General features: G+C 40.9%; 57 protein-coding genes (2 of these 57 cut by a window edge). 6 read left to right on the top strand and 51 right to left on the bottom strand.

Annotated elements, in window-relative coordinates; genetic code table 11:
• Positions 1 to 289, top strand: partial view of a thioredoxin family protein gene (locus tag PGP85_RS18495; RefSeq protein ID WP_010739684.1) — the 3' portion only. The gene continues 50 nt to the left of window position 1, outside the view; the window shows 289 of its 339 coding nt (coding positions 51-339); its start codon lies off the left edge, out of view; the stop codon is at positions 287 to 289.
• Positions 290 to 317: 28 nt separating this feature from the next.
• Here the strand turns inward: PGP85_RS18495 and PGP85_RS18490 are convergent, their stop codons facing one another.
• Positions 318 to 956, bottom strand: coding sequence for a redox-sensing transcriptional repressor Rex (locus PGP85_RS18490; protein ID WP_010739685.1), 639 nt, complete (start codon positions 954 to 956; stop codon positions 318 to 320).
• A gap of 203 nt (positions 957 to 1,159) precedes the next feature.
• Between PGP85_RS18490 and PGP85_RS18485 the strand changes: the two genes are divergently transcribed.
• From PGP85_RS18485 to PGP85_RS18475, 3 genes are all read left to right on the top strand, one after another.
• The gene (locus tag PGP85_RS18485; RefSeq protein ID WP_090407124.1) at positions 1,160 to 3,079 is read left to right on the top strand and encodes an ABC-F family ATP-binding cassette domain-containing protein; all 1,920 of its coding nucleotides are present in this window, start codon (positions 1,160 to 1,162) and stop codon (positions 3,077 to 3,079) included.
• A 67-nt stretch (positions 3,080 to 3,146) separates the two neighbouring features.
• Positions 3,147 to 3,809 (top strand): C39 family peptidase, encoded by a 663-nt coding sequence (locus tag PGP85_RS18480; RefSeq protein WP_090407127.1) that lies wholly within the window; start codon positions 3,147 to 3,149, stop codon positions 3,807 to 3,809.
• Between the two features lie 441 nt (positions 3,810 to 4,250).
• Positions 4,251 to 6,629, top strand: coding sequence for a phosphoketolase family protein (locus tag PGP85_RS18475; RefSeq protein ID WP_270328809.1), 2,379 nt, complete (start codon positions 4,251 to 4,253; stop codon positions 6,627 to 6,629).
• A 47-nt stretch (positions 6,630 to 6,676) separates the two neighbouring features.
• Here PGP85_RS18475 and PGP85_RS18470 read toward each other — a convergent pair whose 3' ends face one another.
• The 9 genes from PGP85_RS18470 to PGP85_RS18430 form a co-directional block, all read right to left on the bottom strand.
• On the bottom strand, positions 6,677 to 7,315 hold the full coding sequence (locus tag PGP85_RS18470; protein WP_270328808.1) for a bifunctional 4-hydroxy-2-oxoglutarate aldolase/2-dehydro-3-deoxy-phosphogluconate aldolase: 639 nt from the start codon (positions 7,313 to 7,315) through the stop codon (positions 6,677 to 6,679).
• Between the two features lie 9 nt (positions 7,316 to 7,324).
• The gene (gene uxuA / locus PGP85_RS18465; RefSeq protein ID WP_010739690.1) at positions 7,325 to 8,410 is read right to left on the bottom strand and encodes a mannonate dehydratase; all 1,086 of its coding nucleotides are present in this window, start codon (positions 8,408 to 8,410) and stop codon (positions 7,325 to 7,327) included.
• Positions 8,411 to 8,482: 72 nt separating this feature from the next.
• Complete coding sequence (locus PGP85_RS18460; protein ID WP_270328806.1) at positions 8,483 to 8,926, bottom strand: PTS sugar transporter subunit IIA; 444 nt, start codon at positions 8,924 to 8,926, stop codon at positions 8,483 to 8,485.
• A 17-nt stretch (positions 8,927 to 8,943) separates the two neighbouring features.
• On the bottom strand, positions 8,944 to 9,816 hold the full coding sequence (locus PGP85_RS18455; protein WP_251866609.1) for a hypothetical protein: 873 nt from the start codon (positions 9,814 to 9,816) through the stop codon (positions 8,944 to 8,946).
• A gap of 34 nt (positions 9,817 to 9,850) precedes the next feature.
• Complete coding sequence (locus tag PGP85_RS18450; RefSeq protein ID WP_010739693.1) at positions 9,851 to 10,357, bottom strand: PTS system mannose/fructose/N-acetylgalactosamine-transporter subunit IIB; 507 nt, start codon at positions 10,355 to 10,357, stop codon at positions 9,851 to 9,853.
• A 22-nt stretch (positions 10,358 to 10,379) separates the two neighbouring features.
• Positions 10,380 to 11,249 carry a PTS system mannose/fructose/sorbose family transporter subunit IID gene (locus PGP85_RS18445; RefSeq protein ID WP_010739694.1) on the bottom strand — a complete coding sequence of 290 codons (870 nt, stop codon included), beginning with the start codon at positions 11,247 to 11,249 and terminating at the stop codon, positions 10,380 to 10,382.
• A 26-nt stretch (positions 11,250 to 11,275) separates the two neighbouring features.
• Positions 11,276 to 12,118 (bottom strand): PTS mannose/fructose/sorbose/N-acetylgalactosamine transporter subunit IIC, encoded by an 843-nt coding sequence (locus PGP85_RS18440; RefSeq protein ID WP_270328804.1) that lies wholly within the window; start codon positions 12,116 to 12,118, stop codon positions 11,276 to 11,278.
• A gap of 37 nt (positions 12,119 to 12,155) precedes the next feature.
• Positions 12,156 to 13,259 carry an iron-containing alcohol dehydrogenase family protein gene (locus PGP85_RS18435; RefSeq protein ID WP_270328803.1) on the bottom strand — a complete coding sequence of 368 codons (1,104 nt, stop codon included), beginning with the start codon at positions 13,257 to 13,259 and terminating at the stop codon, positions 12,156 to 12,158.
• Positions 13,260 to 13,290: 31 nt separating this feature from the next.
• A complete protein-coding gene (locus PGP85_RS18430) occupies positions 13,291 to 14,289 on the bottom strand; it encodes a D-isomer specific 2-hydroxyacid dehydrogenase family protein (RefSeq protein ID WP_010739697.1) in 999 nt (332 codons plus the stop codon).
• Between the two features lie 301 nt (positions 14,290 to 14,590).
• On the opposite strand from PGP85_RS18430, the gene PGP85_RS18425 reads away from it, so the two are divergent.
• Positions 14,591 to 15,439, top strand: coding sequence for a MurR/RpiR family transcriptional regulator (locus tag PGP85_RS18425; protein ID WP_010739698.1), 849 nt, complete (start codon positions 14,591 to 14,593; stop codon positions 15,437 to 15,439).
• A gap of 100 nt (positions 15,440 to 15,539) precedes the next feature.
• Here the strand turns inward: PGP85_RS18425 and trhA are convergent, their stop codons facing one another.
• The 26 genes from trhA to PGP85_RS18295 all read right to left on the bottom strand — a co-directional run bounded on the left by trhA (position 15,540) and on the right by PGP85_RS18295 (position 43,129).
• Positions 15,540 to 16,202, bottom strand: coding sequence for a PAQR family membrane homeostasis protein TrhA (gene trhA / locus PGP85_RS18420; protein ID WP_270328802.1), 663 nt, complete (start codon positions 16,200 to 16,202; stop codon positions 15,540 to 15,542).
• A 27-nt stretch (positions 16,203 to 16,229) separates the two neighbouring features.
• Positions 16,230 to 16,847 (bottom strand): putative ABC transporter permease, encoded by a 618-nt coding sequence (locus PGP85_RS18415; protein ID WP_270328800.1) that lies wholly within the window; start codon positions 16,845 to 16,847, stop codon positions 16,230 to 16,232.
• A gap of 52 nt (positions 16,848 to 16,899) precedes the next feature.
• The gene (locus PGP85_RS18410; protein ID WP_270328799.1) at positions 16,900 to 17,844 is read right to left on the bottom strand and encodes a DUF4097 family beta strand repeat-containing protein; all 945 of its coding nucleotides are present in this window, start codon (positions 17,842 to 17,844) and stop codon (positions 16,900 to 16,902) included.
• A gap of 72 nt (positions 17,845 to 17,916) precedes the next feature.
• Complete coding sequence (locus tag PGP85_RS18405; protein WP_270328797.1) at positions 17,917 to 18,582, bottom strand: TetR/AcrR family transcriptional regulator; 666 nt, start codon at positions 18,580 to 18,582, stop codon at positions 17,917 to 17,919.
• A 131-nt stretch (positions 18,583 to 18,713) separates the two neighbouring features.
• Positions 18,714 to 20,096 carry a M24 family metallopeptidase gene (locus PGP85_RS18400; protein ID WP_270328796.1) on the bottom strand — a complete coding sequence of 461 codons (1,383 nt, stop codon included), beginning with the start codon at positions 20,094 to 20,096 and terminating at the stop codon, positions 18,714 to 18,716.
• Between the two features lie 226 nt (positions 20,097 to 20,322).
• The gene (locus PGP85_RS18395; protein WP_270328794.1) at positions 20,323 to 21,084 is read right to left on the bottom strand and encodes a DeoR/GlpR family DNA-binding transcription regulator; all 762 of its coding nucleotides are present in this window, start codon (positions 21,082 to 21,084) and stop codon (positions 20,323 to 20,325) included.
• 83 nt (positions 21,085 to 21,167) lie between these two features.
• Positions 21,168 to 22,202 (bottom strand): proline racemase family protein, encoded by a 1,035-nt coding sequence (locus PGP85_RS18390; RefSeq protein ID WP_270328791.1) that lies wholly within the window; start codon positions 22,200 to 22,202, stop codon positions 21,168 to 21,170.
• Between the two features lie 133 nt (positions 22,203 to 22,335).
• Positions 22,336 to 22,971, bottom strand: coding sequence for a YczE/YyaS/YitT family protein (locus PGP85_RS18385; protein WP_270328790.1), 636 nt, complete (start codon positions 22,969 to 22,971; stop codon positions 22,336 to 22,338).
• Positions 22,964 to 24,859 carry a BglG family transcription antiterminator gene (locus PGP85_RS18380; protein ID WP_270328789.1) on the bottom strand — a complete coding sequence of 632 codons (1,896 nt, stop codon included), beginning with the start codon at positions 24,857 to 24,859 and terminating at the stop codon, positions 22,964 to 22,966. Before PGP85_RS18380 ends, PGP85_RS18385 begins: the two co-directional genes overlap by 8 nt.
• 55 nt (positions 24,860 to 24,914) lie before the next feature.
• The gene (locus PGP85_RS18375; protein ID WP_408639907.1) at positions 24,915 to 26,342 is read right to left on the bottom strand and encodes a glycoside hydrolase family 1 protein; all 1,428 of its coding nucleotides are present in this window, start codon (positions 26,340 to 26,342) and stop codon (positions 24,915 to 24,917) included.
• Between the two features lie 49 nt (positions 26,343 to 26,391).
• Complete coding sequence (locus tag PGP85_RS18370; protein WP_010739709.1) at positions 26,392 to 26,733, bottom strand: PTS lactose/cellobiose transporter subunit IIA; 342 nt, start codon at positions 26,731 to 26,733, stop codon at positions 26,392 to 26,394.
• 41 nt (positions 26,734 to 26,774) lie between these two features.
• Positions 26,775 to 28,040, bottom strand: a complete 1,266-nt coding sequence (locus PGP85_RS18365; protein ID WP_220388224.1) for a PTS sugar transporter subunit IIC — start codon at positions 28,038 to 28,040, stop codon at positions 26,775 to 26,777.
• A 3-nt stretch (positions 28,041 to 28,043) separates the two neighbouring features.
• Positions 28,044 to 28,349, bottom strand: a complete 306-nt coding sequence (locus PGP85_RS18360; protein ID WP_090406207.1) for a PTS sugar transporter subunit IIB — start codon at positions 28,347 to 28,349, stop codon at positions 28,044 to 28,046.
• 178 nt (positions 28,350 to 28,527) lie between these two features.
• Positions 28,528 to 31,188: an HAD-IC family P-type ATPase gene (locus tag PGP85_RS18355; protein WP_270328786.1), complete on the bottom strand. Its 2,661-nt coding sequence runs from the start codon at positions 31,186 to 31,188 to the stop codon at positions 28,528 to 28,530.
• Positions 31,189 to 31,467: 279 nt separating this feature from the next.
• Positions 31,468 to 31,842 (bottom strand): hypothetical protein, encoded by a 375-nt coding sequence (locus tag PGP85_RS18350; RefSeq protein ID WP_270328785.1) that lies wholly within the window; start codon positions 31,840 to 31,842, stop codon positions 31,468 to 31,470.
• Between the two features lie 79 nt (positions 31,843 to 31,921).
• Entirely contained in the window at positions 31,922 to 33,004 is a 1,083-nt protein-coding gene (locus tag PGP85_RS18345; protein WP_270328783.1) for a helix-turn-helix domain-containing protein, read from the bottom strand.
• Positions 33,005 to 33,161: 157 nt separating this feature from the next.
• Positions 33,162 to 34,283 carry an aminotransferase gene (locus PGP85_RS18340; RefSeq protein WP_010739715.1) on the bottom strand — a complete coding sequence of 374 codons (1,122 nt, stop codon included), beginning with the start codon at positions 34,281 to 34,283 and terminating at the stop codon, positions 33,162 to 33,164.
• A 130-nt stretch (positions 34,284 to 34,413) separates the two neighbouring features.
• Complete coding sequence (locus PGP85_RS18335; RefSeq protein ID WP_010739716.1) at positions 34,414 to 35,067, bottom strand: HAD family hydrolase; 654 nt, start codon at positions 35,065 to 35,067, stop codon at positions 34,414 to 34,416.
• 50 nt (positions 35,068 to 35,117) lie between these two features.
• Complete coding sequence (gene hxlB, locus PGP85_RS18330; RefSeq protein ID WP_010739717.1) at positions 35,118 to 35,678, bottom strand: 6-phospho-3-hexuloisomerase; 561 nt, start codon at positions 35,676 to 35,678, stop codon at positions 35,118 to 35,120.
• Between the two features lie 16 nt (positions 35,679 to 35,694).
• Positions 35,695 to 36,330 carry a 3-hexulose-6-phosphate synthase gene (gene hxlA / locus PGP85_RS18325; protein WP_270328782.1) on the bottom strand — a complete coding sequence of 212 codons (636 nt, stop codon included), beginning with the start codon at positions 36,328 to 36,330 and terminating at the stop codon, positions 35,695 to 35,697.
• Positions 36,331 to 36,350: 20 nt separating this feature from the next.
• Positions 36,351 to 37,343, bottom strand: coding sequence for a dihydroxyacetone kinase subunit DhaK (locus tag PGP85_RS18320; RefSeq protein WP_270328781.1), 993 nt, complete (start codon positions 37,341 to 37,343; stop codon positions 36,351 to 36,353).
• Positions 37,344 to 37,346: 3 nt separating this feature from the next.
• The gene (dhaL, locus tag PGP85_RS18315) at positions 37,347 to 37,997 is read right to left on the bottom strand and encodes a dihydroxyacetone kinase subunit DhaL (protein ID WP_010739720.1); all 651 of its coding nucleotides are present in this window, start codon (positions 37,995 to 37,997) and stop codon (positions 37,347 to 37,349) included.
• Between the two features lie 6 nt (positions 37,998 to 38,003).
• Positions 38,004 to 39,164, bottom strand: a complete 1,161-nt coding sequence (locus PGP85_RS18310) for a mannitol dehydrogenase family protein (protein WP_270328780.1) — start codon at positions 39,162 to 39,164, stop codon at positions 38,004 to 38,006.
• On the bottom strand, positions 39,164 to 39,595 hold the full coding sequence (locus PGP85_RS18305) for a PTS sugar transporter subunit IIA (RefSeq protein WP_010739722.1): 432 nt from the start codon (positions 39,593 to 39,595) through the stop codon (positions 39,164 to 39,166). The genes PGP85_RS18310 and PGP85_RS18305 overlap by 1 nt, the downstream gene beginning before the upstream one ends.
• Positions 39,596 to 39,611: 16 nt before the next feature.
• Entirely contained in the window at positions 39,612 to 41,603 is a 1,992-nt protein-coding gene (locus PGP85_RS18300; RefSeq protein ID WP_270328779.1) for a BglG family transcription antiterminator, read from the bottom strand.
• 62 nt (positions 41,604 to 41,665) lie between these two features.
• On the bottom strand, positions 41,666 to 43,129 hold the full coding sequence (locus PGP85_RS18295; protein ID WP_270328777.1) for a PTS mannitol transporter subunit IICB: 1,464 nt from the start codon (positions 43,127 to 43,129) through the stop codon (positions 41,666 to 41,668).
• A 189-nt stretch (positions 43,130 to 43,318) separates the two neighbouring features.
• Here PGP85_RS18295 and hxlB (PGP85_RS18290) point away from each other — a divergent pair, with 189 nt between their 5' ends.
• Positions 43,319 to 43,876 (top strand): 6-phospho-3-hexuloisomerase, encoded by a 558-nt coding sequence (hxlB, locus tag PGP85_RS18290; RefSeq protein WP_270328776.1) that lies wholly within the window; start codon positions 43,319 to 43,321, stop codon positions 43,874 to 43,876.
• Positions 43,877 to 43,933: 57 nt separating this feature from the next.
• On the opposite strand, the gene PGP85_RS18285 is transcribed toward hxlB (PGP85_RS18290), so the two are convergent.
• From PGP85_RS18285 to PGP85_RS18215, 15 genes are all read right to left on the bottom strand, one after another.
• On the bottom strand, positions 43,934 to 44,800 hold the full coding sequence (locus PGP85_RS18285; RefSeq protein ID WP_270328774.1) for a class II fructose-bisphosphate aldolase: 867 nt from the start codon (positions 44,798 to 44,800) through the stop codon (positions 43,934 to 43,936).
• Positions 44,794 to 45,333, bottom strand: coding sequence for a DUF4428 domain-containing protein (locus PGP85_RS18280; RefSeq protein ID WP_090406250.1), 540 nt, complete (start codon positions 45,331 to 45,333; stop codon positions 44,794 to 44,796). Before PGP85_RS18280 ends, PGP85_RS18285 begins: the two co-directional genes overlap by 7 nt.
• Positions 45,330 to 46,799, bottom strand: coding sequence for a xylulokinase (locus PGP85_RS18275; protein WP_270328770.1), 1,470 nt, complete (start codon positions 46,797 to 46,799; stop codon positions 45,330 to 45,332). The genes PGP85_RS18280 and PGP85_RS18275 overlap by 4 nt, the downstream gene beginning before the upstream one ends.
• A gap of 18 nt (positions 46,800 to 46,817) precedes the next feature.
• Positions 46,818 to 47,861, bottom strand: coding sequence for a zinc-dependent alcohol dehydrogenase (locus tag PGP85_RS18270; RefSeq protein ID WP_270328768.1), 1,044 nt, complete (start codon positions 47,859 to 47,861; stop codon positions 46,818 to 46,820).
• A 194-nt stretch (positions 47,862 to 48,055) separates the two neighbouring features.
• A complete protein-coding gene (locus PGP85_RS18265) occupies positions 48,056 to 48,886 on the bottom strand; it encodes a PTS system mannose/fructose/sorbose family transporter subunit IID (RefSeq protein ID WP_010739730.1) in 831 nt (276 codons plus the stop codon).
• Entirely contained in the window at positions 48,879 to 49,643 is a 765-nt protein-coding gene (locus tag PGP85_RS18260) for a PTS mannose/fructose/sorbose/N-acetylgalactosamine transporter subunit IIC (RefSeq protein ID WP_010739731.1), read from the bottom strand. The genes PGP85_RS18265 and PGP85_RS18260 overlap by 8 nt, the downstream gene beginning before the upstream one ends.
• A 148-nt stretch (positions 49,644 to 49,791) precedes the next feature.
• Positions 49,792 to 50,268 carry a PTS sugar transporter subunit IIB gene (locus tag PGP85_RS18255; protein WP_010739732.1) on the bottom strand — a complete coding sequence of 159 codons (477 nt, stop codon included), beginning with the start codon at positions 50,266 to 50,268 and terminating at the stop codon, positions 49,792 to 49,794.
• A 22-nt stretch (positions 50,269 to 50,290) separates the two neighbouring features.
• Entirely contained in the window at positions 50,291 to 50,704 is a 414-nt protein-coding gene (locus tag PGP85_RS18250) for a PTS sugar transporter subunit IIA (RefSeq protein WP_010739733.1), read from the bottom strand.
• Between the two features lie 44 nt (positions 50,705 to 50,748).
• The gene (locus PGP85_RS18245) at positions 50,749 to 52,650 is read right to left on the bottom strand and encodes a BglG family transcription antiterminator (protein ID WP_251866576.1); all 1,902 of its coding nucleotides are present in this window, start codon (positions 52,648 to 52,650) and stop codon (positions 50,749 to 50,751) included.
• A 24-nt stretch (positions 52,651 to 52,674) separates the two neighbouring features.
• Positions 52,675 to 53,511 (bottom strand): class II aldolase, encoded by an 837-nt coding sequence (locus tag PGP85_RS18240; protein ID WP_251866575.1) that lies wholly within the window; start codon positions 53,509 to 53,511, stop codon positions 52,675 to 52,677.
• A 416-nt stretch (positions 53,512 to 53,927) separates the two neighbouring features.
• Positions 53,928 to 55,460 (bottom strand): FGGY-family carbohydrate kinase, encoded by a 1,533-nt coding sequence (locus PGP85_RS18235; protein WP_270328766.1) that lies wholly within the window; start codon positions 55,458 to 55,460, stop codon positions 53,928 to 53,930.
• A complete protein-coding gene (locus PGP85_RS18230) occupies positions 55,453 to 56,853 on the bottom strand; it encodes a PTS galactitol transporter subunit IIC (RefSeq protein ID WP_270328764.1) in 1,401 nt (466 codons plus the stop codon). The genes PGP85_RS18235 and PGP85_RS18230 overlap by 8 nt, the downstream gene beginning before the upstream one ends.
• Position 56,854: 1 nt before the next feature.
• Complete coding sequence (locus PGP85_RS18225) at positions 56,855 to 57,142, bottom strand: PTS sugar transporter subunit IIB (RefSeq protein WP_010739738.1); 288 nt, start codon at positions 57,140 to 57,142, stop codon at positions 56,855 to 56,857.
• A gap of 17 nt (positions 57,143 to 57,159) precedes the next feature.
• On the bottom strand, positions 57,160 to 57,624 hold the full coding sequence (locus PGP85_RS18220; protein WP_270328763.1) for a PTS sugar transporter subunit IIA: 465 nt from the start codon (positions 57,622 to 57,624) through the stop codon (positions 57,160 to 57,162).
• Positions 57,625 to 57,626: 2 nt separating this feature from the next.
• Positions 57,627 to 57,671: the final stretch of a class II aldolase gene (locus PGP85_RS18215; protein ID WP_270328761.1), read on the bottom strand. It continues 798 nt past the right edge of the window; only the last 45 of its 843 coding nucleotides appear in the window; its start codon lies off the right edge, out of view — the gene reads right to left on this strand; its stop codon occupies positions 57,627 to 57,629.

Below are 57,671 nucleotides of genomic sequence, written 5' to 3'. Positions count from 1 at the left end.
TGTGGTTTTTATTTCCTCTGAGACTTGCAGCATCTGTCACGTTGATGAGCCTAAAGCAAGAAAACTTGCGGAAGCCAACGATGTTCCTTTCCACCATTTGGATATTATGCAGGAACCAGAACTGGCCGGGGTCTTTGAAGTTTTAACAGTTCCCGCTGTTTTGGTTTATCATGAAGGAAAAGAAATTGCACGACAGGCAAGATTTATCGATTTCACTTCCTTGGAAAAGCTTCTAAAACAACTGCCCAAAGATTCGGAAACGACTGATTATCAAACATTATTCAAATAAAAAAGACCGAGCATGCGCTCAGTCCTTTTTATTTGTTATCTGTATTGTGATGCAAAAAGTAAATCAATGTTTGTAACTCGTTAGTCAAATCAACACTCTGAATAATTACATCTTCAGGTGCAGTCAAACGAGCCGCTGTAAAGTTCAGGATTCCTTTGATCCCTGCGTCAGCTAATTGGTCTACTACTTGTTGCGCTTGTTGTGCTGGCAAAGTCAAGATCGCGATCTCAATTTGCTGCAATTTAATTTGTTCGACCATGTTGTCTAACGGATAAACGGGAATTCCGTCCACAATCCGACCCACGATATCTTCTTTGACATCAAAGGCACAACTTACTCGAATACTATTGCTTTGGTGGAATTTGAATTTCAACAAGGCACTACCTAAGTTACCAACACCGACTAATGCAACATTAGTCAATTGATCGTCGTTCAAGATTTTACCGAAGAAATGCATCAAGTCTTCGACATCGTATCCGTATCCACGTTTGCCTAATTCCCCAAAGTAAGAAAAATCACGACGAATCGTCGCGCTGTCCACTTGGATCGCCTCACTTAGTTCTGTCGATGATACTTTGGTTTTTCCTGCATTATTCAATATACGTAAATACCGATAGTATAACGGCAATCGTTTAACAGTCGCTTTTGGAATTGAATGTTCTTTCACAATAACTCTCCTTTATTAAAAAAATTCTTAAATGTTGACTACTGCACTATAATAGCAAGAATCTTAGTGAAATTGCAACGCTCCTGCTCGAAGTTTTGTGAAAAAATCACGATTCGAAGGAAATGACCGCTTCCAATCGCACCCTTGATAAAAATATGTTAGACTGAAGCCATTCGGAAAAATAAATTTAAGGAAGATATTCAATGATTTTACTACAAGCAAATCAAATTGCTCGCTATTTTGGTGCCGACACTTTATTTGAAAATATTCATCTTGAAGTCGCCAGCAAAGCTCGGATCGGCTTAGTCGGAAGAAATGGCGCAGGCAAGTCTACTCTATTAAAAATTATCGCTAACACCGAAGCACCAGATGCTGGACAGGTGATAAAAAATAAACAAGCAACTTTAGGCTACCTAGCCCAAGATACTGGTTTAGATTCAAACGAAACTATTTGGAATGAGATGCTGAAAGCTTTTGAAAAAGTTCGCCAAATGGAGAAACGAATGCGGGAAGTTGAAGTAGCTATCGGTGAAACACCTGAAAGCAATAGTCGTTATGCTTCTTTATTGAAGGAATACGATCAGCTTCAGCATGACTTCAATGATCAGAACGGCTACGGCTACGAAAATGAAATTCGCAGTGTACTCCATGGCTTCAAATTTGACGAAAGTTTTTACGATAAAGAGATCAGCACCCTGTCAGGCGGTCAAAAAACTCGGCTGGCTTTGGCGCGGATGCTGCTCATTAAACCGGATATCCTGATTCTCGATGAACCAACCAATCATTTAGATATCGAAACATTGGCCTGGCTGGAGGATTACTTGCAGGGATATCCAGGAGCGTTATTGATCGTTTCCCATGACCGCTACTTCTTGGATCGTGTGGTTAATGAAATTTATGAAATTTCTCGCCACAAGATTCGGCACTATACGGGCAATTACTCCCGCTATCTAGATTTGAAAGCTGCTCAATTATCAAGCGATTGGAAAGCCTATGAGAAGCAGCAAGTTGAGATCGAAAAGCTCGAAGATTTTGTTGCTCGAAATTTGGTTCGTGCATCAACAACTAAGCGGGCCCAAAGCCGTCGTAAAACATTAGAAAAAATGGATCGTTTAGATCGTCCAGACGGGAATGAAAAATCGGCGAAATTTATGTTTGATATCGACAAAGTTTCCGGCAACGTCGTCTTACAGGTCGAAGATGCCGCGATTGGCTATGAAGAAACGCTCTCTGAACCAATTGATATGGATATTCGCCGTGAAGATGCCATCGCATTAGTCGGACCAAACGGGATCGGTAAGTCGACCTTGTTAAAATCTTTGATCGGTCAGCTTCCATTTATCAAAGGAAATCCGCATTTTGGAACCAATGTCACAATTGGCTATTACGATCAAGGTCAAGCCGACCTGCACGGGAATAAAACGATCCTTGCCGAGCTTTGGGATGAACATCCAACTACACCAGAAAAAGATATTCGCAACGTTTTAGGCGGTTTTCTTTTCAGTGGTGAAGACGTCGAAAAGACCATTCCATTATTAAGCGGTGGTGAAAAAGCTCGTGTTGCATTAGCGAAGCTGTCCATGAACAAAGAAAACTTTCTGATTCTGGATGAACCAACGAACCATTTAGATATCGATAACAAAGAGGTTTTGGAGAATGCTTTGATTGACTATCAAGGAACGCTGTTATTTGTTTCCCATGACCGCTACTTCATCAATCGTATCGCTAATAAAGTAATCGAACTATCTCCCGAAGGCAGCAAATTATATTTGGGCGATTACGACTACTATCTAGAAAAGAAAAAGGAAGAAGAAGAAATCGCCGAGTTGCAGGCTAAAGAGAATGTTCCTGTCGAAGCTCCGAAAAAGAAATTTTATCAAGACAAGGAACAGCAAAAATTAATCCGCAGTTTGCGACGCAAGATTGAAGCAATCGAAGAGAATCTCTCTATCCTTGATCAAAAAATCAGTGAACTGGAAACACAAATGAGCCAGCCTGATATTCTAAACGATCATGTTCAGTTGTTAGAATTGACTAATCAGCTAGAAACAAAAAAAGCTGAACAAGAGGAACAGCTTTTCAGTTGGGAAGAACTTAGCTTAGAATTAGAAGAATTCGAATAACTTACAACTTTTGACCGATGACACCCCACTCTTTTTTCGTTTTAATAATAGAGTGGAGGTGTTTTTTATGCGGCGACGAATTCGTCCATTTTCAATCTTACTAGGAATCTTTTTAGTGATCGTAAGTTTAGGGATGCTTTCTTCCCGAATTTTTCACTTCGATAATAAAGTCAACAGCCAACAGGACTTTTCTGCAAGTGCAAATCAATATTTGCAAGAACATGGGCAGGATTTTCCATTATTATTACAAACAGACTCACGCTGGGCCGATAAATCTTATGGCAGCGGCTCCGATAAAAATGATCTGGCAACAAACGGTTGCGCGATCACTTCTTTAGCAATGATCCTCTCTTATTGGGAACGACGGACTGTCTACCCTACCGAGATTCTACAATGGAGCGGCGATCACTATTATGAATCCGGCCAGGGAACTGCTTGGACGATCTTCCCTGCTTTTGCCCAAAACTACGGATTAACTGTGCAAGATCTCGGTAAAGATCAAGCAAAAATTCAACAACATTTAAATCAAAATCAACCGCTTGTTATTTCCGTCAATCCTGGCGAGTTCACTGATGTCGGTCATATTATGGTCATTAAAAAAGATGTTCAAAGCGATCAAATCATCGTTTACGATCCCAACGATAGACCTGAAAAGGAACATTATATGCAAAAATATTCACTCGATCATCTCATGCCACAGCTCGCTAACGCATGGGTATATACAAAATAAGGCTGACGCTTTCGCGTCAGCCTTATTTTTGGGGGTTCCTGCTTTCACAGGGGAAAAAGAATTATTTTTAGGGTTAAGTTCATCTTACGCCAAACATTTGAAAAAGCTATGAGCTTTTTGAATAAAAATAAGAAAAAAATGTGTCGGAATTATGAACTATCAAAAATTCATTGAGGTTTCCTCTCAATCAATCTATCTTTATTTTTTTTATTCGTAATCAATACAAAAATTAAGTTAATTTTTTCACGATCTATCGTTGTTATTAATCGATCTAGTTATTTGGCCACAAAAGCAACCATTGAGTAGTCTCCGTTATCTTAAAAAATAATCAATACTAATTAATGTAAAAAATACCAAAAAAGGGTTTACAAGTGATTTCTTTACAGGTATATTGTGTGTGGAAACATTAAAGTATTATTTACTTAAAAAGGAGCTTTTTACATGTCAAACAACCTAGATTCTAAAGACTACTTGAACAAAGTCGATGCCTGGTGGCGTGCCGCCAACTATATTTCTGTTGCACAAATGTATTTAAAAGACAATCCTCTATTAAGACAGCCACTAAAAAAAGAAGATGTTAAAACCCATCCAATCGGCCATTGGGGTACGATTGCTGGTCAAAACTTTATTTATGCCCACTTGAATCGTGCGATCAATAAGTATGATTTAAACATGTTTTATATTGAAGGACCAGGTCATGGTGGCCAAGTAATGGTTTCGAACTCCTATATTGATGGTAGCTATACTGAGATTTACCCAGAGATCACAGAAAATGAAGACGGACTTAAAAAGATTTGCAAAATGTTCTCATTTCCTGGCGGGATTGCTTCTCACGCTGCTCCAGAAACACCTGGCTCCATTCATGAAGGCGGCGAACTAGGTTACGCCCTTTCCCATGCGACAGGTGCTATTTTAGATAATCCAGACGTTATTGCTGCAACAGTCGTTGGCGATGGCGAGGCTGAAACAGGTCCACTTTCAAGTGGCTGGTTCTCAAATGTCTTCATCAATCCGGTTAACGATGGCGCGGTATTACCGATCCTTTACTTGAATGGTGGAAAAATTTCCAATCCAACTATTTTATCTCGTAAAAGTGATGAAGACTTGGCAAAATATTTTGAAGGTCTTGGCTGGAAACCTTACTTTGTTGCCGGCAATGATCCCGTAGAAGTTCATCCAATCATGGCAAAAGTATTGGATGAAGTAATTGAAGAAATCAAAACCATTCAAAGTGAAGCTCGTAAAGGCAAAGCTGAAGATGCTGAAATGCCAAAATGGCCCGTGATTATTTTCAGAACACCTAAAGGCTGGACAGGTCCACAAACATGGGATGGTGAACAACTTGAAGGTACGTTCCGCGCCCACCAAGTACCAATTCCCGTGGGTTCAGAAGATATGGAACATGCAGATAAATTAATTGAATGGTTGAAATCTTACCGTCCAGAAGAACTATTCGATGAAAACGGAAAAATCATTGATGAACTAAAAGAACTTTCTCCAAAGGGTGACAAACGGATGTCTACCAATCCTATCACCAATGGCGGGATTGATCCGAAGCCGATGGATATGCCGGATTGGAAACAATATGCAATTGATACGACTGTTCCCGGTTCAGTAACGGCCCAAGATATGATCATTTTTGGTCAGCAAGCCCGTGATATGGTTACTAAGAATCCAACAAATTTCCGTATTTTCGGACCGGATGAAACTAAGTCGAATCGATTGAATAAAGTCTTTGAAGTAACTGATCGTCAATGGTTAGAACCAAAAAACAGTACTGATGAATGGCAATCTTCAGCAGGTCGAGTGATCGATGGTCAGCTGTCTGAACACCAAGCAGAAGGTTTCTTAGAAGGCTATGTTTTAACTGGTCGCCACGGTTTCTTTGCCAGTTATGAATCTTTCTTGCGAGTGGTTGATTCTATGTTGACTCAACACTTCAAATGGATGCGCAAAGCTAGTGCTCATGCATGGCACAAAGAATATCCTGCTTTAAATGTTATTGCGACATCAACGGTCTTCCAGCAAGATCACAATGGCTACACACATCAAGATCCAGGTGTATTGACTCACTTGGCTGAGAAGAAGCCAGAATTTATTCGTGAATATCTGCCGGCAGATGCTAATAGTTTAATGGCCGTTATGGATAAAGCCATGCAAGATAAACAAGTCATTAACTTGATTGTTTCAAGTAAGCACCCTCGCCCACAATTTTACTCCGCTGCTGAGGCCGAAGTACTTGTGGAAGATGGATTGAAAATCATTGATTGGGCTAGTACAGATAACGGCGCAGAACCTGATTTAGTCATCGCTGCAGCGGGCACTGAACCAAACTTAGAGGCTTTAGTAGCTGTGTCGATTCTAAATGAACAATTCCCTGAACTAAAAATTCGTTTTGTCAATGTTGTTGATCTCTTGAAATTGCGTCATCCGGAAATTGATCCTCGCGGGTTAAGCGACGATGAGTTCGATACGATCTTCACTACGGATAAACCAATCATTTTCGCCTTCCATGGATATGAAGGCATGGTTCGTGATATCTTCTTTAATCGTCATAATCACAATATCCATATCCACGGGTATCGTGAAAATGGTGATATCACCACTCCTTTCGACATGCGTGTTTTCAGCGAAATGGATCGTTTCCACTTGGCTCAGGATGGAGCAAATGCGGTTTATGGTGAAAAGGCAAAAGACTTCTCACAAAAAATGGACCAAACGTTGGATAAACACCATGATTACATTCGTTCAGAAGGAAAAGACCTTCCAGAAGTAGAAAATTGGAAATGGGCGCCTCTAAAAGTTTTAGTCAAGCATTAAAAATAAAGCATCAGGAGATCAAATTCTCCTGATGCTTTTTAATAGCTTTACTTAATTTTTTTAACCAATGTTTGTAAAATCTGCTTCATCTTTTCTCCGTTATCTTCCATGATTACTTTCTCAGAAAGAATGAAGGAACCGCCTACTCCAATCACATGAGGGTTATCAAGGTACTCCACAAAGTTTTCCTCGTTGATCCCACCCGTTGGCAAGAACTTTATATCATAGAAAGGCCCACTTAGTGCATTGATTGCCTTGAGCCCTCCATAAATATCCGCCGGGAAAAACTTCACAACATTGATCCCATACTCTGCTGCCGATTGGATATCTCTCGGTGTTGCGGTCCCAGGAAAGACTGGAATTTCTTGTTCTAAACAATAATCAATCACTGACGGAACGACTGCTGGAGAAACAACAAATTGTGCACCATTTTCAACAGCAATCTTTGCTTCTGCTAGTGTTCGAACAGTGCCAGCTCCTACCATTAATTTACCGGATTCCGACAACCGTTTGATCGCTTCAGCAGCCAAATCACTGCGGAAAGTTACTTCGATCAATGGAACATCATTTTCTAATAAAATCTCTTCTACTTTAGCTAGATAATCTAAATCCGTTGCTGTGTACAGCGGTAAAAGTTTTGTTTGCGCTAGTTGTTCATAGACTTTATGCTTCATATTTACTGGCATCTTTTTCGCTCACTTTCCGCTAGATGTTTCATTTTTACTTTTAGTAATTGCTTCATGCAGGCCTTGCATATAAGTAATTCCCATCGCTCGATCATATAAACCATACCCCGGTCTCGCTACTTCTCCCCAAAGTGTCCGACCGTGATCTGGACGGATCACACCATCAAAACCGACTTCGATTAAAGCTTCCATGATCGCGTACATATCAAGTGATCCTTCTGTAGATAAATGAGCAGTTTCTTTGAATTTTCGATAACCTAAAAACTCAACATTACGAAAATGCACGAAGTTGATTCGATCGCCTATGGCATGAACTATTTCCACCATGTCATTGTCTGGGTCTGCCCCCAATGCACCAGTACACAAAGTTACACCATTACAAGGTGAATCTACCATGCTGGTAATCCTTTTTAAATCCTCTAAGTTTTTCGTGATTCGTGGGAATCCGAAAATTTCCCAAGGTGGATCATCCGGATGAATTCCCATTTTCATATCTGTTTCTTCACAAACAGGAATAATTTTTTCAAGAAAATACTGTAAGTTATCAAACAGAACTTCTTCTGTTACACCTTCATACATTTCAACTAGCGAATTGAATTTACTCAAACGCTCTTCTTCCCAGCCAGAAAGTTGGAACCCTTTGGATTGACTGCTGATCAATTTGTACATATCGCCTGGTTCCATGTTATCTACGACTGCTTGATCGTATAGCAAAGCCAGACTGCCATCTTCATTTTCATAGTTCAACGTAGTCTTTGCCCAACCAAAAATTGGTTTGAAGCTGTAGCAAATCATATGAACACCACATTCAGATAAATTTCTGATTGTTTGAATGTAGTTATTGATATAGTGATCTCGTTCTGCTGTGCCGGCCTTGATTGCATCATGAACCGCAACACTTTCAATTCCTAATAGTTCCAATTTATCTTTTTCAATTGATTCCTTCAGTTCACGGATCTCAGAAACCTCCCAAACATCTCCCGGAAGTTTATTCAGTAATGTTCCAACAATTCCGTTAATTCCCGGAATTTGTCGGATATTATTTAAGGAAATGGAGTCACCTTTCTCTCCATACCATCTAAAGCCCCACTTCATTAAGTTTAGTCTCCTATTCTTGTTTAAATTGTGCGATTTTTACTAACGCGAAAATCCACTGATTTCTACTTCTTAGAAATCATCTTCATCGTCTTCTTCTTCAACCTTTGAGATGTGCCAAATATCCAGACTGTCAGCACCTTGCGCTAGTATGGCTGGTGCTGTTTCTTCAACTGGCGTACTCAAAATTTGATGATTGATCGTTTCTAACAACATCGGTAAATTTACGCCGCCAATCACATAAACATTTGCTTGAAGCTCCGGTTCTAAACTGTTCGTAATCAAAACGGATTGATTGTATGGACTAGCACTTACTAAATCAGTCAGCACAATCACGCCTGCCCCTTTATCTACTTCTTTAACAGCCGCTTCAATTTGCTTTCCTAATTCTTGAACATCATCACCAGGATTTAAATTGACCGTGGCAATATTGTTCGTTGTACCAACGATCACCTCCGCGGCATCTTTCAAGCCATCACTTAGCTTTCCATGTGTAGCAATAACGATTCCTAACATAGTTTCCTCCACTTCTGTCACTGAAACAAATCCGTTACAGCAGCAATATTTTCCATGTTCAACTGTTTCTCTTTTAAATCAGCGGAATTTAAGTAAAAAGCAGCGCTATCTGAATCTCTTCTTGCACTAAAAAGATAGCTCACCTTTTGCTCCGCTGCTTGATAATCGATATTTTTATGATCTTCACTGCTCTTCGGCGATTCGCCCACAAGATGTAATGGCGCCGATGCACCGACACTGTCTAAATAATAAATTTTGCAGTTCGTATTCACTTGCTTTTGCAGCTCGTCCAACCCTTGAGTCCCATAACTTCCCTCATCTAGAAAAGCATAGGCTACTTTGGGTTGATTGTTCTCCCCAATCATTTTCAACATCGCTAAGATCGATGATGTATTTCTAACCAGCGTTTTTCGATTAGATAGGCCTTTGGTCACTTTTCCTAACAAGGCAAAATAACCTGCATAAACGGCCATGATGCCCAATGTACTAAGCGAGTTAAGTTGGAACGAGTTTGCCGAAAATCGCATATAAATCAACGTCCCGATGATTCCAAAAAGAATCGCCAAAATCGTACTAGCCAAAATAAATTTGGTCGTCTTTTGAGCCTGATCCTTGCGATCGAATAACTGGTAAGAACCAAAACTTTCAGGAGGAGTATCATAGAAAGTACAAATCACACGATCCGCCTGCTTGATATTCCCGACGTAGACATTTCGAGCGGCATATTTCTTTTTTTGGTTGTACTCGATTACTTGAACGTCTTCACGCATCTTAGCGATATCCGTCACTAAAGCAGCGAGAAATTTTTTCTTGCTTTTTTCTGTCCGACGCAAGCGGTAAACGTACTGGTAACGAAATAGCCAGTCTTTAAAGATCTCTGTTTGCTCCATCTACACTCTCTCCTGTTCTTTTAGTTAATTAATCTTATAACCCAAATTGTTTTAAAACGTCTTTCAAACTGGATTTCGGTGCAGAAGGTGTTGCCTGGAAATAAATATCTTCGACACCATAATTTTCATTCATATCTTTTAACTTTTCTGCATCCGCTTTGTTCAAATAAACTGATTTAGTAACTAACAAATCTTTTTCTGGATCTTTTTGAGCGATGCCGCCAATATTTAGTTCTTTCATCGGTACCCCGTGCTTCACTAAATCGTAGATGACACTCACTGTTTTCGTAATCAAAATACAGTTATATTCTTTAAAATTGAACTCATCCCAATAGAATTTAGCTTTATCAGGAGTGATCACGATCGTTTTCTGACCTGTCCGACTACCCGCATTCTTATATAAATCACGCATGAATTTGTCTTTTGCAACTACTTCATCCACTACGAAGATTGAGTTAACTCCGCTTTTTTGTGATAAGGTCATCATTACTTGTCCGTGGATCAAACGTTCATCCACACGCGCTAAATTAATTACGCCCATTTAAAACACTTCCTTTTCTAAATTATAAGATTCCAATTCCGGCTAAAACAATTAAGATCAATGTCAGCCAAAGCAACGCTTGAGTAACTTTCAGGCCTTTTTTGGTGTAGAACCAATAAACACCCATAACGACTACTAACGGTAAAATACCTGGCACGATCTGATCGAGTATTTCTTGAATAACGAATTTCCGACCCGAGATCGCAAATTTTAGTGTCGACTCGACTTTTACATAGTTGCCGGCCAATATTCCCATCATGAACAGACCCAATACGGAAAGTGCTTCAATCGCTGTTTGAACTCCAGTACTTTGCATCAATCCAGTAGCGTTTCGTCCCATTGTGAATGATTGTCTAGCGAAAAATACGCCCAGTGCCGCTTGGTAAATTGCGAAGCAAACAAATGGGAACAATGCGCCTAAAGCACTTCCTTGTTGTGCCCAGGGAACAGCGATCGCAATGAAAATATATTGAACAGTTCCAGAGTCAATCGCATCCCCGATTCCGGCCAAGGCTCCCATTAAACCAGCCTTCGTGTTATACATCAAATCATCTTGCATCAAGATTTCTTTTTTCTCGTATTCTTCTTGTGCCCGTTGTTGCTCCATCGATGACATTAGACCAGTGATGACACCACCGCCCCAGCTCAACTGTGTATTGAAAAATAGTAATTGACGCTTGTAGGCTGCTTTTAAGGAATCGTCATCTTTATATAATTTCTTCAAAATCGGCATCATCGCATAAAGTAGTGATGGTGCTAAGTAGCGTTCAAATGAATGTGGGATCTCATTGGCGAAATGCCATCTCAGATACGCCTTGGTGACATCTTTGCTGGTAATTTCTTCAGGTGCTAAATTTTTATCTACTGTTTGATTGGTTGATACTTCAGTCATGTTATTTCCCTCCTCGTGGTATTTCATTAAAATCCATCATCATAATCATCGTCATCATCAAAGGTTGCACCGGAACTCGATCCTGCCGATTCGGCCGCTGGAGCTGCTCCTTTGCCTTTTTGTGATTGAACGAAGATCAAAGCGATCAAGATGCCAAAGATCGCATAAGTAACCATTGTGATTTCAAGAGATTTCAAGACAACACTCATGAAATAAGCAAGGAAGAAAAAGACTATGTAATCTTTTCGACCAATAACATATACTGTAGTCGCGATACCGATAGCAGCTAACCCTCCGCCGACTACTTCAAGGATATGAATGACTACCGTTCCTTCTAAAGCGTTGATAACGTCCGCAATGATTGGTGCACCCAAGAAAAGAGCAATAAATACTAATGGAACAAATAGAACAAATGAAGCAATCGTTGGGTATAAAATAATCGAGCGTTTCATCGCCTTTGCGTTCAAGTCTTCAACCGCTTTATCTGTATACTTTCCTAAGAATGTATTGATGAAGAAACGGAATTGGTATAAGTAGCTTCCTAGCAATCCAACGGGCACAGCCACCGCGATCGCAGCTTCCGGTTTTAAATTCCCTAACAATGCTACTGGAACGGCAATTGCCGCAGCGATTGACGGTTCCGCCGGCATCGATCCGCCTGGCGAGAAAACACCCATATAAATCATTTGCAAAGCCGCAGTAACGATCATCGCCTGGGCAACATCCCCCATAATAATTCCGACAACCAAACCTGTCATAAGTGGTGAAAAACGTAGCGTTAGGGTTGCGCCCCCTCCTAGCCACCTTGACATTACCGCAGCGACCCATAAAGCAATTAACAGACTCTGCATTACACTTAAAGTATCCATAAGTTCCTCCTAATTCGTATTCCTATAATTAATTTTTCTAACGCTCATTAATATAATTCTCTAGTTCAAAAATTGATTCCTTCAATAAATCGACTGTAATTGGAATCGGCAGCAGATGAACCTTTTCTTTTGAATCAATAAATGCAACGATTTGATCAATGACGGCCTCATCTTCTGGCAAAATATTCATTCGTTTTAGCGAGGTTGGCAATTTTAGCTCTTGATAAAAAGGAATCAACACGTCAATTTGCGCCCACTTTTTTTCAACCGCTAACTGATAAAAAATGCCATAAGCGACTTTCTCACCATGCAGGAAATTATGACTCTCAGGAATGAACTTGCTCATCCCGTCATGCATGGCATGAGCGATCGCGTTTCTAGCGTACTTATCTCCTAAACCACCTACTAGGCCGGCGACTGCGAAAATAATTTCTGATAAATGAATAAATTCTTCCGTTGCTACGCCAGCTTTCATATCAGCGATTGCTTTAGCTGAATTGTTCAAAATGGCTGTTTTACAAAGTTCGGAAGTATATCCGGCCAATTGTAAGAAAGGCTCATTTTTTAAATGTTCTTGCTGCAAAATCGCATCTGATTCGTACCATTTTGCAATAGTATCTGCTAAGCCTGCGATAAAATAGTTAATAGGGGCATCAACAACGAGCTCAGGATCAGTGATGAAAAATGCCGCTTGCCGTAAGAAATGTTCACTTTTACCTTCTGATTCTCCACTTTCCTTATACATCACCGAAAGCGGCGTCCAAGGTGCACAATTGCTGGCCAATGTGGGAATTACTCCGAAATTCACGTTTAGTGTATGAGCAGCATAACCAACTAGATCTGTCAGTTTTCCGCCGCCAATACCAATGATAAAATCAATCTGATTTTCTTTGACCGCTTCAGCAATTCGTTCTGCACCATAATAGCTGCATTCGCCGGTGTATTGCAGATACTGAAAAGCGAACTCTTGATGATTTAGAAAATCCAGATAAGGTTTGGCCTTTTCAAATGAAATTTGACCATGAACGATTAAAACATTTTTCGCTGAAAACTCTTGCAATACCTCCGGCACGAACTCGATCGCACCAACGTGATACCGATAAAACTGCGGCCCCACTTTGACCTTCAAATCGGTTAACATTGATTTCCTCCTCTCAAGCTGAGATCATTCTTTAGCTGACACATTTGCTTTGTGGTTGAACCGAACGTTCTGGGACTTTTCCCGCAACAACATCTTCAACATCACGAAGACATTTAGCCCCCATCTCCTGTAAGCATTCCATAGTGTACGCAGAAGTATGCGGGGTCATAACGACATTAGTGAAGGCTAGATAAGGATGGTTTTTCCGTCCGGGTTCTTCTTCCAGCACATCCGTTGCTATACCAGCGATTTTCCCAGATTTTAAAGCGTTGACGATGGCCTCCTCATCAAGTAATGCTCCGCGAGCACTATTAGATAGATAAACATTGTCTTTCATCTGTGCGATTTCTTCAGTAGAGATCATGTGGTAATTTTCTTCATTCAGGCTGGCACAAAGGCAGATGATATCTGATTCTTTTAATAGCTGCGGCAAATCGACTTTTTTTGCCCCGTAGCTTTCGATATGCAGAGCTGATTTATAAGGATCGTATGCTAAAACATTACAGCGAAAACCATTTCTCAGCGTTTCAACTACGCAGCTCCCAGTATTGCCGACACCGACAACACCGACTGTTTTGTTAAACAATGTTCGACCAACAAAATTAGCACGATCTTCCCAACTATCATTCTTAACACTCAAATCCGCTTCTACTGTTTTTCTTAAGAGTGCTAATAAATTTGTGATATTATTTTCCGCCACAGCATCTCGCTCAACTAAAGCCGGAATGATTGAGACCAGCGTGTCATGCTTGCGTGCTGCTTCAAGATCAATATTGTTGTAACCTATACCATGTCTCGTAATTAAAATAAGTTCATCCTTATAATCAAAAAATTCTGGAGTAAAAAATGGTGTGACACTTGCAATAATGATATTGTAGCCTGCTAATAACTCCGCTAATTCGCGTCCGCCGATTTCTCCATCAACTGTAAACGAACGAACCTCGCCGATTTTTTCAAGTCGTTCCAATTGGTCATGGAAAATTTTTCCGAAACTACTTGAATTTACAATCGCAATCTTGTATTTTTTCATCCCAAATGCTCCTTTTTGTCTTGCCTTATTGCCAATAATTATCGAATTCCTTTTTGTTCAATCCATTAACTAGATTATTCAATCTTCAGATCATTCACTCCTTCTCACAAAAAACAAACGTCCTGCAACACGAGCACTAATATAGAAACCGATTTCTGATAGCGCATTCAATCTTATAACTTTATTATACAAAAAAATATTTTTTTGTAAATAGAAAAAAGAAAAAATATTTTTGTTGATTTTTTTTTGATTACCTAGTATCTTATGAATTATAAGATTATTGGATAAAGGAGGATTGCAGATGTCTAGCCCAATTCACTTACAAATTAAATCACTGTACAAAGATTTTAGCCCTAAAGAACAGGCTATTGCCGATTACATATTAGAGAACCCTAGTAAAGTAAGTCATGGTTCCATTAGTGATCTTGCTTCCGAGCTTGGGATCGCTGACTCAACTTTCTTTCAATTTACGAAAACGTTGGGTTTTAATGGATTTAAAGATTTTAAGATGGCTTTATTGAAGCAAGAAAATGATTTAACTGCTATTACAGTCCATGAAAATGTTCAAAAAAATGATTCCGAGCTGGTCATGGCACAAAAAGTTTTCGATTCGAATATGACGACATTGACGGACACTCGTAAATTATTGAAAGAGGAAGATTTGAAAAAGGCCGTAACAATGATCTCAGAATCCAGACGCCTCTATTTCTTCGGCGTGGGGGGTTCAGAAATTGTTGCGACCGATGCTTACCATAAATTTTTACGTTCTCCGATTCCTGTTGGTCATAGCACGGACTACCATATACAATTAATGGAAGCTTCTCTGCTGACAGAAGAGGATTGCGCGCTGTTTATTTCTCATTCAGGGAAATCCAAAGAGACTATTCATATCGCCGAAGCTGTCAAAAAAGCAGGAACAAAAGTAATCGTGGTAACCAGCCAAGCCAACTCTCCTCTAGCAAAATTAGGGGATGTAGTTTTTATCTCCATTTCTGAGGAAATTGAGTTTCGCTCCGAAGCTTTGGCATCACGAATCGCTCAATTGAGTATTATTGATTCGCTTTATGTCATCTTGATGTTCCGAAACCGGAACAATGCACAAGATACTATTTCAAAAGTTCGAAAAGTAATATTGAAACAAAAGGAATAACTAAATCTGATTTAAAAACAAAAGCTCCTCTTTGATTCGTATGGAAATATCCAGACAAATCAAAGAGGAGCTTTTATTTTGTTGAGTTGGCAGCCGCCACTTATAAAATATATTGAAAAATCAGATAATAATGGCAGGCCGCACCCGCTAATACAAAAAGGTGAAATAATTCATGGTTGCCAAATGCAGTCAAATGAAATTGACATTTGGGAGAGGCATAAATAAACGCTCCGATCGAATATAAAATCCCACTGGCAAATAACCAGACAATTGCCGCAAACGGCAAATTTTGAGAAAGTGGTTTGATCAATAAAACAATTCCCCATCCCATGAGTAAATAGACGGCTGCACTAAACCATTTCGAATCTTTAAACCAAAAGATTTTCCCAATGACTCCTACTACCGCTAATGACCAAACCATAATCAAACAAACCCAACCTAGCAGGCCTTTTAATACCAGCAAGCAAATTGGCGTGTAGCTTCCGGCGATTAAGCAAAAGACCATTGAATGATCAATCTTCCTCAGAACTCTATGAACCTTTGGCGAGATGTAAAAAATATGGAAAATCGTTGATGCCGAAAACAATAAAATCAAACTTGCTCCATAAATACAAAATGAGACTAACTTGATTGGGGCTGCATCCTGTTTGACTGATACTAAAATTAAGAGAACCGTTCCGCCAATTGAAAGCAGAGTTCCCCAAAAATGCAATAACCCACTAGTGACACTTTCTGCGCTGCAATAGAATTGCTTTTTTTCCATCATACACCCTCCATTTTTTCCTACTCGCTAATTACTTTGTTCCAAACTGGGATAGACTTTTTCCAACACTTTGTCTGGAAAAAGATAATCCATCCTTCGCTCAAATTGATTTTCAGCAGACGCACCTGATTGTCGCTCATTCCAACGCTGCAAAGCCAAACCGGAAAATGTAAGATTGAGTGTGAAGACTAAAAAAACAATTCGCGTCATATTTTTCATTCGGCCTACCCCGCTTTTTTCGATTAAATCGGATAAAAAGGGCAGGATAATTTTTATGAACAGTACACACAAAATTCCCCAAAAGCATAAATAGACAAGACTTATACGACCGAGTAAATTGAACGGATGATGGCTGTAATCCCAAAGTTTGATTCCTAATAAAACTTCTTTGATCAGACTTCCTAAAAATTCGGTCACTCCTCCAATGAGTGCACCCAGTATAAATAATTTTATCGTTGAATGAACCCGGCGAAGTACCAGTGTGAAGACGCAGGCACCCATTCCGTAAATAGGCAGAAAGGGTCCGATGATTACTCCTCGATGCCAAACAAAATTACCCGTTAGAAAAAAGCGATAGCCATTTTCGATCAAAAAACCAATCATCGAACTTAAAATAAAAATCCAAAATAGTTTCGCAGCCTTCATTTCATCCCTCCTCAATAATTGAACCATTCATTTAATTAATATTGTAAAAAAATTAGTTTACAGTGATATCGCCATTTCTTGTTTCTACTTCTAACTTCGTTCCGTGAGAGTCTTTTCTTTCAGATAATTCCTGTCGTTGATTATCAATCTTCCCCTCTTTTGTCTTCACAAATAGATCCATCGTTTCAGTGTTTGGCAGCTTGAGTGTAATGTCTCCATTTTTTGAAAAGAAAGATAGATGATTCGTAATCTCTTTAAGCGTTGCTCTGATCTTTCCATCACCATTAGCTATTAATTTGCCACTGCCTGAAAAATTCTCTAACATCAGATTTCCGCTTTTGGTTTCATAGTCTAAGCCGCCCTTTGCTTCATTGATCTGAGCTTTGGCGCTCGTTGTTTGTAATTCTATCTCTTTCGCTTTAAGCAGTTCGAACTCTAGCGGACCGCTAGTACTTTGAATGTACAGGTTTTTCTTAGTAATTAGATGATTCCCTTTTATTTTTCCGCTAGTGGTGCCTAACAAAATTCCTTCACTTTTTAAATCTCCGGTCTCAATGACACCGCTAGTTGTATCCAGCGAGATCCCATCCAATGTTTGATCACTAAGTTCTGTTGTAATTCTTCCGCTGGTTGAATGTACATTAAGTTTGCCTTGATAGTCTTTAGGAATTGTTAGAATCATTTTACTTTTGAAGGTTGTCCCTAACGGTCGTTTCCCCTCCTTCATTGAAACAGTGTGATTCTTTTGATCAATCGTTGAATAGTATTTCTGCTTATCTTTGCTTAAATACTCCTTGAGAATAATCGCCTTGCCGCTAGAATTTTCTATGCGCAGATCATCGGCATCATAATCTAAAGAAATATTGGTTATTGCTTTTGCTGAAATGGTTTGCGTATTGACCAGCTTTGCTTCTTTCTCCGATCCGCAGGCGGTTAAACTAAACGCCACGGTGAATAGTCCCAAGAGCAAGGATAAATTCTGATTACAATTCTTCATTTTTATCTTCCTTTCTAATAATTGAACGGTTCATTTAATCATTTTTCCTAATAAAAACAGAGCAAGGCTCTGCTATTTTTGATATGCGTGTAACAATAAATCCAGACAGGTTTTTTTAGCCATTTCATTTGAGATCGTTTTATCCGTTTCATAAGCATCATATCTCAAATGCATTCCCCACCAAGCCAAACTCTCCACTACTGCGCGTGTTGTGTAGGGAATACTTTCTACTTTTCTAAATTCATCTTTCTCAATAAACAACTGAATATATTGTTGGACCTGATTAAAGAAACGTTTGCGATAGTCCCGATAATACTCACTTAGTTTTTTTAGATCATCTTCGTTATGCTCAATAATCAAGCAGCTGATCGCGTAATTAGAGATACTGTCAAACGCGTCAGAAAACATTTGCGCCAGCGAATAATCAGAGTCTTTATTTTTTAAATGATTATCGAACTGTGCTTGGTTCTTTTCAAAGGTCTTCATAATTTCTGCATCCAAATCATCAAATAGGTGTGAATCAATCGGATAATGATGCTCTCTATTGAAAAATTCAGGATCAATCGTTCCCTTTAAAATGAAACTGAGAATATCTTTTTTACTGGTAAAATATTGATAGAGCATCCCTGTTGATAGACCAATCTCCTTAGCAATATCTCTCATCTGGGTCCGCGCAAAGCCCTTATTAATAAATAATTGACCGGCTGCATCATAAATCAATTCTAAACGATTCTCCAAAATTATCGCCTCCAATTATTAATTGAACCGTTCGTTCAATTTCAGTATACAGCCCTTTTACTCATTCGTCAAAACAGTCTTTTGATTATTTATAAAAATAAGCCGATGATTAGGATCATCGGCTTTTACTATTAAGCTTTGCAGAAGGCTAACTCATGATTCAATACGTATGGACGATAATAAGCGACTGTATCATTCAGAGGAAGAACTTCTTCAGCAAGATTGATACCTAAAACTTCTTTCAAGTAGGCTCTTCTTCGTACAATTCGATTCCATACCTCAGGATATTCTTGTTCAATCGCATCGCGAAGCTTCTTATCCGCAATGGCGACTCCATCTTCGCAACTTACACCGCCATATCCTTCTACTTTAGGAATAATATCAATTTGGAATAATTGACCACTCTTGATTTTATTCTGTGAATTTTCCATAAAAGGAGAGGACATCCATTCCTCATCTGCCACAAAATGGCCCGGGTTCAGTTCCCAATGATACTCTGCTTTTGGTAAAACCTTTTCGATTTCATCATATACTTTCCCAGCTTCAAGCCCAATTTGGATTGTTTCCAACCAAGTACAAAAGGCTCTAAAATATGGTTTTGCAATTTTCTCTTCGTAATCTTTGGCTTTTTCCGGCAAATCTTCTTTCGAATTGGCCACATAAGCCGCTCGACTAGATAGTCCGCCTTTATATCCAACTGATGTAGAGAATGTATCCCCTAATTCAACTGGCTTGTTTCTCGGATAAAGGGTCGCATTTGTAAATCTTGTTCCCGTTGCACAGATAGTCGTGATTGAATTTGGCTGTCCAAATTGTGCTAAGTTTCCGGCCAGCTCTAATTCTGTCTTGCCAATTTCAACGCTGTTGATAGTAGTTAAAACTCCGATTGCTGCTAAGGTCGCTCCATATTCATAATGAGCGATTTCATTAGCATTATTGATGGTTCGAATACCCTTTTCCGGTCCAATTAACAGATAGGCACCATTAGTCAGCTGATCAGAATTTTTCACTACTTGTTTTAATCCATCAACAATAAAGTAAGGAAGATCAAATAATTTTTGATTTTTTTCAATCGTCGAGGTGAAATTTTTCCATCCAATCACGGCAACTTTATGATCCTCATGAATTTCTGCTTTGATCAAATAATCTGTAAAATGTGCGTCGTCCTCCATTGGCTGATTCGGTAAAGAAAAGAATGGTACGTGGATCAATTCTGCTTCCAATCGTGCGTATTGAACCATTTTAGTATTTTCATTTCCTAACAGCAAAAAAGACTTCCCATTTTGATGGACAACCAGCAAAGCCTCTTCAAACCGTGGAATGAAGCCAGTAAAATATTCAAAATTCGATCCATGCTCTCTATCCGCATAGATGACCGCCACATCGAGTTCATTTTTTTTCATCTCGGTTAAAAGCGCTTCTTTTCTACTAGCCATTGTTTCAGCGGATAGATCGATTGGTTTAACCTCTTTTGCCAACTCAGGTTGCTTGATCAGTTTAGTGTTAATTTGCATGCAATTCTCTCCTTTAAAAGTATTCTTTCATCTCTAGTATTAGCAACACTAATTGCTTTCTTATCACATAGTAACATATTTCAACTCATTTAGTAACTCATTTTAACATTTGGCTTTAAAATTTTTGGCTATTCAAATTTTACACAAAAAAAGACATTACCCAATACTAGATAATGTCTAATAATCAGTCGTTATTTGGGAAATACATACTAAACTATTTTAGTAGTTAGACAACCAAGATATTTCCAACTGATTCTTTATCGTTTGATAGAAAATCAAAAATTTCTAAATAATCAGTGACTACCGTATCGAAGCTATTGATAGAGCCAATCCCGTACAAATAATCCTGATCAATTTTGCTTCGATCAAAGACCAAAATTTTATGTTTGGATCTTTGCATCACCGCCCGCTTTGTCAATGCGTCTTCTTCGTTATGCAAACTAACTCTTCCCTCGGAATTCACCGCTTCGGCTCCGATAATACAATAATCAAAGAACAAATGATCAATATAGCTTTGTGTTTCCATTCCAAGAAAACCGCTGGATAACTCTCTATACTTCCCCGGAATTGCGTGCAAACTCAAATCATCCACTTTTGAAAGATGATTCATGACTAGTAACGAGTTCGTATAATAATTGCATTCTGTTTTCTTGGTGAGTTCTAACGCAACATGCAGCACGGTCGTGCCTGTTTCTAAAAAGACTGAACTGCCATTATTAATTTGCTCCGCAGCCATTTGACCAATTCGTTTTTTTTCATTTACAAATAAATCTGATTTTACTGATATCGGATATTCCAAAATATTAGAATCCTTATACATCGCTCCGCCATGGAAAAGTTGAACTACGCCGCGGGCCTCTAATTCCTTGAGGTCCCTGCCCACAGTCATTTTGGAGATGCCAAACTCATCGGCGATTTCTACGCTGGTGATACTGCCCTTTATTTTCACTTTTTCAGCGATTAATTCTTGCCGTTGCTTTTGATTCACAGCGCGTTCCTCCTCAAACTCTTTAAACTAAATCTCATTTTAACATGGTCAGCAACTTATGCAATAATTTCTAGGCAATGAGTCTAATTCAGCTGAAAGCCATATTTCAAACGATCATCTGGATCGATTAGGTAAGTTGCTAGCCCGGTAATATTTGAACTGCCGGTAATTTGCGGGATCACGGCTGTATACTCACCCACTTGTTTTTCTGCTAAAAGAATTCCCTCAAAACGAGTGCCGATGATACTTTCGTTAATGAACATCTCTTTCAATTCAAGTTTTCCTTTTGCATACAGCATCGCCAGTAAGGCGCTCGTGCCTGACCCTGATGGAGATCGATCGGCTTGATGATTGCCAAAAACAACAACGTTTCGATAATTTACCTCTTCTGATTCGATTCGCTCATAAAAATTGCATGTACCAACTTCATTAATTGCAAGTTGAGGATGATTAACACTAATTTCTGCATTAATCGCGGTCAATAATTTTATCCCCAGCTCAACAAGCTCGGTTAAGTTGTCTTTTGCAACCTTAATCCCCAGCTGTTCGACATTGATCAGGGCGACAAAATTACCGGCAAAAGCAAGATCATACTTTATTTTCCTGCCCTCAATCTGAATTTCTAGATTTTCTTGATATAGAAAAGATGGAACATTTGTAATGCTAACCGCCTTCGCTTTGCCTTGCTCAACTTTGACCTTTGCCCGGATCAAACCGGCTGGTGCATCGATCGTTACATCCGTATACGGTTCCGTTGCTTTAACAATTCCAGTCTCTACCGCTGCCGTTGCCGAACCCATTGACCCGTGTCCGCACATTGGCAGATAGCCTGTGCCGTCCATAAAAATCGCACCAAAATCGGCTTCAGGACTCACCGGTTCGGTCCAAAGAGAGCCAAACATATCCTTGTGACCTCTTGGTTCATCCATCAAAGCTCGGCGATAATGGTCATAATTATCCGAGACATAGTGCTTTTTCTCCAGCATCGTTTTACCAACAGGTTCAGGAAACCCATCGTATACAATCCGTGTAAACTCCCCTTGTGTATGGGCATCAATCACTTTAAAGCTTGCTTCAAAATGCTCCGGATTAATCGTTACCTGTTTATTTCGGCTCATCTTTCTTCCTCCTCGCTTCCTTCTGATTCCCCTTAATTATAAGACAACCGCTTTCATTTAGCGATTATGCTTTCTAAAATCCGTACCCAAAAAAGAACGCACTTCTACGCGCGTTCTTGAGTGTAATTGTTTCTTAGTCTGATAATTGTTCTTTCTTACTTCGCTGTTGGAAATCAATAGGCTGCATTTTTTGAATGATTGAAAAAATGAATTGAATCATTGGTCCCAATAAGAAAATCGCGAAAAAAGTGCCGATCCCTAGTGAACTTCCTAATAAAAAACCGCAAGCAACGATTAGAAAATCCAATAGTATCCGGCCTTTCTGTAAAGAGACGTCTAATTTATCACAGACACAAAACATCATACCTTCTAACGGACCTGAGCCCAGTCCTCCTGATAAATAAAGAGCTGTTCCTAATGCCATGACCATAAATCCGGCCAGCGACGCAAATACATTTTCTTGTAAAAAGCTCACTGTTTGAAGCCAAGATGCTGTTCGACTGATCGTCTCACCTACCAGAAGGGTATTGATAATACTGCCGATTCCTAACATACTGCGTTTGTATAAAAAAGTAATCAGCAAAAAGAAGAGACTGATCAATTGGCTCCAGCGTCCGAAGGGAATTGGCGAAAAGTTCATTAGCCCCAAAATCAAAGTGCTGACTGAGTCAAATCCCTGATTCGCCAGCACGATTATTTCGATCCCGATGCCCATTATAATAGTTCCGATGATCACCACCAACAACCGGACTAGCTTGTTTTTATTCATCACCATCCACCATCGCCTTTAATCGCAAGATAAACTCTTCATAATCTTCACTCATACTTAACTGCTTTGTATTAACGGGCTCAGAAACTATCTCGATAAATTTTTCAAAAAAATCGTTGAAATCATTTGCTTCATCCTTGTTGATCGCAATATAAGCAATCAGTTTAATTGGATGACTGGCCCAAATCAGCGGTTCCTGCAAGGTCATGATGGCCACTCCGCTTTTTATCGCCTCTAATTCAACCGAATGCGGCACCGCGATACCGGATGGAAAACTCGTTGGTGACATGTGTTCACGTTTTTCTACTCTTTCGGAAAAATGATCATCAACAAAACCAGATTGGATCATTCGCTGATTGATCTGCTTGCGAATCTCTTCAGGTGTTAAACCCGCAGGATCAACCTGATTAAAATATAGTTCCGGCAAAATAAATTTTTCGATTGCTTGATACATTCGCCGTTTTTCACGTTGCGCTTTCAAAGAGTCAATCCGTTTCTCGATTTTCTTGACATCTTTGCTGGTCAAAAAGGGATGGATGAAGACCGAGCCAGCACACTCAGAGGCCGTAGTTCGATCCGTTGTCAAAAGCAAATCGTAATCATTATTCGTTACTTTCCATTTTTCGGTGACTAAAACAGTGACATTTTCTCCAAAGCGTTCTTCGATTTGTTTGCTCAAATTCCTGCCAATATCATGATAATCATTTACGATTAACTGGATCGTTACTTGATTTCGATAATGCTTTTGCGTTTCAAGAAAGGAACCAATATGTAAAGCTATGAAGGAAATCTCATCGTCGTTGAACCAAATGTCTAAACGATCCTGAATCAAGGAGGAAATATACACCGCTAAATCATAAATTAATGGATAAGCGGTTTTTAAATCCAGCAGGCTGCTGTTACGAGTAAAGGTTTCATAATGCGATCGATAATATAGACTTTGCAAATGAATCGCCAACTTATTGAAAAATTCCTCATCATGCAATTCCACTAAGTAGGTCCGCTCTACTTCGGCCAAGACATCCTGTAAAGCGGTGATGATTTTTTGATCAACAAAAGTTGAAAGCTGCTGGTTATTTTGCTTTGTCAGTGTTTCATTCTGCATTCCAATAAATAATAAAGATAATTGCTCTAGCTCTGCCTGAGAAAAATGAATGTCGTATTGCTGAGCCAACTTATCGCTGATTTCTTCAGCAATCAAAAATTCAGAAGTACTCTGTGCCTGACTATTCATCTGAGCTTTCATTAAACTGTGTCCTTGGCGAATGCGTTCAATACTGATGGCAAAATGCAAGACGATATTGTTTAACGAATACTGATTGATCTGGATGCTATGCTCTGACAACACATCTCGAATCGTCTGCTGCAATTTTTCTAGCGAGATATAACCGATCATCTGCTGAATACTGACTTTTAATTTTTCTTGCAGATCACTTTCATTGTATAGCAATGAAATTAAGTACCGTCGTTTTGCCCGTTCAGGACCTGTGAGCTTAATATAATCCTGTTCAAAAATAATTTGGATCGCATCGTTGGTAATTTCCTTTTTTAATTGTTGAATATCGTTTTTCAAGGTTGATTCGGATATGTAGAGTTTTTCTGCCAACTCATAAAAATCGACGCCCTCAGAAGAATGCTTCAATAATTCTAAAAAAATACGAGATTTTCGATCCTCCGTACCAGTCGTACTCACCTTCACTTCCGCGTTTAATTGATAGCCTAAATGACTGGTCAAAATCAGTTCTGGATTATTCTGATTGATCTTAGCGACACGATTACGAATCGTTCTTGTTGTACAGCTGCTAAAATCCGCCAATTCATCGGAGGTAACCCAGCGTTTTTTTATATTTAGGTAATCGATCAGCTCTTTTTCTTTTTTAGTCAGCATATTTACACCTCCATTCAAAGAAAAGTTGATCAAAACTGATCAACTTTTCAATTGGTTATAAAGTTTCACCATTCGAAGCAATGACTTGTTTGTACCAGTCAAAACTGTCCTTCTTGATCCGTTGACCGGAACCTTGTCCCTCATTATCTAAGTCAACATAAATGAAGCCGTAGCGTTTTTCCATTTGTGCCGAAGAGCAGCTGATAATATCGATTGGACCCCAAGCACAATACGCGATGACATCCGCCCCGTCATACATTGCGCGTTTCATCTGTGCGATATGCTCTGACAGATAAGAAATACGATAGTCATCATGTACTTGTCCATCTTCCAATTTGTCATACATGCCAAAACCGTTTTCCGCAATAATGATCGACTTGTGATAGCGATCCCAGTATTGTGATAGCGAGTTATACAATCCCTGTGGATCGACAGCCCAGCCCCATGGATTGGCCTTCAAATTCGGGTTCGGGGTCACTGATGATGGGCTCATTGTATTTTTAGAAGCATCGACCATCTGTGAATAGTAATAAGAAAGTGCTAAGTAATCCATCGGATGATCCTTCAATAACTGTTCATCTTCATCCGTAATTTCTAATTGTATATCGTTTTCCGCAAAATAATTCAACGCATATTGCGGATACTCACCTTGGAATTGAACGTCTGTATAAAAATATTGCATCCGATTGCGGCGCAAAGCCAAATTCACATCATCGGGATCGCAAGAATAAGGATAAGCCGTGCAATCGGCCATCATAGTACCAATCAGCATATCAGGATTAATCGTTTTAGCATACGCAGCCAATTTCGCACTAGCCACAAACTGATGATGAACCGCTTGAAAGCTTGCTTCTTCATAATTATCAACGGTGTCATAAGGAATCGCCGTGGAATTGAAGGGTTCAAATTGGATCAGGTTCACTTGATTGATCACGATCCAATATTTTACTTTGGCCTGATATCGTTCTAAGACAACTTTTCCATATTTAACAAATAAATCAATTACTTTGCGATTGTTCCAGCCGCCGTATTTCAATGTAATCTCGACTGGTGTTTCATAATGTAAAATAGTAATGATCGGCTCCATACCTAGTTCGATAATTTTATCAATTAAGCGATCGTAGTAGGCCAGCCCTTCTTCATTTGGCTCTGTTTCATCGCCAGTAGGAAAGATACGAGTCCAGTCAAGCGATGTACGGAAGGTTTTGAAGCCCATCTCACTAAGTAATTCCAAGTCTGACTCATACGTATGATAGAAGTCAATCCCATGACGTTTTGGATAATACCCAGCCGTGTCGGCTAAGTTCGCTTGTACGTCAGCTAAAGACATTCCTTTATGCTGTTCTTCCGCAATTTCTGCATTGTTTTTATCAGGATAATACTTGTGCAAATCGGCTAAACTAATCCCTTTGCCAGCAACTTTATAAGCACCTTCTGCTTGATTGGCAGCAATCGCTCCGCCCCATAAAAAATTCTTAAGCATTTGATAATTTTTCAATGAAATTCCTCCTTGTATCTCTGTTCTGTTATGATTATTTTTTGCTAAATGTCTCAAATAAACGGATCAGATGTTCTCCGATTAAAATCTCACTTTGAGCAGTCATCAATGTATCCTGCGCGTGGCAAAACAATGTTGAATAACGAATCTGCTCACCGGATGCCTCTAATTGCAAGGTATCGGTTTGTAATCCATGAGCGATCACGACTTCTTGCCGCGCCGCCTTCACTTCCTCTTTTGCTTTTGCAAAATTCATTGCCTCTAAGCTTTCTAACGAATGAACCAAATGATCTCGTGCATTGCCGGCATGAACCAAAATGTTCATCGACAGTTGATTAAGCTGATCATTTTCCTCTAAATAATTTGTTTTTTCCATATGAGACCTCCTGCTGGTTCCTAATAATTCACTTTATTTTTTTAATGGACTGGTTCTGCTTCCGCTTCTTCCAAAGCTTCTTGTGCTTCTTGCTTCACTAATGAATTGTCGTAAGCTTTGAAAAATGGTAAGAAGACCAGCCAAGTGATCACGAAAATCAAGGCGCAGACAACAATTGCCCGCCAATCTTGTGTTGCCAAGTACGATGTGATCGGATAAGGCATGTACCATAACAAGAAGGTGTTTGATGGAACATTAACCAAACCTAGCGACATCGTGACATAAGCAATCGTTGGGACGATAATACTATTGATCCACATTGGCACCATCAGATAAGGATTGAAGGCAATCGGTGCCCCAAAGACTAACGGCTCATTGATATTAAAGATGGAAGGAATGATAACCGCTTTTCCGATCGCTTTTAACTGGGCCGATTTACTCAGCAGCAGCATCATTACAGATAAAGCTAAGGTTGTCCCGATCCCGCCCATGGAAGAAAAGGCATAGCAGGTTTCCTGTGTAGCGATGTTTAGTGCTTGTCCGCCATTTGCGACAGCTTCAGCATTCGCTGCCAAGCCTGACATATAAACTGGATAAACAACCGGCATCATAACCCAGCCAGAAATTCCGAAAGTGTATAAGAAGACTGGGATAAATACAGATAAAACAAAGCCAGGATAGGATTGAACGATACTTGCTAACGGGCTGAATACAAGTAATACTACGTCGAAGAAATCGATTTTGAATTGGAATGTGATCAACCATCCGACTAGCAGAACAAAAGTAATCGGCAATAGACTGTTGAACCAACCAACAACAAAATCGGGAATCGGTGTGTCTTCATCAAAGAATGAATATTTCACCGCAAAGTTCATAACAAAGGCCACAAATAATCCGGTAATCATTGATAAGAACATTCCTGTTGCGCCAAAACGAGATAGAATGAATACTGCTTCACCATCGGCCGTCATAGTTGGAAATAATAGCATCATAAATAGTACTAAAGAAGCCGCCCCGGAAATTAACTTCTGACCGCCATAACCTTTTTTCTCCATCAAATAGTAGGGAATCAAGAAGGCCACTACTAGCGCATACATCCCAAACGAGAAGTTGCTGATCATTGAGAAATCAGGCATACCGCTGAAAATATTTTTGAGCAAGGAAACAACCGTCACCAATGATCCGACGAAAACCAATGGCAAAGCTACCATGATCGAATCTTGAATAGCCGAGATCCAAGGGTTTTTGACGACCTTGTTTACCTTAGGTGCAAAGGTATTGGTCATAAAATTCATAATTTTATCCATCAGCTAGTCCTCCATTTTTAAAATTAAATCCAGTGCTTTCTCTCCATTCAACGTCCCGTATACTGCCTGCGGGATAACTGCCGCTTGAACTTTTTTATCCTTTGTTTGTTCCTGAAGATCATTCAGCATGTAAGACAAATGCGGGCCAATCAGCAAGTAATCGATTTCATTAATCCGATCATCTAATTGCGATTCGCTGGCCGCCTTGACCGTTATCGCAATTTTTCTTTTCTTTGCTGCTTTTCTGATCGCTGCGGCCATAAATCCGCTTGAAGCTCCTGAACCGCAAATTAACAAGATGTTTTTCATTTTCTTCACCACTTTCATTTATTTACATGTTTAGTATAGGAAATTTTGAGTGCTCTTCACAAACTTACTTTTTTCCTACAGAGGGGAAAATCGAAAATTTGTCCGTATTGCTGAAACAATTTTCGAACGTTCGCGAAAGAAAGACTGAACTATTTTACTAGTCCAGCCTTTCTTATCATTAATTATAGAGCTCTCGCAAGCGTGTTTCTTTGCGCTTCATGCGAACCCATTTATCTATTTCAGTAATTACCAGGATCAAGAAGCCTGCTAAAATTGTAATCCCCCACTCAACAACACTCATTGGTGCTGTATGGAAGGCTTGCTGCATAAACGGCACATAAGTCAAAAGTAATTGAAGCAATACCATGATCCCAATGATTAGGAAAGCTGGTTTATTGCTAAAGAATTCTTTTGATAAAGCAAATTTTGATGTACGAATATTGAATAGGTAGAAAATTTTACTGATCACGATAATATTGACCATCATCGTGCTGGCTGTCACTTGATCAAGGCCTTGTGCTAACAGCCAATCGTGAGCCAAGATACTGATCAGTGCCATCAGAACCGAGACATAACCCATTTGAAAAATATCGTGCCTGTTCATTAAGCGGCTCCCCGTTTTTTGCGGCGGACGCTCCATGATTTGATCCTCTGCAGGTTCAAAGATAAAAGCAAATTGGATCGTGATCGCCGAAACCATATTGATCCACAAAAGCTGGGTCGCTTGAAGCGGCATGTCCTGCTGCATTATGATCGTAAAAGCAATAATCAGACCTTCTGCAAAAGAAGTCGGTAATAAAAAAAGAATGCTTTTCTTGATATTGTCATAAATCCGGCGACCTTCACGAATGGCAATCGACATCGTTGCGAAGTGATCATTCGTCAAAATCATATCCGCAGAATCCTTCGCGACGTCAGTTCCTTCGATCCCCATCGCCACTCCAATATCCGCTCGTTTTAACGCAGGCGCATCATTGACTCCATCTCCAGTCATAGCTGTTACTTTGTCGCTTGCCTGCAGCGCTTCAATGATCTCAAGCTTATTCTTTGGTGTCGTTCGCGCAAAAATTTGATGGAAAACAGCGGCAGCTTCTTTCTCACTTTGAGTCAATTGATCCCACTCTTGTCCTGTGATTACTTGAATTTTGGGAGCTAGTCCGAGTTTTTCACCGATCGTTTTAGCTGTCAACGGATGATCCCCAGTGATCATTTTCACTTCAATTCCTGCTTTACGCATGTCTTTGAGGGACTCAATCACTTCTTCCCGCGGTGGATCAATAATTCCCGCCAATCCGAGCAACGTGATTCCATCAAACAGAATTTCATGACTGATTTTTTCCAAGTCAGAGGAAACTTCTTTGAAACCCACTGCAACTACACGCTTACCCGTCGCTGAAAGCTCCTGTACCTTTTGCGTCCAATAAGCATCTTCGACTTTTGCCATAGGAAAAAGTTTATCCGGCGACCCTTTGATAAAAATAAGCTGTTTTCCATTGGCCGATTTGACCAACTTCGCCATATAACGATAATCCGAATCAAAAGGCAGCATATCTACTTCCTTATATTCTGATTCATAGTTCTCGCCAAAATATTTGTGATACAGGGTCAAGAAGGAGCCATCCGTCGGCTCACCATTGATCTTCCAACGCCGATCTTCTTTGTATAGCAGCGTATCATTTGCTTGATAACCGGCCTCTAAAAATAATTTCAGCGTTTCAGAAGCGACCATTGCTTGTCCAACCTCGATAATCTTTCCTTTCGGCTCATAGCCATTTCCACTGACCTGATAATGATGATCCGTCAGAAAAATATCCTTAACAGTCATTTCATTTTTTGTCAGTGTTCCAGTCTTATCTGTAGCGATCACATCAACCGAGCCTAGCGTTTCTACTGCTGGTAAAGTCTTGACGATCGTGTGTTTATTCTTAGCCATATCGCTGACACCCATGGCTAAGATTACCGAAGTCGTCGCTGGCAGACCCTCTGGTATCGAGCCGACAATCATCGTTACGATCGCCAGCGCCAGTACTGATAGCGAATAGGTTTCTAATAGAAAACCTATAGCGAATAGCAATACGGCCGCCCCGATTACTACATAGGAAACGCCTCTGCCTAAACCGTCAATCTGCTGCATCAATGGAGATTTCCGCGTTTTGACCTGCTCAACTTCCATAGAAATTTGACCAATCTGAGTATTTTCGGCTGTTGCCGCGACCACCCCCAGCCCACTTCCGTTCGTCACAGAAGTCGAGGCAAACGCCCGATTGATCTGTTCAGCTAATGGAACATCCTCGTCCACAATATCCGCCGCGGTTTTTTCAATCGAGTCCGCTTCACCAGTCAACGAAGCCTCTTGAATTCGTAAATTATCGCTGTCAACAATTCGTAAATCCGCGGGTACTTTGTCTCCTGCTTCCAAGAAAACAACATCCCCGACAACCAACTCCTCCGTAGGAACATCCAGTCGTTTTCCATCGCGGTAGACGGTTGCTTCAGATGCCAGCATTTCCTTGATTTTCTCCAAAGCATCAGAAGCATTCGCTTCCTGATAGTAGCCAATCAGAGCATTGATCACGACAACCAATCCAATAATGATAGCATCCGACAAATGTCCCATTAAGATCGTTAACAACGCCGCAATGATCAAAATATAGATGATCATATTGTGAAACTGTCGGACAAACAGCCGCCATTTAGGGACCTTCTTCGTTTCTAACTTATTGGGACCATTCACTAACAGCCGCTCTTTGGCCTCGTTAACTGATAGGCCCTGTTCAAAATCGCCATTCGGGTAATCCTGCATTAATTGATTGATACCCTGGTAATAATCTTCCTTCATTCGTTATCTTCTCCTCATTTTTGAATACGACAAAAAAGCACCTTGTTTTTTTACAACGTACTGAAATAAGCCTATTCTTTTTGAAAATAAGGAATCTTCTGCTTTATTAACGACGTCTCACCGGCGTCAGGGTCCATGCGCCACTCACCTCCATCAATTTGATTGCTTTAAATTTAACAAATCCACGAATTTTCGTCAATTTTATCGATTTAATTTAATAAAAAAGCAAAGACAGCCTCAGACCATCTTTGCTTGCAAGTTTTATGATTTTACTCTGCGCTACAACCGAGGTTCGGACTCAAAATTTCGAAACAGACTCTCCATTTGTGAGATCGTCTGCAGTTCGTCAGCCCTTTCTTTGGCAATCTTTTCGTAGATTGCTTGATAGATCTCGCGATATTCGATAAAGCTTTCTTTATTTTCCAGATATAACGCATATATCTCAGAGTCGTTCTTGCTTATAGTCGTATCAAAATCGGCATATAATTTTATCAGCTCATCAAGCTTGTCTAACTCGTAAATGAGATTCAGTTCGTTCTTTGAAATATCTGTCACTTCAGGGTAATCATCAACATTTATAGTAAAAATAGTGTGTCGCTCTGCCGCTAGTCGCTTAAGATGCTTTTCGATATAATCTTCAATACTAAAATCCATGAATAATCCCTCCCATTTTACAAGCATAACAAAAATGGCTGTAAAAGTAAGGAAAAGGTTCAAAAAACCAAGAGATAACTCATGATCCCAAACTTCTTAATTTCTCCAGCAAGGCAACAAATCGGTCATCCGCCAGAAGCGGCTGAAATTCTTCGGATTGTTCGATCAAATCGGCCATTCGTTCAGCGATGTATGGTGTTGACACAGAAGAGTCTTTCAGCTCAATTTTGTCGAAAAGCAGATCCCCTTTTGTTTCCTTTAAATCGAAAGCGGCTTTTAACGCCGGAATAAAGTTTTCCAATTCATCAATTGCTGACTCGGTCTCGCCTTGACTGGCTAAGATTTCGGCTTTGAACAAATAGTAATTCGCATTGGAGCCGCTGATTCGATCCACATGAAGCAATTGATCCAATTGAATTCCGAGATTCGCGATCGCTACAGCCTTATCAAATTGCTCATATTTGCGGGCAATTTTCGCTAGATTATAGAGATGCAGCCCAGCATCTCGCAATTCCTGAAACAAGCAAAGTTGACTTAGTTTCAACGATTCTTCATATTCCTCTTTCATATAGAGAATATTCGTTTTCATCATCCGCGTATCATAATCCGCACTGGGCAATTCTTCAATCGCTTGTTCCGCTTTATCTAATTCGTCATTCATAGTATAGAGACTAGACAATACTTGCAGCGTTGCATGACGAATTTCAATGAGCTTTGAAGAACGAACCGTTTCAAATAAGCGGATTGTTTCGGCCAATTGATATTCAGCTTGTTCCTCATCGGACGAAGCGCTCAGATAAAAAATATAGGTCGAGGCCAAGCGAAATCTCAACAAATCATCACTAGGATATTCTTTCAAAAGGGCTGCGCAATAATCCATCGCTTTTTGACTATCACCTGTTTCAAAGATGGCTCGGGCCTCGGACTCAAAATTTTCGACTTCGCGTTCACTTAGTTCACCCTTAAAACTGACAAGCTGATCTACAGTCGTCTTCAATAAGCGGGCTAACGGACTCAACAAGGAAATGTCTGGATAAGTGCTGTCTGTTTCCCATTTTGAGACGGCCGCTGTCGTTACACCTAATGCATTTGCCACTTGTTCCTGCGTCAGATTTTGTTCTTTTCTAAGCTTTTGGATAATCTTGCCCATCAATAATGCCATGATAATCGCCCCTCTCTGATCACCTTAAGTGTACCATTGCTGAAGCGTAAAGATAATGGAGCAGTTGTTAACCAAATGAAGGATTTTATTAACCAACACGATAAATTCTACAAAAAAAGTGCAATCAATCATAAATAATTCATTACACTTTTCACTATTAGATCGTAGCTAAGTATTCAGAGAATTTATTTAATCCGGCGATTAATTCTTCGGTCTTGCAGCCATAACCGATGCGAACACAAGATTCGAACTCAAAACAGTCGCCTGGGGTGAAGAGCAAACCATGATTGTCAATCAAATCAAGACAGAGGTCTCTGCTTGAACGGTCAAAATCATAATAGAGCAAGGTCACGGTGCCCGCCTGCGGTTTTACATAAGAAATATGCGGCTCCTTTGCCACCCATTCATCTAAAATAACCAAGTTATCCTGGATGATTTTCCGGTTTCTTGCTAAAATCAGCTCTTTGTTGGCTAAAGCAATCGCCGCTAATTCTTCATCGATCATGCCGCAGCTGATCGTATTGTGGTCGCGATGAAGCAGACATTGTTCTAATGCGGCCTTATTTCTCGTCGCGATCCAGCCTAAACGCAGTCCAGCCAGCGACCAAACCTTAGACATACTGCTGACACTGATTCCTTTTTCGTAGAGATCAGCAATTGATGGACTCTCCACGTCTGCTTGAGTCAGCCCGCGATAGGTTTCATCAGAAAGAATGTAGGCATCCGCTGCTTTAGCGATTTCGATGATTTCCTTCAACATTTCAAGATCCATTAATGAACCCGATGGATTGTTAGGATTGTTGAGAATGATCAATTTCGTTTTTTGGCTTACTTGCTTTTTCAATTCTGCAATATTAGGCAGAAAATTATTTTCTGGAGTCAAAACATGTTGTTTCACCGTTGCTCGAAAAGATGCCGGAATGGAATACAATTGCTGATAGGTCGGTAAAACGGCGACCACTTCATCCTCCGGTTCAACCAGCGAATACAGAACTAAGTGATTCGCGCCAATCGCCCCATGGGTCGTCGTGATATCATCTTCATTGATTGTTTGATAAAGCGAGGAAATCCCTTTTTTAAATTTCGGATTACCAAATATATGTCCATAAGTCAGCCGCCGCTGTGTCAACGTATTTAACGTTTCGTACTTGTCGAGACCAACGATTTCAAACAGTTCATCCATGCTAAGCGAGTCGACGCAAGTCTCTCCCGTGTTAAAAATCGCCTTGTCCTCGTGTTCATTCATCCACATTTCAACTTTAAATGGTTCTATCTTCATATGATCGCCCTCATTCTCGTTAATGTTTTTATTACCAAAAATTCATCGTCCTATTATTATAGAGGATAAAAAGCTGAGTAGCTAGAAGGAATTCGAGTTTTTGCCAATAAAAAAGCAGCCTTTTCGCTGCTTAATTTGAGGAAGAGTCGGTCAAACTTAGTACTTCCCAAAAGTCCGAATGACTACTATTTACTAGTCGCTCGATTTCCGGTGTAGGAGCAACGAAATTTTTAATATGAATACAAGATAATCCGGCGCGAACTGCCGATAATATTCCGTTAGGTGAATCCTCATAGACCAAAATCTGATCAGCCGGTTGATTCGCAATTTGTATCGCCTTGTGATAGATCTCGGGATCGGGTTTTCCTTTAGTTACTTGATCGCCGTAGACACCGAAAGCAAAGAAAGGCGCAAGCTCCATGTTTTCAAGAATCCCCTCTGCTTCCTTTTGATAACTGGAGGTAACGACACCGCAGGAAATATTCTTTCTTTTCAGGTACTCCAAATATTCATAGCAGCCTTTCGTCAGAGGAAAAACGCCCTCCTTTTGTGCTTTTTTTCGCCTGTCCATAAACGCTTCAAACAATTGATCGAACATTGGAATCTCACCGAAATGCTGCTGGAATTTTTCTTTTAAGATTGAAGTGGGTGAACCTACTACACTCTGATAAAAATCTTTTTCTAGACGGTAGCCTGCTTGAGCCATTAACTCCTGCCAAATCGAAAAATAGTAACGTTCGGAATCAATCAATGTTCCATCCAAATCAAATAATACAACGCTCATTTTGACCTCCCTAATCAAAGAGCACCGAGCCAGAGCTCGATGCCGATTTTCTATTCTAAATTCGCATGACGATAATCCATATCCGTCTGTGCTTGTTTTAATTCTTTTTTCAAATCAACGATCATGGAATCGTATACCAGCCATGAAAGCTGTTCGAAAGATGAACCATTTGGCTGAATCGATGGTGCTTTTTCGGTTGCTTTATCGCCAGTTGAGATACCGGGAATTTGAATCAGCGCATCCGCCATCGTCCCGATCGAATTTTTGGGATGAATCGTAATTGTCGCTAACAGCGCTTTTTCGTTCTTCGCTTTTTTCGCCATATTCACGAGCCCTTCTGTGCGGCCTGAGCCTGATCCGATAATAATCAAGTCATTTTCGCGAATCGAAGGTGTCGTTGGCTCGCCGACAAAATAAACTGTAAAACCTAAATGCAGCAAACGATTAGAAAATGCTCGAGCCGCAAATCCGGAGCGTCCAGCACCGGCGATAAAAATACGTTTGGCTTTTAAAATCAATGCTTGAACCTGTTCAAGTTGTGCCTGTTCGATTTGATGGGCGTCTTCTGTCAATTCAGCAAGGATCGCCAATAAATTTTTTGATGGTGTCATAGTCTGTCGCCTCCCACTATGCTTTCGCCAGCATCGCTTCTTTGATCAAGCGTGCTTCTTCTACAGGGTCCGGCGCATGAGTAATGCTGCTTCCAACAATGATGATGTCTGGATTCAATTCAACATATTTATCGATCGTTTTACTGCTGATACCGCCAGCTACCGCAATCTTAGTTTTATTCGCACAATTAGTCATAACCTTCAAATCATCCAGTGGTGTCCGACCGCAAGCCTGCTGATCTGCTCCGGTATGGACCGCTAGTACATCTACGCCCAGCTCTTCCATTTCGGCAACTTTTTCTTCAAGGTTTGCCACACAAATCATATCAACAACGACTTGCTTATCAAAATCAGTCCCAGCCTTAACACATTGCTTGATCGTAGCGACATCGGTGACGCCCAAGACAGTCACATATTCTGCTCCCGCCTCAAATCCCAATTGCGATTCGTAGTAGCCGCCATCCATAATTTTTTCATCAGATAGAATTTCCTTGTTGGGAAACTTCTCTTTGAAACGGCGAACCGCTTCCATTCCAGAGTCAATCACGAATGGCGTACCGATTTCTATAATATCGACATGTTCTTGTACTTTTTCTGCAAAGACTAGTGCATCTTCCAATTTAAACTCATCCAACGCTAGTTGTAATTTCATTTTTTTGTCCACCCTATCCTTTAATAGTTTTTCAAGCCGACTGCTTGTCCATCAGCATCAAGCAGCTGCGTAATCTCTGCATCTAAATCAACGATCGTCAGCGACATCCCACCCATATCTAATGAAGTGACAAAATTACCGACATAGACCTTCTCGACCTGGTGCCCTTTTTCTCTCAATGTCGCTAAAACTTGACCGCAAACCACGTATTGTTCCATCAGCATCGTTGAGCCTAGTCCAGAAATCATGACAGCTAATTGTTTATTTCCATCAAAATCAAAGTCTGTCAAAATGGCTTCCGTCATCTCAATCGCGATTTCCTTAGCACTGCCTAAAGCTTTCTTTTCGATCCCGGTTTCGCCATGATGGCCGATCCCAAACTCTAACGTACCCGTTTCAATCAAGAAATTGGGCGTGCCGACCGCTGGAATAGCGCATGGCTTAACGCCAACACAAATGCTTCTAGTTCGATCAACTACTTTTTGTGCAACTTCAATGACCTCAGTCAAGGTTCCGCCGGACGCTGCCTTTGCGCCGCCGACCTTCCACATGAAGTAGCCGCCAGCGATTCCGTGACGTTTTTCACGAGTTTCTTTAGGAGAAGAGGCGATATCATCTGTCGCGACTACATACTTCACTTCGATATCTTCATCTTCTGCCATTTGGATTGCCATCTTAACATTCATGTTGTCACCCGCGTAATTTCCAAAAAGACACGCTACACCGTAACCATTATCCGCCTCGATCATCGCGTCCAAAAAAGCTTGAGCCGGCGGCGAAGCAAATACTTCTCCGATGGCTACTGCATCCAGCATACCTTCACCTATATAGCCGAGAAATGCTGGTTCGTGTCCACTGCCGCCGCCTGTGATCACACCGATCTTTTCCTGCTTATCTCTGAGCGTTACCACATGATCATTCAATGTCGAAAGCATGACTTCGGGATGCGCAGCAGTAAAGCCCTTCAGCATATCCTCAACGATAAAATCCGGATCGTTCACAAAAATCTGCATCGCTTATTCCTCCAACAATTCTTTTATTGTGTTGACCATCGCTTCGATAATTAAATAGCAGGAAGTCGCCCCAGCATCTTGATGTCCGATTGAACGATCGCCGATCCTGCTTGCTCGCCCGATCTTAGCCGGGATTTCTTTTGTTGCTTCTAGTCCAGCCTTTGCGGCCGTTAACGACTTTGTTAGACATTCTTCGAAAGAATCATTTTCAGCTATGGCTTTTTCATACGTTTCTACTGTTGGTACCAGTACATCGATCAAACTTTTATCTCCAACTTTAGCGTCGGTTAGGTCAGAAAGATTTTGATAGCCTTTCTGCAGCATTTTCAGCATTAGCTCGTTGCTGATTACTTCACTTTTCCTAGATGCTGCACTCAATCCTCTAAAGAAACTGCCATATAATGGGCCCATTGAACCGCCGATTTTAGTGACTAATACGTGACTGATTACCTTCAATCCATCACTCATCGTATAGCTCGGCAGCTCATCTAGTTCTTGACGAGCGAAGGTAATACCTTTATTCATATTGATACCGTGATCGCCATCGCCGCCGTGACTGTCGACCTCACTCAGATACCCCTTATTGGTCTGAATTGTCGCAATAATCGCATCAACGATTCGACTTCCTGCTTGATTCGTAAATTCGGTCTTCACACTGATTTATCCCTTCTTTTCCAGAAATTTCTGATAATTCTCCTTAATCACCTGATGCATCCGATTGTCTGCCGGAATCTTGGTGAAATGAACGATCGCTTCATCGATGCCATGTTTCTTTACAAAAGCCAATAATTCTACCGATTGATCATCTTCTGGATTATCGAATAGAAAAGCTGCCGCAATCCCTTCTAGTAAACGTTGATTTTCTAGCCCTAGTTCTTCACATTGAACACAAGGTCCAACTAAACGTTCTTCAGGTTGCAGTTTGCGAATCGGCGAACGCGAGACGCGCGTAATCATATCTTTGATTCCAGGTGTTTGGTAACGATCCATAATAAAATCTATATAGTCCGCCATGTCTTGTTTGGTGAAGCCGTACTTTTTCATCAAAAGCTGGGCCGATTCCCACATGGTCTCACGGATTTTTTGTACTAACGCTTCATTATTAAATACATCTTGGATAATCGAATAACCGTGAACAAACCCGATATAGCCAGCCCACGCATGGCCGCAGTTCACCACGTAAAGTTTCCGTTCAATATATTTCTGGAGATTGGTCGTATAAACAGCATCCTTGATCGGTTTATCTGTCGGATCAACCAGTTTTGATTCTTCGATCACCAGCTCATAATCTCGGCCAATATCGATCGTCTTTTTCCCATCGTGCTGAGAGGCCAATACCATCCGATCAACGGCGGTGTTAGGAAATGCCGCAACATGATCCAGCCATTCATTTGCTGAATTATCCAAGGTCAGGATTGCTTTGCGTAAAATCTCACTATTGAACATTGCATTCTCACACGCTAAAATATTTATGCGCTTTCCGTTAATAGCCGATCGTTGTTTCAGACCCGCTAGAAGTACGGGGGCAATCTTCGGCAAGTTTTCAGCCCAGACAGCCGTGGTGATCAAATCCGCGGTACTGATTTTTTTGATGATCTCTGCTTGATCTTCGATTGAAGACAATGCATGGATCTGCGTCAATTGTTTTTTCTTGTAGTCTTCATTGATCAGATATAAATCAAAAGTTGCTGTTTCGTTGATCTGCTTGACTAATTCGCTGTCAATATCAACGATCGTTACCTCATAGTCGGATTCATGTAACAAATCGGCGATAAAACCGATCCCGATACTTCCTCCGCCAAAGTGCAGTGCTTGTTTCATTAAACGACGACCTCCTCGAAAATCTTAAGAATCTCTGCTTTAGATGTTGCATGACGAATGATCTCTACATTTTCCAGCTCTGAACAAATAGTGGCGATCTGTCCTAAAATCTCTAAATGTTCATTATTTTTACCTGCGATCCCAAAAACTAAATAGGCGGTATTTCCGTCAAAATCAACACCTTCTGGCACTTGCAATAAGGAAATTCCAGAAGAATGGATTTTTTCCACGGACTTCACGATGCCATGGGGAATCGCAATATTATTGCCAATGTACGTAGAGACTTCCTCTTCTCTTGCCAGCATATCCTGGATATAGCTTTCGGCTACATAACCATTCTTGACTAGAATTTCTCCCGCGGCCAAAATAGCTTCAAGTTTGTTTTCGTACTGTTGGTTTAATTGAATGTTCTCGTCTTTAAATATTTTCATTTTCACCTCTCGCAATCTATACAATCTCATTCATTTTTACTAAATAGGTTTTCAAATCACTCGCCGACTCAATTTTTGTCAATTCATTGACATGATCAAAAATAAGCTCTTTTACTTGGCGATAAAACTTTTGTCCAATCTCGGAGAAGTCTTCCGAGGTATCTACTACGACTAGAAAGTAGTTCCCCAGTTGTTTGGAACTCTCCGCGATCAAATGAATACGGTCACTTGATATTCCAGCGTTCTTTCGAAGGACGAAGAGGACCGTTTGATCATGCTGCACCGTTGTTTGAATACTGTTGGTCAATTTGGCCTCATCAACTTCTAAAAATACCGCCAATTGTTTCAATGCATCTCTTTTTTTCTTGATCCGTGTGGTAAAAATCTCCTTCTCGCTAAAACGGCAATGTTTCATTAGTTCCAAAATCTTTTGGGCATAAAACATTTTTTTCGTTAGGTCTCTTTCAAATTCCTCCGCAGTCAGATGCTTCTGTCTTTGAATCGTTTTTAAGTCAGTATATTTATGATTATTGATCTTGGTTTGAACCAAGGCCAATTCATGTTCATTTAATAGCGGTGAGACCTTCAAATACTCTTCTGGTGCCAAAGGCAAAGGGATCGTAGATAAAACCAACTCGTAATCGTGCACATTTTTGTTGTGCAAATCAGTCAAGGAAATAATATCCTTCACATAAACCTCCGGTACCTCGTATTCCAAACGGCTGGTCAGCATTTTGGACGAGCCCATGCCGCTGGAACAAACGATCAGAACCCGAAAAGCTTTGTTAGATAATTTGTCGATCATCATCACGAAATACAGGACTAAGAAACACAATTCATCTTCTGGAAAAAATTCCTTCCCGAAAACTTCTTCGGCGGCTTTGCTGACGATTTCAAAGATGAAGAGATAATTTTTCTTGATCTCTTCCTTCATAGGATTTCTAACAAACAGGCCGCTGTTGATACGAGTGACGGCCTTTCTAAGATGTGCCGCAAGATCACGTACTTGCCTTTCATTGCCGTGGAGCTTTACACCCAGCTGTGCTTCGACATGGTTCACCATTTCCTTCACAGAAAGTGCGATATCATTGTCAAATCTTGGCAGTTCAAAATCATTGGATTGGTCTCGCTGGAAATATAGGTGAATGATCCATTTTAAGTAATCCAAAAATGATTCGGGATGACTTTTTTCGGCCAAAATAGTTTTTTGTTTTTCGATCATTCGGTGATACAGTTTATTCCCTGTTTGATTCAGTTCGATCGAGATTGTATCGATCGTGTTATTCGGCAATGCAGTCAGATGACAGACATTGAGCCACAAGGACAATAAAATGACGATCTCCTGCAGGTCATTATCATCAATGTCCGGCTTGAGCTGGCCTAGTTGTTCATAGACAAAGTGGAGCGGTTCGCTGATTTTTTGAAAACAAATTTTTTTATAAAATGAATCCTTTGAATTTTTTAGTAAAAACCATGCAATAAATTCCGAAGAAGTCACGTATTTTGTCAATATATCTAAAATCAAAATATGACGATTGATTATGTCTGCTGCTAACTTGATGCCTTCGCCCTTTTTAGAAATTACCCGAATACCCTTTTCAGGCAGATTATCGGTTAGAAAGGCGACATCCTTTTTGATCGTTGAAAGAGAAACTAATAACTCCGAGGCGATCGCCTGCATCTTTATAAAGTCCTCTTCCAACAATAGAAGCAATGTGACTAAATCAACCCGTTCAGTAACAGACAAGATTTGATGAATATTTTGTTTTTGGAACGCTTTTTTTAAGGCCGAGATATTTTCCGGCTTTCCTTGGATTTCAAATCCCTCCGAGGGAATGGAAATTAATTCCAGCTGAAACGTCTTTAATGTGGCCTTGATATTCTTCAATTCTCTGTAAACTGTCCGTTCGTTAATGTCCAGTCGATTGCTGATGTCCTGTACCGTATGTTTCGTTCTACTATTTAACAAAATCGTTAAGATAGAGCTTTCTCTGGTAGATAAATACATCTAGATCCCTCCCCACCCTTAGTAGAATTCATCATACTACACTCAAATGAAAGCGGGTACGTTTATTCGCCATTCGTTTCTTTGATAAACTTTATGAACCGATCGTATTCACTATTGTCCAAGAAATTTTTAATCGTCAAAATCGGCACTTGTCTATCACTGGTCAGACCCTTGACTCTCTCTAGCAAAATTTCATTCGTAATGATCAAATCGGCATTATCCGGAATACTATCAACCGAGACGTTTTTAACCGTTACTTCCAACATATTTTTTCGGGCTTTCGTACTTAACATCGAAGCACCCATTGCACTCGAACCCATCCCCGCATCGCAGGCGATGATCACGTTTCTGATCATTTTTCCTGTCGGAACTACATTCTCCGTTACGATTGGTTCTGGAACAGCTGTTTCGAATGCTTCAACAGTTGAACCGTCTGCCCCAGCCAAAGCTAATTCTGATTCGGCTTCAGCTTCAGCCGCAAGGTCCTTTTTCAAACTTAATTTTAAGAAAAAGGCGCCGACTAAAAAGGAAACTAAAACAGCCGAGGCGTACATCGCAATATTTACAACGAAGTTTCCACGAGGAGTCATCATTAGTAAGGCCAAGAAACTTCCCGGCGAGACTGCGCCGACTGTTCCGCCGCCAAAGAGCTGACCAATGGCTAAAGCCGTCATGTTTCCGGCAATCGGTGCCAAAATGGTGATTGGTTTAATCATGGCATACGGAAAGGCTACTTCACCGATCCCGCCCAAGAATTGGATCAACATTGAAGCTGGCGCTGATTTTTTCGCCATCCCTGTTCCAAACATCGAAAAAGCGATCAATAGGCCAACCCAAGCACCACCGTTTGCTTCAACTAAGAATAAGAGCGATTTGCCTGTTTCTAATACTTGCTGCGTCCCTAACGGAATCATGATCCCATGGTTGACCGCATTATTTAAGAATAAAACTTGTGCCGGCTGGACAAAGATACTGGTCAATGGACTCAAGTTGCGGGCCATCAGCCAATCGACTCCGCCGGAAATAAAGGATAGAATCACTGCGAAAATTGGTTCAACCGCTACGAATCCGACCAGAGCGATCGCAAACCCGAGAAAGCCTAGTGAAAAGTTGTCGACCAGCATTTCAAGACCTGGTTTGACTTTTCCTTTAAACAGCTCATCGATCTTCTTCATTAAGATTGCGCCGATCGGTCCCATGATCATACCGCCGATCAGCATCGTGATATCCGCACCGACGACTACCCCCATAGTTGCCAAAGCACCGATCGCACCACCGCGTTTGCCGTAAACGTTGTATCCGCCAGTGTAACCGATCAAGATAGGTAATAAATAATTCAAAATCGGCGGAACCAATTCATTTAAGTGCTTATTCGGTGTCCAACCAGTCGGGATGAAGAATGCCGCCATCAAACCCCAAGCAATAAATACTCCAATATTCGGCATAACCATCGAACTTAAAAATCCACCCATACGCTGAATCTTCGCTCGCCAGCTGTTTGCATTTGCAGGTTGCTGAAAATCCATTTTCTTTTCCTCCTTGAGAATATTCATTTTTTAGAAAGCGCCTTCTGACACTAATTATAGGGGGCGTTATTCGTAAAAGCTATCGCTTGAAGGGACACCTTTGTCAGAGTGTCTCTGTCAAAAATACTCTTGTGAGGGTTTTCGAAGTTGATTAGACTTTGAGTACAAATAATTATTGGAGGCGTTTAAATGTCTGTAAAAGAACACACGCGGGAGATTATCGAAGAATTATTGGCATTTGTGGACTACGAAAAGGATCAGGAACTCGATCAATTAGTCGATGCGATTTTACATGCGAAGGCTATCTTCCTATCTGGAGCCGGACGATCTGGGGTAGCTATTACAGGATTTACGAATCGGCTGCTGCATTTAGGCTTACCCGTTCACCTAGCTGGTGAGATTAGTTGTCCCAGAACCGCCAAAGGCGATTTATTGATTATCGGTTCAGGTTCCGGCACCACCCCCGGTTTAGTCACACTCGCGAAAAAGGCGAAAAGCAATGGTGTCTCTCTTGCTTTGTTGACGATGGACAAGGAATCCGAGATTGCCCAATTAGCCGACGTGGTAGTCGTTCTCCCTGGCGTCTCACCTAAGCTAAAAGAAAATAGTCTCACTTCTATCCAGCCAATGGGCTCAGCATTCGAACAAATCAGTTTCTTGACCTATGACGGAATCATCTTGGAATTGATGGAACGAATGGGAGAGACTGGTGAAACGATGGTGGAAAGACATACCGATTTGGAGTAGCTAAAAAAAGGGTGGGTAATCAAAATTAATTGATTGCCCACCCTTTGCTGCTCACTTCTATAATCCACTAAAAATTTTTATTGCTTCGACATAGTCTTCTTTTAATGCTTCCGTTGTAACCTCAATACACTCCTCCAAAAAAACATCGGATTGATCTGCTTCAAAATAACCTTTCAATGCAGAAGCGCCTGCTTTATTGGCATAGGTATAGTAATTGATTTTGGCGATGCCGTTTGCGATCGCTGTTTGATAATCGGCCGCCTCAACTCCTGATCCGCCGTGCATCACCAGCGGGATCTTCACCTCATCATAAATTGCTTTGACTTGAGGCAAATCTAATTTTGGCTCCTTCAAATAGATGCCATGTACCGTCCCGAAGGCCACCGCTAAACAATCTACCCCTGTCGCATCAACAAACTCTTTGGCTTGCTTAGGATCGGTATAGATATCAGTATCACCGATTTGATCGTCATCGGGCGCGCGTCCTTCACCGCCACCTAAAGACGAAGTAAAGACATGGCCCAGCTCCGCTTCAACACTGACACCTAAACTATGGGCGATCTTCACAATTTCTTTGGTTCGTGCGATGTTTTCTGCAAAAGGCAGATCCGAAGCATCGATCATGACCGAAGTAAAGCCCAGCTTCATCGCTTGGACCATCGCATCAAACGTTTTTCCGTGATCCAAATGAACCACTACCGGTACCTTGCTTCGTTTGGCATAGTCAATCATGATCGGTCCAATTTCTTCGAGCGAAATCAAGGAGCCGTGTCCTTCTGCATGCTGTAAAATCACCGGTTGATTGACTTTCTCGGCGGCTTGGATCGCCGCACGAACCATTGCTAGATTCGGTACATTGAAGGCCGCGACCGCTTGTTTTTCTGTACGGGCCTTTTCCAAAACCTCTTTCAAATATGCTAGCATGCAACACCCTCCTTCAACTGATTGACTTCTGCAACGATATTATTGGCTAACGAACGCATCGTTTTGTAGGCCATACTGTCCCGATTAATAAAATTAGGGATCAGCCAAATTTCCCGCGTCTCTTCTTGAAGAGTCAAAACGACTTTGATAGAGCCTAGCTGCTGTTTCTTTTTCTTCACTACTTGTTCCGTCTGTTCTTCTACTAGCTGACAACTTAGAATCGCAGAAAAAGGATAGACCTCTGGCTTCAATGCTTCTTTCGTATATTTTTTATGATTAGGCAAACAAATTTTCTGATGCGTATCGTCAAAGAAGATAAACTGATTGATCTTTCTCGTAATTTCAAAGGTTTCAGCAGGAGCTTTTTCCTCGGGAGCCGCGATAATTTCCAACAGCTCTGCTTGTGTTTTATTTTTGATTGTTTGCGTAAAATTCAAGCTCACTTTTTCATAACACCCTTTACAAACATGCCCGTCCGCGCATTTGAACTTGATCAATTTTAATGGCGCACTGCAAATTAGACACTCTTTCATTTCTCGTCACCTCCGAATAGTTGCAACTGTTCAGTCAATTTTAAATAGGTTTCATAGCGTTGATCGTATTTCGTGATAATCGCTGGATCAGGTTGAATGACTTGCGCTTCGCTCTTTGGAAAAGTGAAGCCTCCTTCGATCCCAATCATGGCTAAGATCGCCGCGCCATGAACAGCCTCTTGAGAGGTCAGCATTCGTTTGATCGGATGGCCAAGCACATTAGCGAATATTTTGATCCATAGATCACTTTTCGCACCGCCGCCGACAATCGTGAAATACTCTGGCGTTTCTTCATTTTTCATAGAGAGGAAGAGCTGGCGGATACCAAACGCCAATCCTTCTAAAACAGCCAAGTACATCTCAGCTCGCTCTGTTTCCAAACCAAGTCCGATAAACGCACCCTTCAGACTCGGATTGGCGAAGAGTGTTTTTTCACCATTCATGTGCGGGAAAAAGAGCACCTCATTTTCACCCAATAAGGATTGCGGGATCTCTTCTTGTTCTTCAGCATAGTGCTCCGTCTGTAAAATATTTTCCAGCCACCAGCTGTTAACTTTTGCTCCGGCCTGAACGGTTCCTTGAGTAATGATCGAATCGTCGCTTTCCGTGATTTTTGCGACCACATTCTTTCCAATCTTTTTGAGCTGATGGTGACTATTAGGAATGACCACCACACCAGAGGTTCCTAGTGAGATCAGCGGCTGCATATTTTCAAAACTGCCGGATACTAAAGCCGAAGCCACATTATCCCCCGTTCCCGAAACGACGGGCAGCGTCTTTCCAATGCTTAATTCCTTGCAGATGTCTTCGGTCAACTCGCCGATTATGGCAGAAGCTGGTCGGATATCAGGAAATAGCTCACTGTTCAATTCAAAGATTTCTTGGACTTCCTTGGACCAGCGATCTGTATGTAAGTCGTATAAGGACGAAGTTGAGGCATCGCAATAATCCGTGGTATATGTTCCAGTCAATTTTAATTTTACATAGTCTTTTGCGATGAGAAATTTATTGATCCGCTGATAATGCTCCGGTTCATGCTCCCTTACCCATAATAGACTGGCTAAAGGACTGCCTGTCGAGACAATTTTAGCCAGATGAGCCGTCTCCGCTTTCCTTTCCAAACGCTGCTTGATAGCTGTAAGACTGCTCTTTGTGCGATTGTCATTCCACATAATCGCCGGGCGAACGGAAGAACCGTGCTTGTCAACAAACACGGTCGTGTGCATCTGTCCGGTGATACCGATTCCTGCGACCGTTGCAGCAGAAACCTGTTGGAATAACTCTTTCAAGCCCTTCACCACGATTTCGACCCACGTATCTGGTTCGATCTCCGTCCAGCCCTTATGGGGAATCAGGTAGTCATACGCATACTGTTTTTCAAAAACCGTTTCTAATTGCTTAGTCACAGCAGCTACCTTGATCGATGTGGTTCCGATATCTAATCCAACATAAACAGATGCACTCATTTTTTCTCCTACTTTCTTCTAGTCAAAGGTAATAATGGTCTTTAAGGTGTCTGGTCTTAAGGCATATTCAAAGGCGTCTACCGCATCGGTGTAATCAAACGTTTTCGCTAATAACGGGGTGACGTCTACGATCCCTTTCGCAATCAATTGAACCGAACGATAGAAGGTCGGTATTTTGGGACTGACGGTTCCAGTAATCAGTTTTTCGTAGGAATGTACGACACCCATATCAGTCGGTACTGGATCATTCGGATGCAGCGAGCTGAACATAAAGGTTTGACCGCCAGTTGCAGTGAAATCCATGGCCTGTTTAGCAATTTGCGGAAGAGCTGTCGTATTGAAGACGACTTCCGCTCCGCGACCTTCCGTTTGTTCTTTGACAAAGGCCACCGCATCGACTTTAGTCGGATCAAAGGTCACATCCGCGCCTAAATCCTCTGCCAATTTTCTGCGTTCTGCGTTTGGTTCGCTGAGAATCACACGAGTGCCGGACAATTTTGCCAACACCACATGGAAAAGCCCCATCACACCGCCGCCAATAATCACTACATCCTGCCCAAACATCAGCTGAGCCCGTTCAACACTGTTCACGACACAAGCCAAAGGTTCGGTAAAGGCACTATGGGTAAAAGGAACCTCTTTCGGATATTTGTAAAGATCACGACTCTTCACCGCGATGTACTGCGACATTCCTAGAAAACCGGAAATGCCGTCAGGATTTTGAAAGGTCGTCGATTTCGACACTTCGATACAAAGGTTCTCACGACCTGTTTTACAATAATGACACTCTCCGCAAGCTGGAATGATGTATTTAACAACATGGTCGCCCACATCAAAATGTTCAGGATTTACTTCGCTGCCGATTTCAACGACTTCTCCGCTGAATTCATGACCGCCGATTCTTGGATACGTGTATTTCATATCGCCTAAATAATCACGCAGATCGTTGGTGCAGAGACCATTTGCTCTGACCTTCATCAACACTTCATCTTTTTCGATTACGGGCATTGGCAGCTCTTGAATTTCCAGCTGCTTGACCCCTGTTTCAACAATTGCTTTCATTTCAAATCCTCGTTCCTTTTAAGGTAATTATTTTTATTGAAAAATAAGTCTGAGGTCCACTCCGTATACCATTCCTCTAACGAATTGAAAATACGAAGGGGAACTGGCATCCTCGTTCCTTTTGTGGTAATTATTTTTTTTTCCAATTAATCTTCTCAAACCACACTTGCGTATGGTTTGAGAAGTTCGATAGCTTAGCCTAAAATTCCAAAGAAACCAGCAACGACACCGACCGCTACGATCAGACCAATGATTTTCAATGAAGACCAGCCTTTTTTCATCAAGAAGAAGATCAGCATGGTGAAGGCGAATGGCAAGATATTCGGCATCACGACATCTAAGAATTGTTCTTGAACTTTAAAGGTCGCTGTCGAGCTGACAATTTTTAAAGGTACGTGCATTTTTACATAGCTAGAGATCAGACCGCCCATTACCATACAACCCATGATTTCAGCGCCGCGCAGGACTTTATTCAACAGCCCCTTCTCGAGAAAGTCCATGACGGCTTCCGCCCCGGCTCGATAACCGAACATAAAGTTGGCGTAACTCATTCCCCAGGCAATGGCGATAATAGCAACAGCGTAAATAATCGAACCCCAAATGGTTCCTTTTAATGTCAAATCAATACAGATCGCTAACAAGATCGGGATCAACACGCCTTGGAAGATCGTATCGCCGATCCCTGATAACGGACCCATCAAGGATGTTTTTAAACTGGTAATAAATTCACTTGGAATCGCGACACCTTTGGCCTTTTGTTCCTCCAGTGCGATGATCATTCCGATGATACAAGAACCAAACTCGATATGAACGTTAAAGAATTCAATTTCACGTTTCATCATTTCTTTTTTCTTCTCGGGATCATCATTGTACAAGCGTTTTGAAATTGGAACGAAAACATGTGCGACCGCTTGGCCCATCATCCGTTCGTAGTTATAACACGTTTGCGGTAAATTTTCCCAAATCAGCCAAGAGCGGATCAGATCCTTTTTACGAATCACACTTCCTTCTGCCTCTTTACTCATAGATTTCGTCCTCCTCTGAATCAGATTTATTGCCTGTCGCTTGTACATAGATCAATGCTGTTAATCCGGCGATCACACCCAATGGTAATAAGTCCAGACCAGAATAAGTTGCTAAAATGAAGCCTAAGAATAAGAAGACGCGTGCCTCACCCTTAAAGATATATTGCAGTGTAATCGCAACCCCTAAAGCCGGCATCATGCCACCAATAACTGTAAAGATCGTCAATGCTGTTCCGCTCAATGCTTCAATGAAGCCTGAAATATAGCTTGCGCCGAAGTAGGCAGCTAATCCACAAGGAATGATCGTAATTAGTGCCGTCAGGAGCTGCGGAAAGAGAACATTGGCTCGCCAAATCTTATTGTATTCGCCATTTTCAATATATCTATCTGCCACGTGAACAAAGATCGAACCAAAGGTCATCCGGCCATACCAGACAATCGTTCCTAACAAGCCGATCGGCACAGCAACAGACAATGCTGTTTTTGCATCAAGTCCGCCGGTAATCGCAAAGGCTGTTCCTAAAATACCCGCTAATGCCATATCCGCTGGCATTGAACCCCCAGCTGAGATAAAACCTAAATAAACTAAGTTGATTGAAGCCCCAGTCATTGCCCCCATCACTGGGTCTCCTAAAATAATTCCTGTAATAAGTCCGCATACCAATGGTCTTTGTAGTGACCACAACCCAACAAAGGGGAGATTTCCTATTGCTAGGAAATAAACGACCCCACAAAGAAAAGCTTGAAGTACTGACATACATTTTTCCTCCTTATTCTTAATAATGTATCTATTTTTTTCAAAAATAGGTTTGATTTTCATGCCATAAATCATCCAACTAGAGCGCTAGGCATGATAATTTGATCCTTTAGTTTTCTCTTCGCCTCGAAAAGTTGGACGGACATTCTTATAATAAATTTGTGATTTCAATTAACCGTTGTTCAGGTACTAACTGATAGAAAACATGGACGCCTTTGTCGACCATCTGGCGAATCGCGTCGACCTCAGCTTCATCACAGGCCACGTTTTTGATAAATGGTTTCCGTTCATCGCGGATACCCATTCCACCCAGATTTACTTGCGGCAATTCAATCCCGCCTTCAACAAGTTTGGCATACGTGATCGGAGTTTTAGTTAATAGTAAAACGCGTTCTTTTTCATTAAATGGTTTCTTCAGCTCTGCGATTCCCTCTTCTGTGGTAAAGGCATCTACTCTGACTTTTGTCGGTGCTAACGCTTTCAATATTCTCTTTTGGAAAGGATCACTGGCCACGATGTCATCAATAATGACAATATGGTTGATACTGTATGATGGTGTCCAAGCGGTTACTACCTCTCCGTGAATCAATCGATCATCTACTCGTGCAAAAACAATATTTTTCATGTTGCTCGCTCCTTTTTTTGTTTTAGTCTTCTAAATTTACGCCTAAATAATTATTAACATCGATAAATGTGGCAGGTGCTTCACTGATTAACTTGGCACAAATATCCTCGGCGGAATTCGTGTCATTCATTCGCGACATAAACGCTTCCAACACCATTGGCAAGTTCATTCCGGTAATATGACGAATCGGGTAGTCCCCCATTAATCCAACTACTGCATTGAAAGGACTTCCGCTAAATAAATCGGTAAAGCAAATGATGTCGCTCCCACCGCCAAATTCTTCAATCGCCTGTTTGACTTTATCCTTCAATCCACCAATATCATCTTTGGGATACAAGCCAAAAGCTTGAGCCTCCGTCTGTTCTCCGACGATCATCTGCGCACTGCCTAAAATACTTTTTGCGAGATCCCCGTGTGACACAAAAATATATTTCATGTTAATCCTCCTAATTCATACTAATTTTTTTCAAAAACAGTTTTCTAAATATATTCATCCAACAACTGAGATAGGTTTTCTCTAAAATTCTCAAATGTCGGATCTTTGATGACTCGGTCAACAAAGCCTTTTTCTTGAATGATTTTTGCTAAATAGTTCCACAACTGAAAAACTTTGGCGTTATTCTTTTCGATCGCTACTAACATGACTAAATGTACTCTGTTGCCATCGGTATCCCAATCAAGTTCATTTTTTAATAAAATGACTGAGACAAAGGTTTCAGCAAGAATTGGATTGATCGGGTGCGGTAAGGCGATGCCGTTACCAAAATAACTGCTGCCGATCCCTTCTCTTAATTCCACTGCTTCTCTTAGTTGGAAAACCTTATCGCCGACTTTTGAAACTGAGATGGAACAGATTTTATCTAAGACTTCCTTCTTATCGATAAAGTGTCCATAATGAAAGAGTGCTTCATCAAACAGATTGACGATTTCAAATTTATCGTTGAAGCCGTCGATGGCCAATTTGATTTTGGAATACTCTTGCTCACTTGGAAAGAAGCTGATCAGGATCGCGCCCATTTTATCGGTCAATTCTGTTTGCTCCGTCGTAAAGATGACATCGTAATCTTCTATATCCAACGAGGAAATCTCGTGGGTATTGACTAAAGTCAGCACGGTGATCTCATTTGAAAACCATGTGGCAAACCGCTGCCTCAGGAGAATACTTTCACTGCGTTTCAGACTGGTAATGATCAAAATGCGTTTCTTGCCGGAAATATCGTTGTACTTCGCTAAATATTGATTGAAGTAAATTGCCAGATACGCGATTTCGCCTTCTTCAATCTTTTTGTCGATCGTATTTTGCAATAGCAGACACATATAAGCAGCGATATCAAAGCCTAATGGAAAGGACTGTTTGATTTGATCCAGCAATTGATTTTCATTTTGAATATTGTATTCGATTCGGGTCAGCAATGGCATCAGGTGCAAGGCCAACGAGATTCGTAAATCAATCTCCTGACGAAAATCAATATCGAATTTTTCATTGATCTCCTTCAACGCATGAAGGATAAATGTATTGACCTCTTCTGAGATATAATCATCGTTTTCATAATCGCTTTTGCCCTTGATATAGATCGCCAGATTAATAATCTCTTCTTGCGAAATCTTAAAGTAGGAACGTTCGGCGAGACGCTGGAATATCTCTGTCGACACTTCCATTTCCGAATCAAAGTCGGAAACGCCTTCGAACTCGTCAGAACCAATATAGAAGCCACTCTTCATTCGTTTGATGGCCATTTCAATGTGTACAATCAAATTTTGAAACAGTGTTTCCGAGATATGAAAATGATGCTTCAAGAGAACACTGACTAAGACCATTTCAATATCTTGCCGAAAGGTTTCTTGACTATCCATACCGCCCTGCTCTTGGTGAATCTCAAGATGACCTAATTTCAGCAAGCATTTTCTTTTGTCGTATTCATTGCCGCTGATAAAGATTCCTGAGTTTCGTTTTCGTTCAATGCTCAGATGGTAATTGCTGAGCAGCTTATCCGCTTCTTTTAAATCTGTGTTAAGGGTCGATGGCGCGATGAAAAGCTGGTCTAGCAGCTTTTGCCGCTGAATTGGACCCTTTTTGTTCAATAGCAGCACACAGAGTTTTCGCACTCGATCTGACTGATTTTGTTCACTATCTGCTTTTTCTTGCGGGATGTTTGCTTGAAATGCGTTGTAATCGCTAATAACTAATTGACTGCCTTTAGATGCGACTGAAATCAATTCTGCGTAACGACTAGTCGATAGATCCTCTCTGATTTTCTTGATATCTGATTGAATCGTCCGCATACTTACTTGAAACTTATCTACAAAATGGTCAGCGGTTAAAAAAGAGGGACTGTGTCGTTCAAACTCTTGAATCATTTCTTTTTGTCGCTTATTTAACACGGTGTCTCCCTCCTCGATGTAACCTTATTTTTCATTTACCTCAGCAATGATGGCTTTCACCCGATCCTCAACGTTGTCGATCGCCAATTTTGAAAGTGACATAATATCAAACTCATTATGATTTTTTTCATAAGCTTGTCCGAACGCGCGGATGAATGCTTGACGAAGATCAGAACCATAATTTACTTTGATCAGATTTTGCTGCTTCGCTCTTCTAACTTGATCAAAAGGAATGCCTGAACCGCCATGTAAGACTAATGGCACTGACGAGATCGCCGCGATTTCTTCTAATAATGGGAAGTCTAAGTTCGGTGTCAAATCCATCCCATGCACATTTCCGATTGAAACGGCTAGCAGATCACAATTGGTTCGTTCAACAAATTCTTTGACATCTTCAGGATTCGTCTTGGCATCTTCTTCAGAAATATGATCGTCTTCTTTGCCGCCGATTGCTCCTAACTCTGCTTCCACTGGAATACCGTAAAAGTGGCAATACTCGACTGTTCGCCGAACCTCTTCAATATTTTCTTCAAACGGCAGATGTGAAGCGTCCACCATAATAGAAGTAAAACCAGCTTCGATACAGGCCTTCACGTCTTCAAAACTTTTTCCGTGATCCAAATGCAATGCCACTGGAACCGATGCATCTTTCATTGCTGACTTGACCATGTCGGCGATGATCTTTGGACTGGAAAGTTTCAAATTGCTCGATGAGATCGCGATGTATCCGCCTATACCTTTTTCCTGATAGCCGCGAATGATCCCGGCCGTAAGTTCATAATTGGTTGTATTGAATGCAGGTAAGACCAACCCTTTTTCTTTTGCATAATCCATCAACTTGAAACCATTTACTAATTGCATGTTGTGCCCTTCTTTCTCTCTTGCTATCTGAATCATATAATGAAAGAAGGATGCTTGGAGCCGAACTTTCTGCACGATGAATCATGCAATTTCTTTGCAGATAACCTGTTCAATCTCCTTTAAACATGCAAAATCCCTGCCTATCTGGCTTTTTAAAGCGGGTTGACGAAGAATCGCGTCATAGTGATGAAAAAGTTGCAGGATGAATCATGCAATCGTCGTTTCCTGAGAAGCGAAAATTTTTGACAAATGCTAGTATTTTTATAAATAACTCTTTTTTACCGTTGACCATAACAGTAGGTGTACCTCTTAAGTATCTCAAAATTTTGCAGTCGTGAATATTGGATTTCCAAATTAAATGAATTTAGATCATTCTGTTAAGTCAAAAAAAATAGGAACTCAATGAGTCCCTATTTTCAGCTGAAGAAAATCTCCTTCGCTTCGTTGCAGCGGTTCTGACTGTCTCTGCTATCGAAAAAACTTTGATGAAAATTATCATCAACTAAAAAACGCTTAGATTCATATAGATAGGAGTATTTATCCAGCAGACGATCGAAGGCTTTCACCTGATTCGGATCGGCCGAAACAACTTGATAGTCCAGCTCGTAATCAAAATCTTTATAGCTTGCCTTCAATGCCCCAAAGGAAACCGCCTCTTCGATTTTTACGACAGAGATGTCTTTATTTAAAGCATCTGCCTTCAATTGTACCCATAGCGGATTTTTCACTACTGGACCGATAGCGACGACACGATTTACCTGCTCTAGCGGGAAACAAGTCGCCACGTACTTCATTTCAAGGCAAAGTCCCAAAATAATCCCCAGTAAAACATCTTCTCGACGTGTCTCCAAACTGATACCATACATCAAACCGCGCGATTTTCCATTTTTAAATGGAGCACCCGAACCATTCAAATGGGGAATCAAGATGACCGGATCTTCCAACGAAATTTGATTTTGCAAATAGCGTTGATATAATTTTCGACTGTCCTGTTCGAATTCCTTCTGATCGATGGAAAAGAATTTTTGGTACCATTCAAACGCATTACCGCCTGTCGGCATCGAAGAAAACAAGGTGTAGTAGTTGGGATTGGTAAAGATTCCATTCGACAAGGATTCCTGAAATGATTTGTTTTCTAAAAAGGGATGATCATCGATCAGGAGCAATCCCTCGGTCGTCCCGGTAGAATTCAATAAATCCTTGTCATGCAGATTGATCCCCAGCGCCCCGACCATATGATCGTGCCCTGCGATTCTGACAGAAATCTCTTCAGCAGCCAATTCACTGACATTTCCCGTTGTCGTATAGCCCACGACTTCGCCTGATGTGATAACCGATGGAAATTGGATCAGCTCCGCCAAATCAAACATTTCTAATACTTCCTTTGACCAGCTGCGGCTTTGCAAATCAAAACACATCGTCCGACTAGCCATTGAAAATTCGCTATTCATCCGATTGGTCAAAAAGTAGCTGAATAAATCCGGCACATTCAACCAAGTATATGTCTGCTCGTTCAGCTCCAAGTGATCGACCAGCCATTTGATTTTCGGAAGACTGTAATTGGAATGTGCGGGCAAACCGGTAATCTCATAAATTCTTTGTTTCTGTTCTTGACTCAGTTCAGCAACATAGCCTGCCGCCCGTTTGTCATACCAGGCGATCAACGGCGTCACGACTTGACCGCCGGCATCAACTAAAACACCAGCTTCGCCAACGCTGGAAATATTGATTGAATCAATATTTCCATGATGGTCAGCAACAATTTTTATCAAGATTTCCAACAATCGATCCCAGATTACGTCTAAGTCGAATAATTCGCCATAGTCATCGATTTTTTTTGTTGTTTGAAAACTCTCGCGAAAGATCAGTTTTCCACTAGCAATTTCAAAAAGCGATACTTTAGAATTCGTCGTTCCGATATCAATTGTAATGGAAAGCTTTTTAACCATTCAATGACTTCCCTTCCGGCACAGAAGAATCTTCAACTAAATGCGTTTGTTTGAAGGTTACTTTGTAGATCCAGAATATTACTGCACCAATTACAGGAATCAATAGCAGCGCGATAATATTGCCGTTGAAGATTTGCAGCAGCCAAAATCTTAATGGATTTCCACCATCCAAGAAGCTTGAGACCATGCCGCTTGATCCTTCTGGGAAACTAAAGTTTACATCCTTTGCCATGCCGGTAATAAACGGCGCGATCGCAGAAGCGATATACAAATCACCAATCATGATCGGAATAGCAATTAAGACCGCTCTAAATACATTGCCCTTTGTCGAAAGAACGACCATTGAAGCCATTACCGCTAAATTCGCTAAATCGCCTAACGGCAGGACCGTATTCCCCGGTAAAATAAATGCTAAAATAACTGCGATAGGTGTTAATAGCAGCGCTGTTGAAATAATTGCCGGATTTCCGACTGCTACAGCAATATCTAAACCAATATATAAATCATCCCGATCAGGATAACGATTGTTCAAGAATTTCTTGATCGCTTCAGAAATCGGCAGCAACCCTTCCATCAAGATCCGCACCATCCGAGGCAAGATGAACATTACCGCACCAATACTGATCCCCATCGTTAAGATACCCTTCAAATCATATCTAGCCGCGACCCCTAAAAGTAACCCTAAGATCGTACCGACCATCATCGGTTCACCAAAAATGCCGAAGCGTTTTTGGATACTGACAGGATTGATATCAATTTTTCTGATTCCTGGAATCATATCAATAATTTTATTTCCGATTAAACCAATTGGGAAAAAGGTAATCGCCGAAACGGTCGGGAAGGACATTCCTTCTAAACCAAAGTATTCCTCACCCATCGGCGCTGCCCAATCGGCCACCTTCAAAACAATGATCGCAATGAGTGCCGATGCCAAGATTCCCAACCAGAAACTTCCTGTGCTATAATAAACGAGTGTTCCTGCAAGCGCAAAATGCCAATAATTCCACATGTCGACGTCAACCGTTTTTGTTTGGTTAATCGCCAGCATCACGATATTGATCAACATCGTCATTGGGATAACGAACGGTGCGATTGGAGATCCCCAAGTAATTGCTGATAAAGGCGGCCAACCTAAGTCAACTACTGGGAGATTAATTCCGGTCTGTTCAACCATGGCTTGCGCTGCAGGTCCTACATTATTTGTTAAGATATCAAAAATTGCATAAATCCCGACAAATCCGATCCCCACTGTTAACGAGGCTCTCAAAGCTTTTGCCGGTTTTATTTTAAAGATCAACGCTAAGATAAACAACACGAGCGGCAGCATAACAGTAGGACCAAATCCTAAAATATACTGGACAACATCATATAGTGATTGCGAAATATTACTCATATTATTCTCCTTTTAGCTGATCGTAAATTGAATTCAAGACTTTTTCTTCACCGATACCTGTGATTAGTGGTAAGCCATTGATGACAGGTGTATTTAGTTCATAAGGAATTTTTGTGGTTGAGACGATCAAATCAGCGTCATCCGAGTTCGATTGAACAGAAGCCACATTGGTTTGTGAATAGTTGATGTCGTTCATATCTTTTTCCTTTAAAAATTCCAAAACCTTTTCCGTTACCGCTGTTGAAGTCGCAATTCCTGTTGCACATACAAATAATAAATTTTTAGCCATTTTTCTTCCTCCTAGTTTTACAATCCGATTTCTTCTCTTGCGATTTTATAGATTTCTTCTTTACTGCCTGTTTTGATTCGTTCCAGCAGTTCTGCTTCAGGTAAGATCCCCATCAATTTCTTTAGAATATTCAACTGCTTATTTGATTGACCCAAAGCTAATAGAAATACGATTGATACTTCGATCTTCGTATCGTCCATACCACCCATTACTTCCATTGTAATCGGCTTTTTTAGTGTCGCGATCGTCACCCGGTTGTGATTCACATATTTTGCATCTGTATGTGGAATTGCCACACCGATGGGCTCTGTTGGTAAACCTGTTGGAAAATTCTCTTCTCTTTTGATGACTTGTTCTGGAAATTCCGCCAACACATCGCCATCAGCGATCAACGGCTGAGCGATCTGATTGATCAATTCTGGAAAATCCTGCACCTCTACATCAACAAAAATATTTGTCTCACTCGTTAAAACTTCTGTCATTCTTAAACCTCCACAGCGTTCATACTTAAAATTTTTGCATGAACCGT

The organism is Enterococcus malodoratus (assembly GCF_027659535.1).
Taxonomy (GTDB): Bacteria; Bacillota; Bacilli; order Lactobacillales; family Enterococcaceae; genus Enterococcus_A; species Enterococcus_A malodoratus.
The sequence above is the reverse complement of the archived record's forward strand: the minus strand, read 5'-3'. Positions and strand labels throughout refer to the sequence as shown.

What these genes read in the sequence shown, in the direction of transcription:
- PGP85_RS18295 (WP_270328777.1), bottom strand. Translation starts at nt 43,129, where the DNA reads ATGGATTTTCAGCAACCTGCAAATGCAAACAGCTGGCGAGCGAAGATT.
- uxuA (WP_010739690.1), bottom strand. Translation starts at nt 8,410, where the DNA reads ATGAAGTGGGGCTTTAGATGGTATGGAGAGAAAGGTGACTCCATTTCC.
- PGP85_RS18470 (WP_270328808.1), bottom strand. Translation starts at nt 7,315, where the DNA reads ATGCCAGTAAATATGAAGCATAAAGTCTATGAACAACTAGCGCAAACA.
- PGP85_RS18225 (WP_010739738.1), bottom strand. Translation starts at nt 57,142, where the DNA reads ATGGCTAAAAATTTATTATTTGTATGTGCAACAGGAATTGCGACTTCA.
- hxlB (WP_010739717.1), bottom strand. Translation starts at nt 35,678, where the DNA reads ATGACACCATCAAAAAATTTATTGGCGATCCTTGCTGAATTGACAGAA.
- PGP85_RS18235 (WP_270328766.1), bottom strand. Translation starts at nt 55,460, where the DNA reads ATGGTTAAAAAGCTTTCCATTACAATTGATATCGGAACGACGAATTCT.
- PGP85_RS18400 (WP_270328796.1), bottom strand. Translation starts at nt 20,096, where the DNA reads ATGCAAATTAACACTAAACTGATCAAGCAACCTGAGTTGGCAAAAGAG.
- PGP85_RS18440 (WP_270328804.1), bottom strand. Translation starts at nt 12,118, where the DNA reads ATGGATACTTTAAGTGTAATGCAGAGTCTGTTAATTGCTTTATGGGTC.
- PGP85_RS18240 (WP_251866575.1), bottom strand. Translation starts at nt 53,511, where the DNA reads ATGCAATTAGTAAATGGTTTCAAGTTGATGGATTATGCAAAAGAAAAA.
- PGP85_RS18230 (WP_270328764.1), bottom strand. Translation starts at nt 56,853, where the DNA reads ATGAGTAATATTTCGCAATCACTATATGATGTTGTCCAGTATATTTTA.
- PGP85_RS18335 (WP_010739716.1), bottom strand. Translation starts at nt 35,067, where the DNA reads ATGAGCGTTGTATTATTTGATTTGGATGGAACATTGATTGATTCCGAA.
- PGP85_RS18370 (WP_010739709.1), bottom strand. Translation starts at nt 26,733, where the DNA reads ATGGAAAAAACAAATTATTTAGAGGAAAATGATCAGCTTAATCAACTG.
- PGP85_RS18270 (WP_270328768.1), bottom strand. Translation starts at nt 47,861, where the DNA reads ATGAAAGCAATTGTTGAAACAGGGGTCAAGCAGCTGGAAATTCAAGAG.
- PGP85_RS18445 (WP_010739694.1), bottom strand. Translation starts at nt 11,249, where the DNA reads ATGACTGAAGTATCAACCAATCAAACAGTAGATAAAAATTTAGCACCT.
- PGP85_RS18265 (WP_010739730.1), bottom strand. Translation starts at nt 48,886, where the DNA reads ATGAGTAAAGAGGCAGAAGGAAGTGTGATTCGTAAAAAGGATCTGATC.
- PGP85_RS18275 (WP_270328770.1), bottom strand. Translation starts at nt 46,799, where the DNA reads ATGAGTGCATCTGTTTATGTTGGATTAGATATCGGAACCACATCGATC.
- PGP85_RS18350 (WP_270328785.1), bottom strand. Translation starts at nt 31,842, where the DNA reads ATGGATTTTAGTATTGAAGATTATATCGAAAAGCATCTTAAGCGACTA.
- PGP85_RS18365 (WP_220388224.1), bottom strand. Translation starts at nt 28,040, where the DNA reads ATGGATAAAATTATGAATTTTATGACCAATACCTTTGCACCTAAGGTA.
- PGP85_RS18345 (WP_270328783.1), bottom strand. Translation starts at nt 33,004, where the DNA reads ATGGCATTATTGATGGGCAAGATTATCCAAAAGCTTAGAAAAGAACAA.
- PGP85_RS18430 (WP_010739697.1), bottom strand. Translation starts at nt 14,289, where the DNA reads ATGAAAAAATACAAGATTGCGATTGTAAATTCAAGTAGTTTCGGAAAA.
- PGP85_RS18435 (WP_270328803.1), bottom strand. Translation starts at nt 13,259, where the DNA reads ATGTTAACCGATTTGAAGGTCAAAGTGGGGCCGCAGTTTTATCGGTAT.
- PGP85_RS18360 (WP_090406207.1), bottom strand. Translation starts at nt 28,349, where the DNA reads ATGAAAAACATCTTGTTAATTTGCGGTTCAGGAGCTTCAAGCGGATTT.
- PGP85_RS18410 (WP_270328799.1), bottom strand. Translation starts at nt 17,844, where the DNA reads ATGAAGAATTGTAATCAGAATTTATCCTTGCTCTTGGGACTATTCACC.
- PGP85_RS18455 (WP_251866609.1), bottom strand. Translation starts at nt 9,816, where the DNA reads ATGGAGCAAACAGAGATCTTTAAAGACTGGCTATTTCGTTACCAGTAC.
- PGP85_RS18310 (WP_270328780.1), bottom strand. Translation starts at nt 39,164, where the DNA reads ATGAAACAAGCACTGCACTTTGGCGGAGGAAGTATCGGGATCGGTTTT.
- PGP85_RS18285 (WP_270328774.1), bottom strand. Translation starts at nt 44,800, where the DNA reads ATGCTAGCATATTTGAAAGAGGTTTTGGAAAAGGCCCGTACAGAAAAA.
- PGP85_RS18480 (WP_090407127.1), top strand. Translation starts at nt 3,147, where the DNA reads ATGCGGCGACGAATTCGTCCATTTTCAATCTTACTAGGAATCTTTTTA.
- PGP85_RS18380 (WP_270328789.1), bottom strand. Translation starts at nt 24,859, where the DNA reads ATGCTGACTAAAAAAGAAAAAGAGCTGATCGATTACCTAAATATAAAA.
- PGP85_RS18260 (WP_010739731.1), bottom strand. Translation starts at nt 49,643, where the DNA reads ATGTCAGTACTTCAAGCTTTTCTTTGTGGGGTCGTTTATTTCCTAGCA.
- PGP85_RS18450 (WP_010739693.1), bottom strand. Translation starts at nt 10,357, where the DNA reads ATGGGCGTAATTAATTTAGCGCGTGTGGATGAACGTTTGATCCACGGA.
- PGP85_RS18385 (WP_270328790.1), bottom strand. Translation starts at nt 22,971, where the DNA reads ATGAATAAAAACAAGCTAGTCCGGTTGTTGGTGGTGATCATCGGAACT.
- PGP85_RS18355 (WP_270328786.1), bottom strand. Translation starts at nt 31,188, where the DNA reads ATGAAGGAAGATTATTACCAGGGTATCAATCAATTAATGCAGGATTAC.
- PGP85_RS18375 (WP_408639907.1), bottom strand. Translation starts at nt 26,342, where the DNA reads ATGCTTAAGAATTTTTTATGGGGCGGAGCGATTGCTGCCAATCAAGCA.
- PGP85_RS18320 (WP_270328781.1), bottom strand. Translation starts at nt 37,343, where the DNA reads ATGCAGATTTTTGTGAACGATCCGGATTTTATCGTTGAGGATATGCTG.
- PGP85_RS18425 (WP_010739698.1), top strand. Translation starts at nt 14,591, where the DNA reads ATGTCTAGCCCAATTCACTTACAAATTAAATCACTGTACAAAGATTTT.
- PGP85_RS18305 (WP_010739722.1), bottom strand. Translation starts at nt 39,595, where the DNA reads ATGAAAATATTTAAAGACGAGAACATTCAATTAAACCAACAGTACGAA.
- PGP85_RS18460 (WP_270328806.1), bottom strand. Translation starts at nt 8,926, where the DNA reads ATGTTAGGAATCGTTATTGCTACACATGGAAAGCTAAGTGATGGCTTG.
- PGP85_RS18415 (WP_270328800.1), bottom strand. Translation starts at nt 16,847, where the DNA reads ATGAAGGCTGCGAAACTATTTTGGATTTTTATTTTAAGTTCGATGATT.
- hxlB (WP_270328776.1), top strand. Translation starts at nt 43,319, where the DNA reads ATGTCTGTAAAAGAACACACGCGGGAGATTATCGAAGAATTATTGGCA.
- PGP85_RS18220 (WP_270328763.1), bottom strand. Translation starts at nt 57,624, where the DNA reads ATGACAGAAGTTTTAACGAGTGAGACAAATATTTTTGTTGATGTAGAG.
- trhA (WP_270328802.1), bottom strand. Translation starts at nt 16,202, where the DNA reads ATGGAAAAAAAGCAATTCTATTGCAGCGCAGAAAGTGTCACTAGTGGG.
- PGP85_RS18475 (WP_270328809.1), top strand. Translation starts at nt 4,251, where the DNA reads ATGTCAAACAACCTAGATTCTAAAGACTACTTGAACAAAGTCGATGCC.
- PGP85_RS18255 (WP_010739732.1), bottom strand. Translation starts at nt 50,268, where the DNA reads ATGAAAAATATTGTTTTTGCACGAGTAGATGATCGATTGATTCACGGA.
- hxlA (WP_270328782.1), bottom strand. Translation starts at nt 36,330, where the DNA reads ATGAAATTACAACTAGCGTTGGATGAGTTTAAATTGGAAGATGCACTA.
- PGP85_RS18340 (WP_010739715.1), bottom strand. Translation starts at nt 34,283, where the DNA reads ATGAAGATAGAACCATTTAAAGTTGAAATGTGGATGAATGAACACGAG.
- PGP85_RS18280 (WP_090406250.1), bottom strand. Translation starts at nt 45,333, where the DNA reads ATGAAAGAGTGTCTAATTTGCAGTGCGCCATTAAAATTGATCAAGTTC.
- PGP85_RS18300 (WP_270328779.1), bottom strand. Translation starts at nt 41,603, where the DNA reads ATGTATTTATCTACCAGAGAAAGCTCTATCTTAACGATTTTGTTAAAT.
- PGP85_RS18485 (WP_090407124.1), top strand. Translation starts at nt 1,160, where the DNA reads ATGATTTTACTACAAGCAAATCAAATTGCTCGCTATTTTGGTGCCGAC.
- PGP85_RS18250 (WP_010739733.1), bottom strand. Translation starts at nt 50,704, where the DNA reads ATGAAATATATTTTTGTGTCACACGGGGATCTCGCAAAAAGTATTTTA.
- PGP85_RS18390 (WP_270328791.1), bottom strand. Translation starts at nt 22,202, where the DNA reads ATGAGCCGAAATAAACAGGTAACGATTAATCCGGAGCATTTTGAAGCA.